This window comes from Bradyrhizobium sp. WYCCWR 13022 (assembly GCF_030435535.1).
Lineage (GTDB): Bacteria > Pseudomonadota > Alphaproteobacteria > Rhizobiales > Xanthobacteraceae > Bradyrhizobium.
In genome coordinates, this window is record NZ_JAUIZJ010000043.1 from 115344 (window position 1) to 170549 (window position 55206).

Genomic DNA, 55206 nt, shown 5'->3' on the forward strand with positions numbered 1-55206 from the left:
GAGGTCCGCGAAGAAACCGGGCTCGAGATCGAGATCGTCGGCCTGGCCGGCTGGCGCGAGGTGCTGCCGGCCACGCCCGGTGCCGGCCACTACCTGATCATGTCCTTCGCCACCCGCTGGGTGGCCCGGGAACCGTCCCTGAACGACGAACTCGACGATTTCAGGTGGATCGCCCCGGACGGGCTGGCGAGCCTGGCCGACATCAAGATGACCGGGGGCCTGGAGGAGATCATCCAGTTCGCCCACCGGCTGACCAGCCCCTGACCGAGTCGCCTTGCGTCATCAGCCCCGAGGGGGCATACAGCCCGCCGATGTCGACGCGATTTCTGGTCATTTTTACCCTGATGCTCGCCTGCGCTTCCGTGCCCGCCCGGGCCCAGGACGTGGCGGCGCCGTTCGACCCCGATTTGCAGCGACTGGCCGAGATCCTCGGCGGCCTGCACTATCTGCGCGGCATCTGCGGCTCCAACGAGGGCAACAAATGGCGCAACGAGATGCAGGCGCTGATCGACGCCGAGACGCCCTCCGGCGAGCGCCGCACCCGCATGATCGCGGCCTTCAATCGCGGTTATAACGGCTTCCAGCAGACCTACCGCAGTTGCACCCCGGCAGCGACGGTGGCGATCCGCCGTTACATCGAGGAAGGCTCGAAGATCTCGCGCGATCTCACGGCGCGTTACGCGAACTGAGCTCGCGGGAACCTATCGTCGACTTTGTTCACAGCCGTTAACCGTTCTTAAAGATGTGGCCTAGCGGGCGTTAATACGCGTGCTACACCTCATCTGCAGCGCATCGCCGTGGATCGCGCCCCAGCCCTGATCGAGTTTCATGAGCCAGCCGATTTCCTACGCCCCCGCCCGCGCGCCGCTGCCCGACCACGAGCAGAAACAAGCCGCCCTGAGCTATCTGAACGAGGCCTGGGCCGAAGCGCGCCATGACGGCGTCGACGGCGACTGCCTGGCGCAGGCAAGCCTGTTTGCGGCGCTCGCCGAGCTTGTCGGCACCTATGGCGAGGACGCGGTGGCGAAATTCGTCGAGGGCTTTCCCGCCCGGATCCGCAACGGCGAGTTCTCGGTCTGCCTCGCAAGGCAGTAAGCGCGCCAGATTTGATGCGCCTCAATCCGTCTCGATCGGCAGCGACGCGTCCCTCGCCCACTCCCCCATCGAGGCGTCGTAAAGCGTCAGCTTGTCGTAGCCGAGTTGCGTCAGCATCAGCAGGTCGATCGTCGCCGAGATGCCGCCGCCGCAATACAGAATCACGTTCTTGTCGCGCGTGACGCCTGCCGCGGTGAATTTGGCTTCGGCATCGGCGAGCCTCGTCAGCGTCTTGTCGGCATTGACTAGCGTGGCAGCCGAGACGTTGACGCTGCCGGGCACGCGGCCCGGCCGGCCGTAACGGCTCGGCTCAAGGCCTTTATGAAATTGCGGTCCGAGCGCGTTGACCGTGACGGTCGAGGGATCGCCGATGCGCGACTTCACAAAGGTCTTGTCCACGAAGAAGCCGGCGCGGGGTGTGGCCTTGAAGGTCGTGGCCGGATAGCCCTTGGGGGCACCGGTCTCGATCGTCCGCCCCTCTTCCTTCCATTTATCGAAACCGCCATCGAGCACGCGCGCATCGACGCCGAGCGAACGCAGCATCCACCAGAACCGCGTCGACCACATCGTGGTGCCGATGCTGTAGAGCACGACGGTCCTGGTGGCATCGAGACCGTGGCGGCCGAAAGCAGCTTCGAGCCGGGCCACCTCGGGCATCATGAAGAACTGCTGCGCGGAAGTGTCGGAGAACTCGCCCTGCAGGTCGAGAAAATCGGCGCCCGGGATGTGGCCGGCGGCGAAGGTCTTGTCGCCGGGGACGGCGCGATACGGCACGTCGCTGCCTGGCGGGACCGGCTCGTTATAGGTCGTGCAGTCGTAGAGGCGGAGGTTGGGGTCGCCGAGGAGCGTGGCGAGTTGCCGGGTAGATATGACCGCTGATGGCTGCGACATCGGACTGCGCTCCCGTTGGCGAGGAGGTGTAGACCTCTCCCTCGTCCTTGTGGGTAGGCACCGTACCTCCCCGCCAGCAATGCCCCCTACTGCTTCAGCGTCTCGAGAAACCGTACCGGCTCGCCCTGCGATGGCATCACCAGTTCGCCCTGCCACATCACGCGGCGGCCGCGGATGAAGGTGCCGACGGGCCAGCCCGTGACGCGGACGCCGTCATAGGGCGTCCAGCCCGCTTTCGAGGCAACCCATTTGTTGGTGATGGTCTCGCTGCGCTTGAGATCGACGATCGTGAAATCGGCGTCGTAGCCGGCGGCGATGCGGCCCTTGCACGCCATGTTGTAGAGGCGCGCGGGGCCGGCGCTGGTGAGATCGACGAAGCGCGCGAGCGAGAGCCGGCCGGCGTTGACGTGATCGAGCATCAGCGGCACCAGCGTCTGCACGCCGGTCATGCCGGAGGGCGACGCGGGATAGGTCTTCTGCTTCTCCTCCAGAGTATGCGGGGCGTGATCGGAGCCGAGCACGTCGATGATGCCCTGCTCGATGCCGCGCCAGATGCCGGCGCGGTGATCGGCACCACGCACCGGCGGGTTCATCTGCGCGAGCGTGCCGAGCCGCTCGTAGCATTCGGGCGCGACCAGCGTGAGATGATGCGGCGTCGCCTCGCAGGAAGCGACATCCTTGTGATCACGCAAAAATTCGATTTCTTCCTTGGTCGAGATGTGCAGCACGTGGATACGCTTGCCCGTCTCGTGCGCGAGCTTGACCAGGCGCTGCGTCGCCATCAGCGCCGCGGTCTCGTCGCGCCAGACCGGATGCGAGCGCGGATCGCCCTCGATGCGGAGAGACTTGCGGTCGTTGAGGCGGTACTCGTCCTCGGCATGGAACGCTGCGCGCCGGCGGATCACCTGGAAGATGCGCCGCAGGCTCTCGTCGTCCTCCACCAGCAGTGCGCCGGTCGACGAGCCGATGAACACTTTCACGCCCGCGCAGCCCGGGGCGCGCTCCAGCACCGGCAGATCCTGCACGTTCTCGCGGGTGCCGCCGATGAAGAAGGCGAAATCGCAATGCATGCGGTGATGGGCACGCTTGATCTTGTCGGAGAAGGTCGCCTCGGTCACCGTGAGCGGAGAGGTGTTAGGCATCTCGAACACGGCGGTGACGCCGCCCATCACGGCGCTGCGCGAACCGGTCTCGAGGTCTTCCTTCTGCTCCAGCCCGGGCTCGCGGAAATGCACCTGCGTGTCCATCACGCCGGGGAGGATGTGCAGGCCCTTGCACTCGATCACCTCGGCAGCAGAGGCCTGCGACAGCGGGCCGAGCTCGGCGATGCGACCATTGGTGATGCCGATATCGCGAACACCCTCGCCGTCCTGGTTGACGACGGTGCCGCCCTTGAGGATCACATCGAAGCGCTGGGTCATGGCTGAAGGCCTCTCTCGTCCCCAAGCGCAGGGCTCGAGGTCTTGTCGTTTATGCCTTGCGGGCTTACGTTCCGCAGCACCATGTCGCAAGAGATTTTCGCATGAAATCAGCGTTTCTTCCGGACCGGGGCGTGATCAAGGTCGCGGGCGAGCATGCGCGCAACTTCCTCAACGGCCTCATCACGACCGATGTCGACAGGCTCAAGCCGGGCCTGGGCCGATTCGGCGCACTGTTGACGCCGCAGGGCAAGATCATCGTCGATTTCCTGATCACGGAAGCGCCCGCCGGCCACGGCGGCGGGTTCCTGATCGACTGCCCGAGGGCGCTGGCGGAAGGCCTCGCCACCAAGCTGAAATTCTACAAGCTGCGCGCCAAGGTGACGGTGGACAACCTCTCCGACGATCTCGGCGTGCTCGCGGCTTGGGACGGCCAGTTGGCCGCGCAGCCGGACCTCGCTTTCGCCGATCCACGCAATCCCGAGCTCGGCACGCGCATCCTGATTCCCGAGGATCTCAAGCAAAAACTCTCCGATTTGATCGGTGCCGAACTGGTCGATCCCGCCGACTATGAGGCCCACCGGATCGCGCTCGGCGTACCGCGCGGTGGGCTCGATTTCATGTACAGCGATGCGTTCCCGCACGAGGCCAACATGGACCGCCTCGCCGGTGTCGATTTCGACAAGGGCTGCTATGTCGGCCAGGAGGTCGTCTCGCGCATGCAGCATCGCGGCACTGCGCGCACCCGCAGCGTAAAGGTGCTGCTCGAGGACTCAGCGCCCGAGGTCGGCGTCAGCGTCATGGCCGGAGACAAGTCCGTCGGCACCATGGGCTCGTCGGCGAAAGGCAAGGGCATCGCTTTGGTGCGTATCGACCGCGTTGCTGACGCGCTCGATGCCGGCCAGCCGCTCACCGCTGGCGGACTCGCGTTGAAGCTGGCAGAACCGGACATCGTCCGCATTCCTGCAAAGCAGCCCATTGCATGAGCCGAGCTCCCCGCCTGCATCCCGACGGAAGGACCCGTTGCCCCTGGCCGGGTGACGATCCGCTCTATGTCGCCTATCACGACACCGAATGGGGTGTCCCTGAGTATGACGACCGAGCGCTCTATGAAAAGCTGATCCTCGACGGCTTTCAGGCCGGCCTGTCCTGGATCACGATCCTGCGCAAGCGCGACAATTTCCGCAAAGCCTTCGACGATTTCCAGCCGGAGAAGATCGCACGCTATACCGACAAGAAGGTGCATGCCCTGATGAACGACGCCGGCATCGTGCGCAACCGCGCCAAGATCGACGGCACGATCCTGAGTGCGAAGTCGTATCTGGAGATCATGGAGAAGGGCCCGGGCTTCTCGAAGCTGTTGTGGGACTTCATGGGTGGACAACCCAAGGTCAACAATTTCAGGACCACGGCAAGCGTGCCGGCGTCGACGCCGCTGTCGGTGCAGATTTCCAAGGAGCTGTCCTCGCGCGGCTTCAAGTTCGTCGGTCCGACCATCGTCTACGCGTTCATGCAGGCGACAGGGATGGTCAACGACCATCTGGTCGATTGCCATTGCCACGCGACCTGCAGCAAGATGCAGCGCAAGCCGCGCCTCAAGGCCAAATGACGGCCAGGAAGACCGCCCGTTCGATTGAGTCCCGCGCCTGGCAGCGCATGCTGTCTGGCCGCCGGCTTGATCTGCTCGATCCCTCTCCGCTCGATGTCGAGATCGCCGACATCGCGCATGGGCTCGCGCGCGTCGCGCGCTGGAACGGGCAGACCATCGGCGCGCACATCTTCTCGGTCGCACAGCACACGCTGCTGGTGGAGACAGTGATGCGGCACGAGATGCCGAACGTTGACCAGCGCATGCGGCTCGCCGCGCTGCTGCACGATGCGCCGGAATACGTGATCGGCGACATGATCTCGCCGTTCAAGGCCGTGCTTGCCGGCAATTACAAGGCGGTGGAGATGCGCCTGCTCGGCGCCATCCACATCCGCTTCGGCCTGCCGCCGGTGCTGCCCGAGGAAATCACGCAGGCGATCAAGACCGCCGATCGCGGCGCGGCTTATCTCGAGGCGACCGAGCTTGCGGGTTTCAGCGAGAGCGAGGCCAAGCGGCTGTTCGGAAAGGACCCGGGCCTCTCCGACAGCGTCCGCCGCGACTATCTGACGCCCTGGACGGCGGCGCGGGCCGAGAAGCAGTTTCTGGAGCGGTTTGGCACCGTGTTTGCCTAGCGGCGGGCAAGGACGCACTTGCGCCGTGCCCGCCATTTCTTCGCGCTTGCGACAAAAGTGGTGAGCACGCTTCGCTTTGCCCACTCTACGGCGGTTGTTATAATCGCCGGCAAAAAGGTCCGCCATGATCCACGTCTGTTCGCTCGCCGCCCTTCCCGAAACCGTCCGTCGCACCGGGGCCAGCCATGTGCTGACCGTGATGGCCAATGTAGAGCAGGTGGCGCGGCCGGTGTCGGTACTCCCGGCCAACCATCTCAAGGTGTCGATGGACGACATCACCGAGGAGATGGACGGCTTTGTCGCACCGTCCGAAGCCCATATCGGCCAGGTGCTGAATTTCGTGCGCGGCTGGGACCGAGCTGCGCCGCTGGTGGTGCATTGCTATGCCGGTATCAGCCGCTCCACGGCGAGCGCGTTCGCCGCCGTCTGCGCGCTCAATCCCGATCGTGACGAGGTCGAGATCGCGAAGAAGATCCGTGCGGCCTCTCCGATCGCCTCGCCGAACCGGCGCATCGTCGGCCTCGCCGACCGCGCGCTCGGGCGCAACGGCCGCATGCTGCGCGCGCTCGACGAGATGGGTCCGGGCGAGATGCTGGTCGAGGGCCGCCCATTCGTGATCGAGCTCGAATGACAGCTGCGCTCGACATCGCAGGTGCGCTCCCTCTCCCGCTTGCGGGAGAGGTGCACCGAGCCCGCGGACAGATTTGCTCAATCGACTCTACACCTGCGATCATCATCGCATGAGCGACAAGCTGACGCCGATCGAGATCGGCCTGACTGCCGCGATCGTCGCGATCGAGGATCACGAGCCGCTGGTGCTGACCGCCCGCGGCGCTGACGGCTTGGCAGGACTGCCGTTCGGTCCGTTCGATGCGCCGAGCCATCGCACCTTCGAGATCGGCCTGCGCGCCTGGGTTGAAGAGCAGGCGGGATTGCGGCTCGGCTATGTCGAGCAGCTCTATACGTTTGGCGATCGCGGCCGTCATGCGGAGGCTGGCGACACCGGCGCGCATATGGTGTCGATCGGCTATCTCGCGTTGACGCGCGCCGCCGCAGGCACCGCAAACGCGGCGAGTTTCGAACCCTGGTATCGCTTCTTCCCCTGGGAGGACTGGCGCGAGGCACCGCCTGCCCTCATTGCCCGCGACATCATCCCGGCGCTGACCGCATGGGCCGAGGAGGAGCCGCCGGAGACGACGCGGGCGCTGCCGCGAAAAGATCGCGTGCGGTTCTGTTTCGGTCTCGATGGCGCGGCCTGGGACGAGGAACGCGTGCTCGATCGCTACGAGCTCCTGTACGAGGCCGGCCTCGTCGAAGAGGCGCGGCGCGACGGCCGGCCTGCGGCATTGGCGCGCAAGGCGCTGCCGGCGCTCGGCACCTCGATGCGGTTCGACCACCGCCGGATCCTCGCCACCGCGATCGCCCGGCTGCGCGCGAAGCTGAAGTATCGCCCTGTGGTGTTTGAACTTTTGCCCGCCGAGTTCACACTCACTGAGTTGCAGTACACGGTGGAGGCGATCTCCGGCCGTCACCTGCACAAGCAGAATTTCCGCCGCCTGGTCGAAGCCGAAGCCCTGGTCGAACCGACCGGCGTGATGTCGACACAGACGGGCGGGAGACCGGCGGCGCTCCATCGCTTCCGCCGCGACGTGCTCCAGGAACGGCCGGCGCCCGGTTTGCGCGTACGCTCCCGGCGCTAGATCAAGGATTGCGGTAGGCCCCTGCCCGCCGATCGCCAGGAGGCCCCATGTTCGACGCCCCGTTCGACGTCTTTGCAGTAATGATTGCGATCGCCGCGTTCCTGATCGCGCTGAAAGCTTCGAACCAGGCAACCGAGCTTCGCCGGCGCCTGGGCTCGCTTGAGGCCGCGTTGCAGGCGCAGCGGCAGGTCCAGCCGCCGCCACCGCTTCCTCTGCAGGAGCTCGCGAGCACGCCCGCGGCAGAGCCGCCGCCGCTTGCACCGGAAGCCGATGTCACGCCGCCTCCGCCCGTCACCGAGGCGGCTTCGCCGCCCCCGCTCGAAGCCGGCACCGAGCCCGAAATGCCACCGCCGCTGCCGGCGCCGGCCCCCGGCTTCGAGGAACGGCTCGGCACGCGCTGGGTGGTGTGGATCGGCGGCCTTGCGCTCGCGCTCGGCGGCTTCTTCATGGTGCGCTATTCGATCGAGGCCGGCCTCGTCGGCCCCGGCGTGCGCGTTTTTCTGGGCAGCCTGTTCGCAGCCGCGCTGTTGGGCGCCGGCGAATGGACGCGGCGCAAGGAGAGCATCTCCAATATCCAGGCGCTGCCAATCGCCAACATCCCCGCAATCCTCACTGCGGCCGGGACCGCGGTGGCGTTCGCGACCGTGTATGCGGCCTACGCACTCTATGGCTTCCTGGTACCCGCCACGGCGTTCGTGCTGCTGGGCATCGTTGCGATGGGCACGCTCGCGGCGGCACTGCTGCACGGGCCGGCGCTCGCAGGCCTCGGCGTGGTCGGCGCCTTTGCAACGCCGGTGCTCGTCTCCAGCGGCAAGCCGGACTATTGGGCGCTCTACATCTATCTTGCCACCGTTACCGCCGCGAGCTTTGGCCTCGCGCGTATCCGGCTCTGGCGCTGGCTGGCTGTGACGACGATCGTCTTCGCCGTGCTCTGGATCTTCCCGGGCCTCGACACCGGTCAATTGGAGGTCGCGCCGCACGCCTTCCATGCGATCGCCGGTTTCGTGCTTGCCGCACTGCTCGTGGTCTGCGGCTTCATGTTCGGCCCGACCATCGAGGACGGGCAGATCGAGCCGGTGTCCTCCAGCGCGCTCGGCGCCTATCTGTTCGGCGCGATGCTGATCGTGCTGTCGAGCGCGCATGCCGACCTCTCGCTGATCGCATTCACGCTGCTTGTTGCGGCGACGCTGTTCGTCGCCTGGCGCGCGGAGGCCGCCGTCGGCGCGCTGGGCGCCACCGCCGCGACCGTGTTCATCGTGTTCGCCGAATGGGCGGTGCGCGCCAATCCTGACATGCTGGTCCTGCCGGGCGGACCCATGCCCGGAATCACGCCGACCGCCACCGACAGCGCGGTGATGCAGCATCTGGTGATGGCCGCGATCTTCGCCGCCGGCTTTGGCATCGCCGGCTTCTTCGCGCAGGGTCGCTCCAATTCAGCGATCGTTCCTGTGGTATGGTCGGCGGCGGGCGTCGCCACGCCGATCGCGCTCCTGGTTGCGCTCTATGCCCGCATCGCCCATCTCGATCGCTCTATTCCGTTCGCGATCGTCGCGGTGCTGCTCGCGGCCGCCTTTGGCGTCGCGACCGAAGCACTCACTCGTCGCGAGAGCCGACCCGGCCTTGCAATCTCCACGGCGCTGTTTGCGACCGGCACGCTCGGCGCTCTGGCACTGGCGCTGACCTTTGCACTGGAGAACGGCTGGCTCACCATTGCGCTGGCGCTGATGTCGCTCGGCACCGCCTGGATTGCGATGAAGCGGCCCATCCCGTTCCTGCGTTGGCTCGCCGCGATCTTCGCCGGCATTGTCACTGCGCGCGTCGGTTATGACCCGCGCATCGTCGGCGACGCCGTCGGCACGACGCCGATCTTCAATTGGCTATTGTGGGGATATGGCCTGCCGGCGGCCTCGTTCTGGGCGGCAAGTCTCTTCTTGCGTCGCAGGGGTGATGACCCGCCGCTGCGCATCGTGGAGACCGCGGCAATCCTGTTCACCGCGCTGCTCGCCTTCATGGAGGTCCGCCATCTCGCCACCGGCGGCGACATGATCGCTGCGCCGTCATTGTTGGAGGCCGCCTTGCAGGTCTGCGTGGCGCTGGCTATGGCGATCGGACTGGAACGGCTGCGGCTGCGCAGCCACTCCATCGTGCACAATGTCGGCGCGATCGCCCTCACAGCGATCGCTGGTTTCATCAGCGTATTCGGTCTCTTCTTTCTCGAGAACCCGCTGATCTGGCACATCGATGTCGGCGGCGCCGTCTTCAACCTGCTGCTACTCGGCTATGCGCTGCCGGCCGCGCTGCTGCTGCTGCTCGCCTATGCTGTCGTCGGCGCGCGCGGCAAGATCTACGCGAATGCGATCGCTGGCGCGGCGCTGGTGTTTGCGCTGTCGTACCTGACGCTGGAGATCCGCCGCTTCTATCACGGCCCGTTCCTCACCACCGGCGAGACCACGGGGGCCGAGCAATACACTTATTCAATCGGCTGGCTCGCCTTCGGCGTCGTGCTGCTCGGCATCGGCATTCTGGTCAACTCCGAGCGGGCGCGGCTGGCCTCGGCCGCCGTCATCGCGCTGACGATCCTGAAGGCCTTCGTGATCGACATGTCGACGCTGACAGGCGTCTACCGCGCTCTGTCGTTCATGGGCCTCGGCATCGTGCTGGTCGCGATCGGCTGGCTCTACCAGCGCATCCTGTTCCGGCGACCGATCACGCCGCCGCCGACTCCGCAGACGACAGGCAGCTGAAGGATCAAGCCGCGCGGACCGACTCCAGGAACTGCGCAACCTCGACCTTGAGGCGGGTGCTGTCGGTCGCGAGGGATTTCGCCGCCGACAGAACTTCGGTCGAGGCCGAGCCGGTCTCGATCGCGCCGCGCTGCACGTCGGTGATGTTCATCGATACTTCTTGCGTGCCGAGCGAAGCTTGCTGAACGTTACGCGAGATCTCCTGCGTGGCCGCGCCCTGCTCTTCGACGGCGGCGGCGATCGCGGAGGACACTTCCGACAGCTTCTCGATGGTGCCACCGATCTCCTGGATCGCGCTGACCGATTCCTGCGTCGCGGCCTGGATGCCTGCAACCTGCGCGCCGATCTCGCCGGTCGCCTTTGCGGTCTGCTCGGCCAGCGCCTTCACCTCGGAGGCGACGACCGCGAAGCCGCGACCGGCCTCGCCGGCGCGCGCCGCTTCGATGGTGGCGTTCAGCGCCAGCAGATTGGTCTGGCCTGCGATGGTGTTGATGAGCTCGACGACATCGCCGATGCGGGACGCCGCCTGCGACAGCTCGTTGACCCGCGCATTGGTGCGCGCCGCCTGATCGACCGCCTCCGCGGCCATCCGCGCCGAGTCCTGCACGCGGCGGCTGATCTCGGTGACGGAGGACGACAGCTCTTCGGAAGCCGAGGCCACCGACTGCACGTTGGTCGACGCTTCCTCGGAGGCCGCCGCGACTGCGGTTGCAAGCTCCTGGCCACGCTGCGCGGTGTTGCTCAGCGTCGTTGCCGACGCCTCGAGCTCGGTCGAGGCCGAGGAAACGGTGCCGACGACCTCGCCGATCATCGCCTCGAATTTGCGGGTGATGGCGTCGACGCGGCGGCCGCGATCGATCTTGGCCTCGGCGTCGCGCGCAGCCGCCTCGTCGGCCGCCCGCTTTGCGATCAGCGCCTCCTTGAAAATCTGAAGTGCGTCGGCCATCGAGCCGATCTCGGTCTTCTCGCCGCGATGCGGCACCTCGGCCGAAAGATCGCCTTCACCGAGCGACTGCATCGGCTTGATGATCGATGCGATTCCGCGCGACACGTCGCGCACGAGGTAGTAGGCCGCACCGATCGCGATCACGACCGAGAGCACGATGATGCCGACCAGCACGCGGAAGATGGTGGCATAGCTTTCGGCGGCCTGCTTCGTTTCCAGCTCGGCGCCACGGTTGTTCAACTCGATGCCCTTCTGAAGCAGGGGATCTGCCGCCTGGGCCATCTTCGCGACCTTGGTCTGCAACATCTCGTTGGCGTCGGTCGGGAACTTGCCGGGGCTCTTGCGCGACAGCGCCATCGTCTCCTGAACGCCGGTCAGGTAGTCCGCCCAGGCCTTGGTCCACTGTTCGTAGATCGAGCGCTCTTCCGGCGAGGTGATCAGGCTCTCATAGACCTTGCGGGTCGCCTCGATGCGGTCGCGCAGAGGAATCATGCGCTTCTCTGCGGCCTCCTTGCCCTCGATGCTCTCCTGCATGAGATGCAGACGAAGGACGACGCGCAGCTCGTTGATATCGGCACGCATCGAGCCGAGCGCGCGCACGCTCGGCAGCCAGCTCTCTGCGATCTCGACGGTATGGGAATTGATGTTCTGCATCGTGCCGATCGCCACAACGCCGATGCCGGCGAGGGAGAGCACGAGGACCGACAACACGGTCAGAAGCTTGAACACGATCGACAACTTCGACATCACGACAAATCCCGATGGTACCTGAGAGCACAAGTCACCCGCGCCGCGACCATCCCGAACGACGGTGGGCGGAAGTCATTCCAACAATGCTGGCTGGTTCTTATCCCGTAAGATTGGGCCCATAGTTGCAAACAGGCGTTAACAGGGACCTACGTGGAACTGCCTCATGCGCCGCCGCTGGCGCTATCTATTCTGCAACCATGTGTTGTATTACAACGAATATCACGCCGCGTCGCACCAGCGCACCGTCAGGTGCGTGGTTCGAACAAGCTGACGGACTCAGGCTGCCCGCACGGACTCCAGGAAGCGCGCGACCTCGCTCTTCAGACGGTTGCTCTCCCGCGACAGCGACTGCGCGGACGAATGCACCTGCGCCGAGGCAGCCCCGGTCTCGCCCGCGCCGCGCTGAACCTCGCCGATATTGGCGGAAACTTCCGAAGTGCCGTGCGCGGCGTGCTGGATGTTGCGGGAGATCTCCTGCGTGGCGGCTCCCTGCTCCTCGACCGCGGCGGCGATGGTCGAGGATATCTCCGACATCCGCGCGATGGTGTCGCCGATCTCCTTGATCGCGCCGACGGAGTCCTGCGTCGCGGTCTGGATCGCGCCGATGTGCTGGCTGATCTCGCCGGTCGCCTTCGCAGTCTGCTCGGCCAGCGCCTTCACTTCGCTCGCCACCACGGCGAAGCCCCTGCCGGCCTCACCGGCACGCGCGGCTTCGATCGTGGCGTTGAGCGCCAGGAGATTGGTCTGGCCGGCGATGGTGTTGATGAGATCGACGACGTCGCCGATGCGACCCGCTGCCTTTGTCAACTCGCCGACGCGTGCATTGGTGCGCTGCGCCTGCTCGACCGCGACGTCGGCGACGCGGGCTGATTCCTGCACCTGACGACCGATCTCGGAGATCGACGACGTCATCTCCTCGCTCGCCGACGATACCGACTGCACGTTGGCGGAGGTTTCCTCCGAAGCCGACGCAACGGAGGTGGCGAGCCCTTTGGAGCGCTCGGCCGCGAGGGTCAGCGTGTTGGAGGAGGCCTCGAGCTCGTTTGCCGCCGATGAGACGGTCTCGACGATCTCGCCGACCGCCCCCTCGAAATCATCAGCGAGCCGCTTCATATCCGCCTTGCGCTGCGCACGTCGCCGCGTGTCGGCTTCCGCCTGCCCGGCGCGCAGCCGCTCGGCCTCCGTCATGTTGGACCGGAACACCTCGACCGCGCCGGCCATCTGGCCGATCTCGTCCCTCCGTCCGACGCCGGGAACGGCAATCGAGATCTCGCCGCGCGCAAGTCGCGTCATCGCATCGACCATGCCGGACAGGGCCTTCGAGATCGAGCGTCCGAGCAAAAAGCTGATCGTCGCAAGCACAACGACAGTGACGAGGAAGGCGATCACCATCCAGAAGCTGACGGCGTCGCGGGTCGCAGCTTCGGCCGCGTCGGCGTGCCTGTACATGGCATCGACGCTGGTTCGCACCTCGACCATCACCGGCGCGAGCTCGCGAAAGGTCTTCATCATCGAGGCGTCGAGAGCCGCGCTTTGTTGTGCAGTGTCAGCCCAGGCCGCGAATTCGGACAGGTATTTCTGGAGCTTGGCCGCGATGTCGTTCATCACCGCCGTCGGGACGGCGACGACCTCGATCGCATTGGAGAATTCAGCCGCGTCCTTCTTCACCTCGGCGAGATATTTGGGGTCGCGCCGCAGCATGAAGTCCATTTCGTGCCGGCGCATCGTCAGCAGCCAACTCGTCGACCTGGGATCGTCGACTTCCTTCAGCTTCGCCTCGATGTCGTCCACTGCGGCACGCAGCGAGCCGGACAGGCCGAGCGTCTCGTTCAGGCCGAGCCGGGTTTCGGCGGCGACCAGCGCGTTGAAATCCGCGGTGTAACGCTTGAAGCCCTCCTGGGCCTGCTTCGTCTTGTCAGATAGGGCGACCATGCCGCCGCCCGACATCAGCCGTTCGATCTCGCCGAAATCGCGATTGATCGGGCCGATCAACTCGGCATGGGCCTTGGCATAGCTCTCGTTGCGGCGTTGCTGAAAATTCTTTTCGTTGCGGCGTGCCTCCAGCATCTCGATCGAGAGCTGCTTGCTGAGGTCGGCGATCGCGCGGGCGCGGTTGGCAACGTCGCGGGAGGCGTCCTGGGAAAGACTGCCGATCTCATAGATCGCGCCGAAGGCGACCAAACCGACGAGACCGAAAAGCCCGATCGCCATCACCCTGTGGGTCAGGCGGATGGAAAGGCCGCTCATGAATGTGCTCCAAAGGCCAGGACATAGTGGAGGCGGACGACTCAACGCCCCGGAATATTGCGGGAGGATCATGCCAGCGTCGCTTTTCCGGAAGGTTAACCCTGCGCCGCATTTGTCGTCGCACCGCAATATACTCGCACGCAAAACGCCGCGCGATTGGGCGCGACGGTTGCGAGCGGTGTCAGTCGAGGGATGGCGGCGTCAGGCCGCGCGAACGGTGCCCAGGAACTTGCTGACCTCGATCTTGAGGCGATTGCTGTCGCCGGACAGCATCTGGGCCGCCGACAGCACTTGCGAGGATGCCGAGCCGGTCTCGCTCGCCCCGCGCTGCACGTCGGTGATGTTGGACGACACCTGGTGAGTGCCCTCCGCCGCCTGCTGCACGTTGCGGGAGATCTCCTGCGTGGCCGCGCCCTGCTCCTCGACGGCGGCCGCGATGGTCGAGGAGATCTCGGACAATTTTTCGATGGTGTCGCTGATCTCCTTAATGGCGCCGACCGATTGCTCGGTCGCGGCCTGGATGCCGGTAATCTGCTGACCGATCTCGCCGGTCGCTTTCGCCGTCTGCTCGGCGAGCGCCTTGACCTCCGAGGCGACGACCGCAAAGCCGCGGCCGGCTTCACCCGCGCGCGCCGCCTCGATCGTGGCGTTGAGCGCCAGCAGATTGGTCTGGCCCGCAATCGTGTTGATCAGTTCGACCACGTCGCCGATTCGCGTTGCCGCCATCGACAGTTCGCTCATCCGCTCGGTCGTGACGCGCGCCTGGCCGACCGCCTCGTTGGCAACACGCGCGGACTGCTGGACCTGCCGGCTGATCTCGTTGATCGATGACGAGAGTTCCTCCGTTGCCGATGCTACCGACTGGACGTTGGCGGAAGCTTCCTCGGAGGCCGCTGCGACCACGGTGGCTAGCCCCTGCCCGCGCTCGGCTGTCGAGGTCAATGTCGAGGCCGAAGCCTCGAGCTCGGTTGCGGCGGAGGATACGGTCTCGACGATCTCGCCGATCGCGGATTCGAAGCTGTCGGCAAGCTTGTGCATCTCGGCCTTGCGCTGCGCCGCGGCCGCCTGATCCTGCCTGATCTTGGCCTCGGCTTCGTCGCGGGCCTTCTGTTCGGAGACGATCTTGAACTTCTCGACAGCCGCAGCGACGCCGCCGACCTCGTCCTTGCGGCCAAGACCCGGCAGCACGACGGAAAAGTCGCCGCCGGCGAGCTTGTCCATGGCGATCGTAAGTGCGCGGATCGGCCGCGCGATGGACAGGAAGGACATCAGCCAGGAGCCGATCAGGATGATCACGGCGCAGATGCCGACCATCAGCCCGATCTCCTCGCCCGAGGTCATCGCCTGCAACGCACCGGCGACTTCCTCCTCGCTCCTGTGTTTGGCGAAATCGGCAACCTGACCGGTCAACTGATCCAGTTCGGCCGCGATTGGTAGTGTGCCTTCGCGGGCAAGACGCGCTGCGTCTTCGGCAAACTTGGCGACACGCGCAGCTGCATCCGGCCCGGTGAGGGCGAGCGCCTCGCCGCGGACCGATGCGACTTGCTTCGCTCCCTTGACGTAGTTCGCGCCGAGACCGCTGAGCCTTTCGATACGCTCCCGGTTTTCCGGCGCCCGCGACAGCTTCAGCATCTGTTCGACGACCCGCGCAAAGGTCTTGGAACGTTCGATGAGCGCGTCACCCGCATTTTGCAACTCGCCTGGATTGTTCGCGAGCCTGATGTCGCGGACGGCGAGTTGCATGCTGCGCGCCGCAAGCTTGGCTTCGACCGCCTCGCGTGCAAGCTGCTGCTGCGCGACCGCGGCCTCGCTAGCCCGGCGCACGTTGCCGTTGCCGATGAACTGGCTCGCGTTCAACGCGATGACCAGGAGAATGCCGAACGCCGACGCAACAGCCAGCTTGGTCCCGATCCGCAAGTTCTGAATGAGGCTCAACATGGGCACGCTTTCCTTCGGGAATGCGCAGCCAAGTCATTGTCGGCTGCCCTCGGCGTTGATCGCCCTTGCCCAAAAACTGAGCGCCTGACGTTCCGATTTGGTTAACAACAAATCCCGGACAAATACTGGATGGCGGTCAAATGGCCGATAAAATAAGCACGTAGCACGCGCTTAACAAGTTAATCACACGCGGTGATCGGGGCCGCCATCCCGGCGTGGCTCAATGACGGACGCGCACGCGGCATCGGCACCCCGCGAATTTGCAGATGGCGTCCTAACTAGCTTTCATCCGCAGTGGTGTCAGCGCAGCACAAGGTTTCGCCGACCAGGCTGACGCGAAAGACCGGCTTCTTGTTCTCGTCGAGAAGCTCCATGCTCCACTTCGCATTCGGCTTCAGATTGCGCGCGATGCTGCCAAGCAGATTGGCGCAGACCTCGGTCATCTCGGTCCACGCGGCGGCGCGATCCTCGAACTCATAAGGCTGATCAGCGGCGCCGGAATAGCGCCCGGTGCTGATGCGAAAGAAATACAGCGACATGTTTGAACCCTTCGTAGGGCAGCCCCCCGGCCGTTACGCAAGGCTGGGGCGCCAGTCGCTACCAAGGCATAAAAACCACGGGCCGTATCACTACGGCGTCGCGGCTTCGCGTACGGTGCATTAGTCAAGGGCAGGTAAATTGTGCGCGCAGCTTTACTGCCGGACATCACTCGGTCGAGCGGCGCAACTCGAGCGGACCGTCGTTCTTCGTTTCGGATTTCGGCTCGGACTTGGCTACCGACTTCACCGGTTCGATCCGGCTGCTCTCGACCCGCGGCGTCTCGACGCGCGTTGCGACTTCGGTGCTCGGCGTATTGACCGAACCGGTGGTCTGCTCGGACCTGCGCAGCGAGCGCGGCCGGGCAACGGCGCGCGCCATCAGCATCTGATTGCCGCCCTGGTGATGAAAGTCGCAATAAGCGAAACCCATGCCCGAGACGGAGCCGCGGAAGCTGCGATCGTCGGTCTTTTCGAGGTTGAAACAAGGCTCGAACGGAATGCCCTTGATCGAGGCGCAGACATTCTGGCCGCGGATCTGGAGCGTGTTGCCGGGAAGGCGGATGTGGCGTACGGGGCCCGAGCCGGAGAACTGCACCGCGCCGGCGGCGCCGAGATCATCGAGGATGCGACCCGCACCGCGGGTGCCGTCGAAGCAGGTGAAGGCGAATACCTTGCCGGCGACGAAGCGCCGCGCCTCGTCGGCGTTCATGCTCCCGGCCAAAGCGATGGCCGGCGCAAACGTCATGACAGCCCCCAACACGATACGCGCAAGCATGCTCAACTCCGAACCAACCCCGCAGCGGGCGATGCCTTATCTCTTTACCCGCTGCTTACCATACTAACCATGGCGACATTGAAGCAGCTTGGTTGGTAAAGTCTGAACGCCGTTAGACGATTTTTACCACGATGCGGCCGCGGACCTGGCCGGCCAGGATTTTCGCACCCCATTCCGAGACTTCGCCGAGCGAAATTTCCGTAGTAATTTCAGATAGTTTCGACCGATCGAGATCGGAGGCGAGGCGCTGCCAGGCGGCTTTTCGCGGCGGAAGCGGGCACATCACGGAATCGATGCCGAGAAGGCACACCCCGCGCAAAATGAAGGGTGCGACAGAAGTCGGCAGGTCCATGCCGGCCGCGAGACCGCAAGCGGCGATGGCGCCACCATACTTGGTCATCGAGAGGAGATTCGCGAGCGTGGTCGAGCCGACGCTGTCGACGCCGCCCGCCCAGCGCTCCTTGGCGAGGGGTTTTGCCGGGCCCGACAATTCATTGCGGTCGATCACCTCGGCGGCCCCCAGGCTCTTCAGGTAATCGGCCTCGGAAGCCCTGCCCGTCGAGGTGATGACGTGATAGCCGAGCTTCGACAATACGGCTGTCGCAACCGAGCCGACACCACCGGCGGCGCCCGTGACCACCACGGGGCCACTCTTCGGCGACAGGCCATGCTTCTCCAGCGCCAGCACGGACAGCATTGCCGTGAAGCCGGCAGTACCGATCGCCATGGCATCGCGCGCCGACAGGCCCTGCGGCAGGGCCACCAGCCAGTCGCCCTTCACCCGCGCCTTCTCGGCATAGGCGCCGAGATGGGTCTCGCCCATGCCCCAGCCGGTACAGACGACCTTGTCGCCCGCCTTCCACTGCGGGTGCGACGAGGCTTCGACCGTACCGGCGAAATCGATGCCGGCGATCATCGGGAAGCGGCGCACCACCGGCGCCTTGCCCGTCAGCGCGAGGCCGTCCTTGTAGTTCAGCGTCGACCATTCGACGCGGACTGTCACGTCGCCATCCATCAGTTCGGCCTCGTCGAACTGTGTGAGCGCGGCGGTGGTGCCCTTGTCCGCCTTGTCGATCCTGATCGCCTTGAATGTGGCCACGGCTTGAACTCCCTGACTTGTTTGACCGGGATGTTTAGCCGATCAGGCAGGCTGCGCAACCATCCGTGCCACCGGCTTCTCCACGATCGGAAGGTTGATCAGCGCCGAGAGGATGCCGAACAGGATCGAAAGCCACCAGATCGGCGTATAGGAACCGAACTTCTCGAACACGATGCCGCCCAGCCAGACCCCGAGGAAGCCGCCGACCTGATGGCTGACGAAGGCGAAGCCATAGAGCGTGGCCAGCCAGCGCGTGCCGAACATCAGCGCCACCAGCGCCGAAGTTGGCGGCACCGTCGAGAGCCAGGTCAGGCCGGAGACCGCGCCGAATGCGATGGCCGAGAACGGCGTGATCGGGAACGAGATGAAGGCGAGCGTTGCCAACGCGCGGGTAAAATAGATGGCGGAGAGGATGTAGCGCTTGGGCAGCGAGTTCTGGAGGTAGCCGACGCTGAGCGAGCCCATGATGTTGAACAGGCCGATCGCGGCAATCACCCAGCCACCAGTTTGCGTCGAGACACCGCGGTCGACCAGGAACGCCGGCAGATGCACGGTGATGAAAGCGAGCTGGAAGCCGCAGGTGAAGAAGCCGAGCACGAGGAGCACATAGGAGCGATGGCCGAAGGCTTCGGCAAGCGCCTTGGTAATGGTCTGCTCGTCCGCTGGCGCCGCATGGGCCGCACTTGCGACCGGCGCCGTCGAGATCGCCAGCGCGAGCGGGATGATCAGCAGCATCAGGAAGCCGAACACCGTGAGCGCCTGCTGCCAGCCGAAATTGTCGATCAGCGCCACGCCGATCGGCGCGAACAGGAACTGGCCGAGCGAGCCTGCCGCCGTACCGGCGCCAAGCGCAAGGCCGCGCTTCTCGATCGGCAGAAGCTTTGTGAAGGCCGCCAGCACCAGGTTGAACGAACAACCCGCAAGGCCAAAGCCGACCATCACACCCGCGCCAATGTTGAGCGAGAGCGGCGTCGAGGAGTAGCGCATCAGCAATAGACCGCCGGCATAGAGCAGCGCTCCGATGCACATCACGCGGAACAGGCCGAAGCGATCGGCGATCGCGCCCGCAAAGGGCTGACCCAATCCCCACAGCAAGTTCTGAAAGGCGATGGCGAGGCCAAACACGTCGCGGCCCCAGGCAAATTCACGGCTCATCGGCTGCACGAAGAAGCCGAGCGCCGAGCGCGGGCCGAAGCCGAGCATGCCGATGGCGCAGCCGCAGAGAATGATGACGGCTGGTGTGCGCCAACCGGAGGAACGAGATGCAGGAGCGAGTTCGCCCGCTTGTATCGACATGGGTCTTGCTCATCGTTTCTCGGCGGATCCGGGATAGGTAACCGCGAGGCCGCCATTTAATGCAGATGCATTAAAATCCCAAGTCGAAAGTGATTGCGTTGCGCGGGGGGCTCTTGCGGGAGCATTGCGTTTCATCGCGACCTCTCCCTGGGCGCGAGCCGCGGCTTGACGTGAATGTGCGCGAAGGGGTCTGGCGGTCCTGCCCGTGCTATGTTATGTTCGATTTACTCAGATTGAGCATATATAGTTTCACCTGAAATCCGCCCCGGCCTCTCGGCCGGATTTCTCGGGCTCCATATATACTCACATTGAGCATATATGACTGACATGGGAGGCTTCGATGCCTATCGCAGGAATTTACGGCCCCGACGATTTCACCAACCGGCCGCAGCGCCAGCCCACCTCCGCTCCACCGGCGGCGGGGCGACGAGGACCCGCGCTGCCGCGTCCTTCGCTCGAATGGACCAGTGAAGTCGAACGCGCCACCGCGCCGATCTACGAGCGCATCAAGCACGTGATCCCGCCGATCGAGTGGCCGCTGATGGCGCCGACGATTCACGCGATCAACCAGCTCAAGCGCGCACGGAACGCGGTGATCCTCGCCCACAACTACCAGGCGCCGGAGATATTTCATGGCGTCGCCGACATCGGCGGCGACTCGCTCCAGCTCGCCGTCGAAGCCACCAAGGTGAAGGCCGACATCATCGTTCAATGCGGCGTGCACTTCATGGCGGAAACCTCAAAACTGCTCAATCCGGACAAGACGGTGCTGATCCCCGATATGCGCGCCGGCTGCTCGCTCGCCGCCAGCATCACCGGCGCCGATGTGCGCCTGCTCCGCGAAAAATTTCCGGGCGTGCCTGTCGTCGCTTATGTCAACACCTCGGCGGAGGTGAAGGCCGAAGTCGACATCTGCTGCACCTCGTCGAATGCGGTGCAGGTAGTCGAGAGCCTGAATGCGCCCACCGTGATTTTCCTGCCCGACCGCTATCTGGCGACCTATGTCGCCTCGAAGACCAACGTCAGGATCATCGCCTGGAAAGGCGCGTGCGAAGTGCACGAACGCTTCACCGGCGACGAGTTGCGCGCCTTCCGCGACGCCGATCCCTCCGTGCAGATCATCGCGCATCCCGAATGCCCGCCCGACGTGCTGGCGGAGGCCGATTTTACCGGCTCGACCGCGCACATGATCAACTGGGTACGCCAGCGGCGGCCGAAGCGTCTCGTGATGATCACGGAATGCTCGATGGCCGACAATGTCCGCGCTGAGCTGCCCGACGTCGAGATGCTACGCCCCTGCAATCTTTGCCCGCACATGAAGCGCATCACGCTGTCCAACGTCCTGGAGAGCCTGCTGACATCAGGCGAGGAAGTGACGATCGATCCGGCGCTTGCGCAGCGTGCGCGGCGGTCAGTCGAGCGGATGATCAATCTGAAGAATTGAGGCCTGACATGACGAGCAACATCCACAACCTCACCCGCTCCACCGACGACGTCGTCATCGTCGGCGGTGGCCTCGCCGGGCTGTTCTGCGCGCTCAAGCTTTCGCCGCGGCCGGTGACACTGATCTCGGCGGCACCGCTTGGACAGGGCGCATCGTCCGCATGGGCGCAAGGCGGCATCGCGGCCGCAGTCGCTCACGGCGACAGTCCCGAAGCACATGCCGCGGACACGATTGCGGTCGGCGGCGGCATTGTCGACGAAGCCATTGCGCTCGGCATCGCGCGCGAGGCTGGCCTGCGCATTCACGATCTGCTCGCGTATGGCGTGCCGTTCGATCGGGATCTCGAAGGTCGGCTTGCCGTGGGGCGCGAAGCTGCGCATTCGGCACGCCGCATCGTTCATGTCCGTGGCGATGGCGCGGGTGCCGCGATCATCGCGGCCCTGAGCGAGGCCGTGCGCCGCACGCCGTCGATCCGCCTGATCGAGGGCTTCGTCGCAGAAGCACTACTGACCGAAGATGGCTCCGTCACCGGACTTCAATTGCGCGAGGCGGGTAATTTGGCAGCGACGCCCGTGATGATCGCCTCGCGCACCATCGTGCTCGCGACCGGCGGCATCGGCCATCTCTATGCCGTCACCACCAATCCGACTGAGGCCAACGGATCTGGCCTTGCGATCGCGGCGCGCGCCGGCGCCCTGATTGCCGATCCGGAATTCGTGCAGTTTCACCCAACCGCCATCATGACCGGCCGCGACCCGGCGCCGCTCGCGACAGAGGCGTTGCGCGGCGAAGGCGCAACGCTGATCAACGCTGACGGCGAACGCTTCATGGCGCCGCTTCATCCCCTTGCCGAGCTCGCGCCGCGCGACATCGTGGCCCGCGGCGTGTTTGCCGAGATCGCGGCGGGACGCGGAGCTTTCCTCGATGCGAGGCAGGCACTCGGCGCGCGCTTCGCCGACAAATTCCCCACCGTGCATGCGAGCTGCATCGCCGCCGGCATCGACCCGGCGACGCAAGCCATCCCGATCGCGCCGGCCGTGCATTATCACATGGGCGGCATTGCCGTGGACACACGCGGGCGCAGCTCGATCGACGGACTCTGGGCTGGCGGCGAGGTGTCGTCCACCGGCATGCATGGCGCCAACCGGCTTGCGTCTAATTCGTTACTGGAAGCCGTGGTTTATGCCGCTCGCATCGCCGAGGACATCGCGGGTCAAGCGATCCCCTCGCCGGCTCGCCTCCCCCAGGCGCTGGCCACGCCGCGCGCCGGCGCGCCGGATGCGAGCGTCGTGAAGCGGCTGCGGGCGATGATGAGCGCGAATGTCGGCGTGATCCGCGAGCGCGACGGACTTGCGGACGCCGTGCGCAGTTTTGCCGCGCTCGAGCACGCGGCGACAAGCATCGTGGTTCGCAACATGGCAACAGCAGCTCTGCTCGTGGCGGCCTCAGCCTGGAGCCGGCGCGAGAGCCGTGGCGCGCACTGCCGGGCCGACCATCCTGCGGAAGTCCCCGCACTCGCGCGGCGAACGATGACGTCACTCGCCGAAGCACACGACATCGCGGACGACCTCACCGAACATTCGACACCGCGCATCGCGCAATCCATGATCGCCTGACGGAGCCCTTTATGATCACCCCGACCTCCCTGCTCTATCCCGACGCCTTCCTGTCACCGCTGGCCATCGACGATGCCGTTCGGCGCGCGCTCGACGAAGATCTCGGGCGCGCCGGCGACATCACCTCGCTCGCGACGATCCCGGAAGCAACAAAAGAGCAGGCCGCCCTCGTGGCGCGACAGTCCGGAGTCATCGCCGGCCTGCCGCTGGCAGTGGCGACCTTGCATAGGCTCTCGTCCGACATCGAGGTCCGCGCGCATGTCCGCGACGCCGGGCGCGTCACCCGCGGGCAGCATGTGCTGACGATCTCAGGTCCGGCGCGTGCCATTCTCACCGCCGAGCGAACTGCGCTGAATTTCGTCGGGCGTCTCTCCGGCATCGCCACGCTCACGGCCGCCTACGTCGCGCGCACCGAAGGCACCAAGATGCGCATCTGCTGCACGCGAAAGACCACGCCGGGATTGCGGGCGCTGGAGAAATATGCGGTGCGTTGCGGCGGCGGCTTCAATCACCGTTTCGGGCTCGACGATGCGATCCTGGTCAAGGACAACCACATCGCGGTCGCCGGCGGCATCCGCCCCGTTCTGGAGCGCGCCCGCGCCCATGCCGGTCATCTCGTCAAGATCGAGATCGAGGTGGATACACTGGCGCAGCTCCGCGAGGTGCTCGACACGGGAATGGCCGAGGCCGTGCTGCTCGACAACATGGATATCGCGACGCTGCGCGAAGCTGTCAGGATGACGGAAGGCCGTCTGAAGCTGGAGGCCTCCGGCGGCGTCACGCTGGACTCGATTGCCGCGATCGCGGCCACCGGCGTCGACTACGTCTCGTCAGGCGCGCTGACGCATTCGGCGCCGAACTTCGACTGCGCAATGGATATTGCGGCGTGAGATGCGCTCAGCGACGCTCGGTCACGCCCATCTCGGCTGAGCTCTTGGCTTCCTGCACGAGCTCGGCCGAGAGCGCGGCGGTTTGCGCCGGCGTGCCCCAACTCGGCTCCTCGTCGCCGTCGCCCCAGGCGCGGGGCCTGTAGAAGGTGTGAACGCCGAATTTGTACATCTTCTTCATCTCGGCGACCCAGGATGGACGCACCCAATAGGCATGATAGTGCGTCGACTTGCCGACCTCGGGCAGCCAGATCTGGCCATCGAGCATCGCCTTCGAAATTTTCCTGGCCCGCTCCCACATCTCGGGCTCGCGGATCACGTCGGGATTGTTGTCGCAGGCGAAAGTGAACTGGCAGGCGAAGTGGCGGTACTTGTTCTGGTAGACGACGCCGCAGACGTTGTCGGGGTATTTGCCGGAGAATACGCGGTTCATCACCACCTGCGCGACCGCGATCTGGCCGCGCACGGCCTCGCCGCGGGATTCGAAATACACCGCCTCGGCGAGGCACTTTTCCGACTTCGCGCGCGACTTCTCGTCCAGCGCCAGCCGCTCGGCCGGCGATTTGGAGCGCTGGTTGTCGGCGTTGACCTCGCCCTTCGGCGCGACGCTCTCGCCGCTCTCAGCCGCATTTCCGGCGCCCTCGTTCGGCGGCGACAGCGAGGCGACTTTCAAATCAGGATCGGGCATCACGATCAGCGGCTCGGCGCCGGGCTGCCAGCTCTCGATGCTCTCGAGATTGCCGCCAAGCGAGGAGCTGCCGAAGAACAGGTTCGAGGTCTTGACGCTGAAGGGATCGCGTGGCGGAGCGGCGACCGCCGCCTGCTTCAGCGCGTTGAGCGGCTGCGCCGCGAAAGACAGGGCATTGTCGTCCGCCTTCGGTGCACTGGTATATTGAGCCAATGGCGGCGCGCGCATCGCTTCCTGGAGTTCGGGATCGAGCGCTGCCGCGGACTCAGGCGACATCGCCTGCGGCTGCGCGACGGGCAGCTCAGCCGTTTTGGCACCAAATACCGAGCTGTTCGAGGTCGCGGGATCATGCTGCGGGGGCGCCGCGGCAGGCTCGCTCGTGTCAGGCACTGGCGTCGGCGTCACGGTGGCAAGACGGTCGCCCTTCAGCGCACGCTCGACCTTGGGAAAATCGGAGGCCCGGTAGCGCGCCGGTGCCTGCAGCGCCGGATTGCCGCGAGAAATGGTGCCGGTGACGTCGCGGCTGTCGAGGCTCGCGAGGCGAACCATCGCGCTCTGCGGCGCAGACGTCCCGATCGGGCGAGAGAAGCTGTAAGTCGCGAGCTGAATGGACGAGGCCGCAGAGAATACCTGCTTCTGCCAGCGCTCGACGACGCCGGGTTGACGCGCCAGCAACGAGCCTATGTCCTGATAGCCGATCTCTCTGGGCATCAATGTGAAGACCAGGAGACCGATTCCGAAGGACGCGAACTGCGCGCCCTTCGGATGGTTACGCAACACTGACATCGATACGCTCACGCTACGCTTACGCCAGTTTTCGACCGAACCCAGTACATCCGTGCAATTCGATCTTTATCGTAAGTATCCAATTTAGGTTGCCGGGGCGTTAATCGGCGTTGCGCTGCCGACACACTCAAGCCGCCTCAAGTGTTTTCGCGGAGCGATGCTGCGCATTGGTAAATGCGGGCTGATCTGAAGCGGTAAACAAGTGCTCAATGCAAATGGTGAAGGAACTCTTGCTGACGCGTATCAATACGGGACGCGTGCGTTTCCTCGGTCGTCATTGCTACCGTAGCTTCCACATCATCGGTGTCATGCGCCGGCTTGACCGGGATATCCAGTACGTCGCAGCCCCTCGATTGAATCACTGCTTGCCCGGAGCACTGGATCGCCCCGGTCAAGCGGGCGATGACAGCGAGGGTGTGGCGACAGCGTTGTCTCAAATGAAGGTCGCCTGAAACGAAAAGAGGCGGAGCCAAGCCCCGCCTCTTTCGCATCACATATGTCGCTTTAACTTACGCCTGGCTCGCAATCGCCTTGCCGAGTGCGGCTTGTGCTGCGGCAAGTCGTGCGATCGGCACGCGGTAGGGCGAGCAGGAGACGTAGTCGAGACCGACATCGTGGCAGAACGCAACGGACGCCGGATCGCCGCCGTGCTCGCCGCAGATGCCCATCTTGAGCTTCGGCCGTGTCTTGCGGCCGCGCGCCACTCCGATCTTGACCAACTCGCCGACGCCTTCCTGGTCGAGTGAGATGAAGGGATCGATCGAGAGAATACCCTTTGCGACATACGGACCGAGGAAGCTCGCGGCGTCGTCGCGACTGATGCCGTAAGTCGTCTGCGTCAGGTCGTTGGTACCGAACGAGAAGAACTCGGCGCTTTCGGCGATCTCGGACGCGAGCAGACAGGCGCGCGGCAGCTCGATCATGGTGCCGACTTGATAGGCGATCTTGGTGTTGGTATCGCGCATCACGGCCTTCGCGGTCGAATCGATCCGTGCCTTGACGAGATCGAGCTCGGCCTTGGTCGCGATCAGCGGCACCATCACCTCGAGGCCGACGGCCTTGCCGGTACGCTTCTCGGCTTCGACCGCGGCTTCGAAGATCGCGCGTGCCTGCATCTCGGCGATCTCGGGGTAGGCAATCGCGATGCGGCAGCCGCGGAAGCCGAGCATCGGATTGAACTCCGACAGCTCGCGGGCGCGGTCGGCCAGACGCCGCGGATCGGTGTTCATGGCGCGCGCCACTTCCTCGACCTCGGCGTGGGTGTGCGGCAGGAATTCATGGAGGGGAGGATCCAAAAGCCGGATCGTGACGGGCAGGCCCTTCATGATCTCGAACAGCTCGACGAAGTCGGCGCGCTGCATCGGCAGAAGCTTTGCCAGCGCGGCACGACGCGACTGCTCGTCTTCGGAGAGGATCATCTCGCGCACCGTGCGGATGCGCGTCTCTTCGAAGAACATGTGCTCGGTGCGGCAGAGACCGATGCCTTCCGCGCCGAACTTGATCGCGGTGCGGGCGTCGTCCGGCGTGTCGCCGTTGACGCGGACGCCGATCTTGCGGACCTGGTCGGCCCAGTTCATCAGCGTACCGAACTCGCCGGAGAGCTCCGGCTCGATCATCGGCATGCGGCCGGCCAGCACCTGGCCGAGCGAGCCGTCGATGGTGATGACATCGCCGGCCTTGAAGGTGCGCGAGCCGATGCTCATGGTGCCGCGGCCGTAATCGACGCGGATGGTGCCGCAGCCGGAGACGCAGGGCTTGCCCATGCCGCGGGCGACGACTGCCGCGTGCGAGGTCATACCGCCGCGGGTGGTCAGGATGCCCTCGGCGGCGTGCATGCCATGGATGTCTTCCGGGCTGGTCTCGATGCGGACCAGAATCACCTTGCGTCCGTCGCCCTGGAGCTTGGCCGCTTCGTCCGAGGAGAACACGATCTCGCCGGAGGCAGCTCCCGGCGACGCCGGCAAGCCGGTCGCGATCACGTCGCGCTTGGCGTTGGGATCGATGGTCGGGTGCAGCAGCTGGTCGAGCGAAGCGGGATCGATCCGCGTCACCGCTTCCTTCTTGCTGATCAGGCCTTCATTGGCGAGCTCGACCGCGATGCGCAGCGCCGCCTTCGCGGTGCGCTTGCCGCCGCGGGTCTGGAGCATCCACAGCTTGCCCTGCTCGACCGTGAACTCCATGTCCTGCATGTCGCGGTAGTGCTTCTCGAGCAGCGTGTAGATCCGCGTCAGCTCCTTGAAGGCCTCGGGCATCGCCGCTTCCATCGACGCCTTGTCGGAGCCCGACTCTTTCCGCGCCTCTTCGGTGATGTCCTGCGGCGTGCGGATGCCCGCCACCACGTCCTCGCCCTGCGCGTTGATCAGGAACTCACCATAGAGCTTGCTCTCGCCGGTCGAGGGATTGCGGGTGAAGGCAACACCGGTCGCCGAGGTCTCGCCCATGTTGCCGAACACCATGGCCTGCACGTTGACCGCGGTGCCCCAGGATTCCGGAATGTCGTGCAGCTTGCGGTAGGTCACCGCGCGCGCGTTCATCCAGGATGAAAACACCGCGCCGACCGCGCCCCAGAGCTGGTCATGCGGATCCTGCGGGAATTCCTTGCCAGTCTCGCGTGCGACCGCGTCCTTGTACTTGCCGACCAGGTCGACCCAGTCCTCGGCGGTAAGGTCGGTGTCGAGCGTATAGCCCTGGCTGTCCTTGAAGGTGTCGAGGATCTCCTCGAAGTGATGATGCTCGAAGCCGAGCACCACGTCGGAATACATGGTGATGAAGCGGCGATAGCTGTCATAGGCGAAGCGGCGGTCGCCGGAGAGTTCCGACAACGCTTCCACCGTCTTGTCGTTGAGACCGAGATTGAGCACGGTGTCCATCATGCCCGGCATCGAGGCGCGCGCGCCGGAGCGCACGGAGACGAGCAGCGGGTTCCTGGTGTCGCCGAACACCTTGCCGGTCAACTTGCCGACATAGTCCAGCGCCTTCTCGACCTGCGACTGCAATTCCTTCGGATAGGATTTGTCGTGGGCGTAGAAGTAAGTGCAGACCGAGGTCGGGATGGTGAAGCCCGGAGGCACCGGCAGGCCGAGATTGGCCATCTCGGCGAGGTTGGCGCCTTTGCCGCCGAGCAGGTCGCGCATCTCCGTGCGGCCCTCGGCCCTGCCGTCACCGAAGGTGAAGACCCACTTGTTGGCCGGGATCTTGGCTGGTGCGTTCTTGGCCGGAGCCGCCTTCGCAGCAACGCTCTTGGTCGCAGCCTTGGCTGCCGGCTTGGCGGCGGCCTTCGCAACCGTCTTGGCGACCGGCTTCGGCGCGCTCTTCACGGCGCTCTTGGCAAGCGTCTTGCGTGCCGCCGGCGCGGCCTTCGCCTTGGCGGAGGACTTTGATTTCGCTGGGGATTTCTTAGGCTTCGAGGCGGCTTTGGCCATAGCTTGCACACAACCTGCGAGAGGAACGGGAAATTGCGGGCCTTACACCATTTTGGGCGGGCCCGCGCAAGTCGAAGAGTTCCGGAAAATGAAGGCCTAGAGATGGAGCCACTTCAACAAACCGAGCCCGATCGCGCCATTGATGATGAGAAATATCGCGACGATCAGGTTCAGCAGGCGCGGCATGATCAGGATCAGCACACCCGCAAGCAGGGACAGGAGCGGCGAGATGTGGGCGACGGCGATGTGCATGAATTTTCTTTCCGAGCGTTAGGGCGAATCGCGGGCGGATCATACCGGACCGGGTTCCGCGGGTAGAGACGCGCGGGCCGCCCGACGGGTTCCGCCGTTCGCGAAAACTGCCCGAAATTGCCGCTGATGCGGCAAGGCTTTTTCGGAACATCGCGCGCGGCGCAGCATTGGCAACCGGTCGCGCCACTGGCGCGTCCCCTAAAACCACGTCGCAAAAGCACGTCGAAGGAGTTGCCCATGCGGAACAGGATTCTCGCCCTTGCAGCGCTCGCGGCCGCGATCGGCTCGCCCGTCGCGGCGCAGGCGCAAACCGGGATCACGGTGGGACGCGCGCCCGTCGTGGTCGATAGCGGCCCGACGATTGCGGTCGAGCAGCGGCCGGCTTTCCGTGACTATGTCGTCGAGCAACGTGTGCCGGCCTTCCATATTCCGGATCGCGTGATCGTCGGTGCCACCTTACCTGAAACCGGCATCACCTATTATGACGTGCCGCAGCGTTTCGGCGCGACGACCTATCGCTACACCGTCGTGAACGGCGAGACGGTGCTGGTGGAGCCGCGCTCGCGACGCATCGTCGAGGTGATGGACTGATGTTGGTCGACTAGATGTCCGGCGCGCCATTTCAATCAGGCTGGCGCGAGCAGTGTTGATCGGACATCAGGCCCTGCCCGGTCTTCCCCCCGCCGGGTGGGGCATTTTTTGTGCCGTCATTCCGTGGCGCGCGCAGCGCGAGCCCGGAATCACAGTGGTGTTTGCCGCGCGAGCGCGCCTCAATCCTGGATCTTCGAGAAATCCGCTACCGCTCGCGTGGCGCTGCGGATCTCGTTCAGCAGCTTCAGGCGGTTCTCGCGCACCCTGGCATCGTCGTCGTTGACGCGCACCTTGTCGAAGAACGCATCGACGGGCGGACGCAGCTTTGCCATCGCACTCATCGCGGCCGCAAAGTCCTCCTTGGCAACAGCAGCGCTCGCTTCCGCCTTCACCTCGCCGATCGCCTGGGCCAGCGCCTTCTCCTCGTCGAGGCTGTAGAGCGCTGCGTCCGGCGCACCGTCGAAGCTGCGCTTGTCCTTCTTCTCCTCGATCGCAAGGATGTTGCTGGCGCGCTTGGTGCCGGCGAGCAGGTTCTTGCCGTCGTCGCTTTCGAGGAATTTGCCGAGCGCCTCGACGCGGCGGACGATCAAAACAAGATCGTCTTCAGTGCCCAACTCCAGCACCGCCCTCGCGAGGTCATAGCGCGCTCCTTGGTTCCGAAGCTGAGCTTCTAGGCGGTCATCGATAAACAGCCGAAGGTCAAATATCTCGTCCAGTGCATCCTCGACCTCCTCGTCTGGAAGCTCGGCCGGGAACGCTTCTTTCTCAAGCTTCGACAGGATGCGATTTGCCCTACGAGCAGTAATCACCTCGCTGGGAAGCTTCTTTAGCTCGTCTGCAAGACGATCCAACTTTTGGTGCTTTAGTTCATCCCGGACCTGAATATGAGCGGGAATGAACACATCCATAAGTGGAATTCGAAGCTGATTTTCGACGATAATTCGAATGACACCAAGCGCGGCACGGCGCAAAGCATAAGGATCTTTGCTTCCGGTCGGCCGCTCATTTATCACCCAAAAGCCCATGAGCGTATCGATCTTGTCGGCAAGCGCCACCGTCACACTCACGGGATCGATCGGGATGCGATCAGCCGGCCCCTGCGGTTTGTAGTGCTCTTCACAAGCCGCAGCGACCGACGGGTCCTCGCCTTGGGCCAACGCGTAGTATTTGCCCATCAAGCCCTGCACTTCGGGGAACTCTCCGACTACTTCGGTGAGCAAGTCCGCCTTGGCCAAACGAGCTGCGCGCTTGGCCTTCTCGACATCAGCGCCGACCAGCGGCGCGATCTCTGCTGCTAACACCTCAATGCGCTTGATGCGTTCCGCCTGCGTGCCGAGCTTCTCGTGGAACACGATCTGCTCGAACTTCGGCAGACGATCCTCAAGCTTCGTCTTCAGATCAGTCTCATAGAAGAACTTCGCATCCGACAGGCGCGGACGGATCACGCGCTCATTGCCCGATACGATGACCTTGCCGCCGTCAGCCGCCTCGATATTGGCGGTGAGGACGAACTTGTTGGTCAGCTTCCCGGTCTTGGGATCCTTGACCACAAAGCACTTCTGATTGTTGCGGATGGTGGCGCGGATCACCTCGTCGGGGATCTTGAGATATTCCGCCTCGAACGATCCGATCATGACGACGGGCCATTCGACGAGGCCCGAGACCTCGTCGAGCAGCACCTGATCCTCGACCAGTTCAAAACCTTGCGCGAAGGTCAATTCCTTGGCGTCGGCGAAGATGATGTCCTTGCGCGCCTGCGGATCGAGAATGACCTTTGCCGCCTTCAGCTTCGCTTCGTAGTCCTCAAAACGACGAACCGAAATCGCAGCCGGCGCCATGAAGCGATGACCATAGGTGGTCTGGCCGGTCTCGATGCCATCGACCTCGAACTTCACGATATCGGGCTCTTCCGTCTCGGGCCCAAACGTCGCGGTGATCGCGTGCAGCGGACGCACCCAGCTCAGCGAGCCTGATTTGGCCGAGCGTGCGCCCCAGCGCATCGATTTCGGCCAGGGGAAGGTGCGGATGATGACGGGAAGGATTTCCGCGAGCACGTCGATCGCGTCGCGGCCGGGCTTCTCGATCAAGCCGATGTAGAAATCGCCCTTGGGATCGCGCTGGATCTTGGCCTCATCCAGCGATTTCAGGCCAGTCGCCTTCAGGAAGCCCTGCACGGCCGCATCGGGCGCACCGACCTTCGGCCCGCGGCGTTCGGTCTTCAGGTCAGGCTGACGCGCAGGGATGCCGTGCACGGTGAGCGCAAGGCGGCGCGGCGTCGCGAACGCCTTGGCGCCTTCGTAGACGAGGCCCTCGGCGACGAGCTTGTCGGTGACCAGGCGGCGCAGATCGTCGGCCGCCTTGGCCTGCATCCGCGCGGGGATTTCTTCGGAAAACAGTTCAAGCAAAAGATCGGGCATCAGGCCGCTCCGCCCGCTTCAGTATGGATCCAGGCCTCGCCGCAAGCCTTGGCCAGCTCACGCACGCGAAGAATGTAGCTCTGTCGTTCGGTCACGGAGATCACGCCGCGCGCGTCGAGCAGGTTGAAGACGTGGCTCGCCTTGATGCACTGGTCATAGGCGGGCAGCGCCATGAGATGCGCGTCGCGCTTGCCGTCCTTCCAGCCTGCTTCGAGATATTTCCGGCAGGCCGCCTCGGCCATCTTGAATTGCTCGAACAGCATCGCGGTGTCGGCGACTTCGAAATTGTGCTTCGAATATTCCCGCTCAGCCTGCAGGAAGACGTCGCCATAAGTAACCTTCTGGTCACCGTCGCCGCCGTTGAAATTGAGGTCGTAGACGCGGTCGACGCCCTGCACATACATCGCGAGGCGCTCGAGCCCGTAGGTGAGCTCGCCCGCAACAGGCGCGCACTCGAAGCCGGCAACCTGCTGGAAATAGGTGAACTGGCTGACCTCCATGCCGTCGCACCAGCACTCCCAACCGAGGCCCCAGGCGCCCAGCGTCGGGCTCTCCCAGTCGTCCTCGACGAAGCGGATGTCGTGCACGGCGGAATCGATGCCGATCGCGGCGAGCGACTTCAGGTACAGCTCCTGAAGGTTCGGCGGCGACGGCTTCATGATTACCTGGAACTGGTAGTAGTGCTGCATCCGGTTTGGATTCTCGCCGTAGCGGCCGTCCTTGGGGCGGCGCGAGGGCTGCACATAGGCGGCGTTCCAGGGTTTTGGCCCGAGCGCGCGCAGCGTGGTGGCCGGATGGAAGGTACCCGCACCCATTTCCATATCGTAGGGCTGCAGGATCACGCAGCCCTGCTCGGCCCAGAACCGCTGGAGCGCGAGGATGAAGCCCTGGAACGAGCGTTCCGGGCGCATATGGGCGGGCAATGAGGCGTCCATCGTCAGATCAGGCTCTCGCGGGGGGTTGAATCGCGCGGGACCGTATCGACGGCGGGGGTGGGAATCAAGGCAAAGGGGGGGTGAATGACGTCATTCCGGGGTACCCGAAGGGTGAACCCGGAATGACCGTGCGTATGGAAAGGGCGCTACCTAACCCGGCCTATAGGCTCCAGTGACGGGGTCACGCTTCAGCGTCTGGATGGTCCCCATAGAGGCGGCCTCGGCGACGCGCGACAGGCGCATCTCCTCCAGCTCCTCGTTGATCCTGATGGCAGTCTTGTAGGCCCAGCGGACCACGGCAAGCCCACCCAGGACGCCCGCAAATGCGATAAACGGCGGCATCGGTCGATCCTTGTCTCGTGCTCAGCCCCCACACGCATATTCGCGCAGTCCGGCCCGAGCCGCAATTGGCTCGCGGCGGACCAAATGGCGCGGGAAGGCGGCGCCTAGAACCCGAATTTCGCCCAAATCGCCCGCGTCTCGATCGCCGAGATCAGATCATCCGGCAGGCCGGCCATTGATTCCATGGCTGAAAGCTGCCCCGCGCCGGGCGATTTCCGCCCCAACAGGCCGGACAGCAGCCCGGCCGGCTGCGCGATCACGGGGGTGAGAACCTTCTCGCCATAGCGGGCACGAAGAGTTGAGCGGAGATCGCCGATACCGTCGGCGAGCCCGAGCGCGATCGACGTCTCGCCGGCCCAATACTCGCCGGTGAACAGCGTCTCGTCCGCGCCCTTCAGCCTGAGACCGCGGCTCTCCTTCACCAGCGCGATGAAGATCTGGTGGATCTCTCGCTGAAGCGCCTTCAGCTTGGCGACGTCATCGGGGTTTTCGGGCAGGAACGGATCGAGCATCGCCTTGTGGGTGCCGGCCGTGTAGAGGCGCCGCTCGATCCCGAGCCGCTTGATCGCTTCCTGGAAACCGAAACTGCCGCCGACCACGCCGATCGAACCGAGGATCGAGGACGGATCGCAGAAGATCTCGTCGCCGGCGCAGGCGATCATGTAGCCGCCGGAGGCCGCGACGTCCTCGACGAACACCAGCACCGGCAGCTTCTTCTCCGCCGCCAGCTGCTTGATGCGCAGATAGATCTGGCGCGACTGCACCGGCGAGCCGCCGGGCGAATTGATCACCAGCGCCACCGCCTTGGCGTTGCGATAAGAAAAGGCTCGCTCCAGCACCCGTGCGACACCCGCCAGCGTCATGCCCGGGCGCAGTGGCGTCACTGCGCCGATCACGCCCGACAGCCGCACCACCGGCACAACCGCGGCGCCGGGGCGGATGCGCGCCGGCAGATATTGCATGAGCTTTTCGGCAAGGCCGGAATTTTCGCGATCGTTCAATTGCTCGGCCATGCCGTTACTCCTGATTTACCAATTCTTATCACGCGACTGTCATTGCTGGTGCCTGGAACGTGTTTTGCAGAATCCCTGTTGGGAAGCTGCAATGAGGCAGCGGAGGAAGCGACATGAAGGTCTATCTGCTGTTGATGCTGATCGGTGCGCTTTTCACGGCGATTCGCTTTACATCGCGGCCGGAACAGCAGTCGGAATCGCTTCCGCAGTAAGCCGTCACGGCTCCGCCAGCGGCAAGACCGCCCTCCCCTCCAGAATATTCCGCACCTCTTTTCTGGGCACACCTGACTCATTATTGAGCATCAGGCCCGGCAACAACCGCAACGGCGCCCGGCCGCCCTTGACGGCGCGGATCAGCACACGGATCGCAGGCCTGCCCGCTTCGCCGTGAACCGGCAGGACCGCCACGCTGCCGAAACCGCGTGACAGCGCTGTCAAAACGTCCGCAAGTCCATCCGCACGCCAGATCAGCGTCAGCACACCGCTCGATCGAAGGAGCCGCCTTGCAGCATGCACCCACGCATGCAACGTCTCCTCGGTCGCGACATGCGCGGTGTGACGCGCCTGGTTCGGCGAGCCGCGATGCCGCGCGGCATCGTTGAACGGCGGGTTCATCAACACGCAGTCCGCACTGTCGGGCATGAGCCCGCGTGCCGCGAAGGCCTGCGCGTCATCAGTGACGTCGAGCACCACAACCTCAACCGCGATCGCATTTGCCGCCGCGTTGGCGCGCGCGAGTTCGGCCAGTTCCGGATCGATCTCGACGAGACGAAGGTCGATGCCCGCGGCGCGCCGGGCCAGCGCCAGCCCGGCGGTGCCGACGCCTGCGCCGAGATCGACGACGCGGTCGCCTTCGCGAGCCTCGGTCGCCGCCGCAAGCAGGATCGCGTCATGTCCGGCCCGGTGGCCAGATCGCTTCTGCTTGAGCAGCAACTGCCCGCCGAGAAAGGCGTCCTCGGTGAAATCTGTGACGACGTCAATCATCGCCGCGCAGCTCGTGGCTGAGGCCGGCCTCGGTCAGCAACTGCCGGGCCGCGGTGGCGTCGTCCTCATGGACCAGGATCCGCCGCGGCAGAACGCCGAGCGAACCCTCGATGATGCTCATGTTCTGGTCCAGCACCAGATGATGGATGTTGGCGCCGTCGAGCAGCGCGCCAATCGCCGACACCAGCACGATATCGTTGGTCCGAACCAGTTCACGCAAACGAGCCTCCTGAGCTGAAAAGGGTTAAGCGGCAATGTCAATGGTTCCACAGGCCTTGCCGCATCCCCTTCCAGTTTCTATTGTCTTTCCATCAGAATAGCCCCTCCGGGGCAAATATTGGAGACCGGCGTGGCCGTCATCGTACCTTTCGAAACCCCCGGCGCGTCGATCGAAGAGCTGGTTGCCCTTGTCGCCGGCGACATGGAGCGCGTCAACGCCACGATCCTGTCGCGGACAGGGTCCGATGTGACCATGATTCCGGAGGTCGCCAACCATCTGATCTCCTCCGGCGGCAAGCGGCTGCGCCCGATGCTGACGCTCGCCATGGCCAACCTCGCCGGCTACGCCGGCGACGGCCACATCAAGTTAGCTGCCTCCGTCGAGTTCATGCACACCGCCACCCTGCTGCACGACGACGTCGTCGACGAGAGCGAGATGCGCCGCGGCAAGCTGTCGGCGCGCATGCTCTGGGGCAATGAAGCCAGCGTGCTGGTCGGCGACTTCCTGCTGGGACAAGCGTTCCGCATGATGGTCGAGGTCGGCTCGCTCCGCGCTCTCGACATCCTCTCTGCGGCCGCGGCGACCATCGCCGAGGGCGAAGTGATGCAGCTCGCCGCCGCCAAGAACACCGCGACCACCGAGGACGAATATCTCGCCGTGATCCGCGGCAAGACCGCCGAGCTGTTCGCAGCGGCTTGCGAGGTCGGCCCCGTCATCGCCAATCGTCCGAAGGCCGAGCAGACCGCCTGCCGTTCCGTCGGCATGAATCTCGGCATCGCCTTCCAGCTCGTCGACGACGTGCTCGATTATGGCGGCAAGAGCGCAAAACTCGGCAAGAACACCGGCGACGACTTCCGCGAGGGCAAGATCACGCTGCCGGTGGTGCTCGCCTTCCGCCGCGGCAACGATACCGAGCGCGCGTTCTGGATCAAGGCGCTCGAGCGCGGCGAGATCGGCGACAGCGACCTCGATCACGCCATTGGCCTCATGAACAAGCACCGCGCGCTCGAGGACACACTGAGCCGCGCGCAGCACTACGGCGCCATGGCCGTGGACGCGCTGGCGCTATTCCCGTCCTCGCCGATGAAGAGCGCGCTGGAGCAGGTTGTGGCGTTCTGTCTGGCGAGATCACACTGAGCGCGATCGCTCCCCAGCAGCCTATCACGACCGCACCTCGATCAGCCCCGTCACTCTGAGGCACTCGCGCCTCAGAGTGACGGCGATAGATTCGCGCTCGCTGCCCCATTCTCGTCATTGCTGTGCGAGCGCAGCGAAGCAATTCAGAATCCCTCCTCGGAAACAATCCACCAACTCACACTCGAACCTCGGCGGTAGTTCGACGGTCGCAGCTTCGCCATCTACCATCGTTCACCTAGTTACTTGCATTTTGCAAGCTACTAACCTACCCTCCTGTCATGCAGCCCAAACTACCCTCGATCCTGGAATGCCCGGTCGGCCGCGCCGTGGAGACGGTTGGCGAATGGTGGAGCATCTTGATCCTGCGGGATGCGCTTCAAGGCTCGACGCGGTTTGACGAGTTCGAGCGCAATCTCGGCATTGCGCCAAACATCCTGTCGCGGCGGCTCGCCCATCTCACCAAGACCGGCATGTTCGTACGCCGCCGCTATCAGGAGCGGCCGCCGCGCTATGAATATGTGCTGACGGACAAGGCGCGGGATTTCTTCCCCGTGATCGCGACGCTGCTCGCCTGGGGCAACAAGCATCTCGCGCCGAAGGGCGAATCCATCCTGCTGGCGAACCGGGGCGATCGCCGGCCGCTCGATCCGGTCGTGGTCGACGCCGCCGACAGGCAACCGATCACGATCGCAAATGCGGTGGTGATCGCAGGTCCCGCCGCGAGCCGCCTGATGCGACGACGGCTCACCTCGCTCAAAGCCATGAACCCGGCGATTGCGCCGGCGGGAGACTGACATGCGTCGTATCGTCGTGACGGGAATGGGTGCGGTGTCGCCGCTTGGCTGCGGTGTCGAGACGTCCTGGCGCAGGCTGCTCGCCGGTCAGAGCGGCTTGCGTCCCCTGCCCCAATGGTCGCAGGCCCTGCCGGCGCGCATCGCTGGCCTCGTGCCCGACAAGGCCGATGATACGGACGGCGGCTTCGATCCGGCGGAGGCGGCTGCGCCGAAAGATCAGCGCAAGATGGACCGCTTCATCCTGTTCGCGCTGCTCGCCACCGCGGAGGCGGTGGCGCAGGCCAAATGGACGCCGCAGGACGCGGCGTCGCTGGAGCGAACCGCAACGATCATTGGCTCCGGCGTCGGCGGCTTCCCTGCCATGGCGGAAGCCGTGCGCATCGCCGAACAGCGCGGCCCGCGGCGGCTGTCGCCGTTCACGATCCCCTCGTTTCTCGCCAATTTGGCCGCCGGCCATGTCTCGATCAAATATGGCTACAGGGGCGCGCTGGGCACACCGGTCACGGCGTGCGCCGCCGGCGTCCAGGCGATCGGCGATGCCGCACGCCTGGTCCGCGCGGGCGATGCCGATGTCGCGATCTGCGGCGGTGCGGAGGCCTGCATCGATCTCGTCAGCCTCGGCGGCTTCGCCGCAGCCCGCGCATTGTCCAGCGGGTTCAACGACGAGCCTACCCGCGCCTCGCGTCCGTTCGATCGCGATCGCGACGGCTTTGTGATGGGCGAAGGCGCCGGCATTCTCGTTATCGAAGAACTCGAGCATGCGCTGGCGCGAGGCGCCACGCCGATCGCCGAGATCATCGGCTACGGCACTAGCGCGGACGCCTATCACATGACGTCAGGTCCCCCTGATGGTGACGGCGCCCGCCGCGCCATGGAGATCGCGTTGCGCCAGGCGAACCTTGCGCCCACCGATGTCCAGCATCTCAACGCGCATGCGACCTCGACGCCCGCCGGCGACGAAAGCGAGCTCGCCGCGATCGGCGCGCTGTTCGGCCGCGACAAGTCTATCGCGGTGAGCGCGACCAAATCGGCCACCGGTCATCTGCTCGGCGCGGCCGGCGGGCTTGAGGCCATCTTCACCGTACTCGCTCTGCGCGATCAGGTCGCGCCGCCGACACTCAACCTCGAAAACCCCGACGCGAGTGCCGATGGCATCGACATCGTAACTGGGACGGCGCGTCCGACGCAGATGCGGCATGCGATCTCCAACGGCTTCGGCTTCGGTGGGGTGAACGCCAGCGCGATCTTCCGGCGCATGAGCTAGCCAGCGGGCTTGCAATCGCGCTGGGCATCGTTACCAAAGCAGGATGAGCGAAACGAATTTCTGGCTGTTCCTGGCCGCCGCCCTTGTCATCGCCGCCGTTCCCGGTCCGGGCATCTTCTACGTCGCAGCTCGGACCTTGTCGGAAGGTCGCGCCGGCGGCTTGGCGTCGACCGCGGGCACCGCTCTGGGCGGGTTGGTCCATGTGGTCGCGGGCAGCTTCGGCATCTCCGCGATTATCCTCGCCAGCGCTGAATTGTTTGCTGCCGTCAAATTCGTCGGTGCGCTCTATCTGGTCTGGCTCGGCATCAAAACGTATCAAAGCGCCGGCCGGACGCTGTCGCTCGCGAGCGAGCCCGTCGGCGACACCAGGGCGTTCCGTGACGGCGTGCTGGTCGAGGCGTTGAATCCGAAGACCGCAGCGTTCTTCCTTGCCTTCATTCCGCAATTCCTCGATCCCGCAGGCGCGAGCCCGACGCTGCAATTTATCCTGCTCGGCGCCATCTCGGTGACGCTGAACACACTCGCCGATGTCGTCGTGGTGCTGATGGCATCCGCGACGCGCGCGCAGTTGATCGGACGACCGCAGTTGATGCGGCGCCTCACGCAAGGCTCCGGCGTCTTCATCACGGGCCTTGGCCTGTCACTCGCGCTGGCGCGGCGGCCAGTACAGGGGTAGGTCGCGATGATGACCCCAGAAAGCCATTTCTACGAGTCGCACGGGCTGCGGCTGCATTACGCCGATTGGGGTAACGACAGCGCACCGCCGCTCATCCTGGTCCATGGCGGTCGCGATCATTGCCGGAGTTGGGACGCCATCGCCCGATCGCTGCAACGGCATTTCCACGTGATTGCGCCGGACTTGCGCGGGCACGGCGATTCCGACTGGACCAAAGGCGGCAGCTACGCGCTGACGGAGTATGTCTACGATCTCGCCCAGCTCATCCGCCGCATCGCTGCGCCTCAGGTGACCCTCATCAGCCATTCGATGGGCGGCATGGTGAGCCTGATCTTCTCAGGCTCATTCCCCGAGCAAGTCGAAAAGCTCGTCGTCCTCGACGGCGTGACGATGCTGCCTGACACGCCGAAGCCGCCGGTGCATGAACGCATCGGCAAATGGGTCAGCCAGCTCGACAGGCTGCACGATCGCACGCCGCGCCGTTATGCGACTCTCGAAGACGCGGCTGCGCAGATGGTGCTTCACAACAAGCGCCTCACCCGCGACCTCGCGCTGCACCTCGCCACGCACGGCGCGCGGCGGAACGAGGACGGCACCTATAGCTGGAAGTTCGATCCCTATCAGCGCGCTTCCGCGCCGCACCGGCTCTGGCCGGATGATCACGTCGCGCTGTGGTCGCGGATCGCGTGCCCCACGCTGCTGTTGAATGCCGGCGAAAGCTTTCTGGCTGGCGCTCGTTCGGCGGGATTGGAGCGTTATTTCCAGCAGGCGCGCATCGCGACCATCACCGGTGCCGGGCATTGGTTGCAGCACGACAAGCCGGAGGAGGTGCTGGGTGAAATCCGGACGTTTCTGGGGCTGGCCGAGAATGGCGCGGACTAGTCTAGCCCACAGCCGAGTGGGCAACGGATAGGCTCTAGCTCAACGTCCCCGCATGCACCCACCAACCGGGGTGGCCGCGCCGGATCTGCTCGGCGGCGGCATGCGCGTCCGCTGGAGCGCCATAGATCGCAAAGCAGGTCGCGCCCGAGCCGGACATCCGCGCCAGCTTGACGCCGGCGGAAGAGCGCAACGCCTCCAGCACGTCACCGATGACAGGCTCGATGCGCAGCGCGGGAGCCTCGAGATCGTTGGCGACGGTTTCGAGAACGTCGACCCAATCGGAAACCGACCCGCCCGCCTCCGGCCAGGCCGGAGCTTCGAGCACGTCGGTCGCACCGACCAGCAATTCGCCGTTGCGCAGGCCCAACTCCTGGAAGACGTCCTTGGTCGCGACCGGTACGCGCGGATTGACCATGACGCAGGGCATGCTCGGCAAGGCCAGCGGCAGCAACTGCTCGCCGACGCCGGTCATGTCGCACGCGCGCGAGAGCAGGCACACCGGCACATCGGCGCCGGTCGCAAGCGCGACCTTCTGGAGCCTGGAATCATCGAGCGACAGATCGTTGAGGCGGGCCAGCAAGCGCAGCGCCGCCGCCGCATCGGCCGAGCCGCCGCCGATACCTGCTGCGACCGGCAGGACCTTGTCGAGCGCGAAGGCGCCGAGCTTCAGATGCGGCACCGCTTCGGCCAGCAGTTTTGCGGCCTTGAACACGAGATTGTCCGAGGTCTCGCCGCAGGCCGCCGCAAGCGGCCCCGTGGTCGCAAGCCTGAGTTCGCCACCCGGTTCCAGCGTGAGCCGGTCGGCACAATCGGCAAATGCAACCACGCTTTCGAGATCGTGATAGCCGTCGGAGCGACGGCCAACCACGCGAAGGCTCAGATTGACCTTCGCGCGCCCTTCTTCAATCAACGCCGGCATCGGCGATACGCCCCCAAAACTCAACCAGATTAGCCGCCCTTGCCGTCGTCCTTCTTCTTGTCCGCCTGCGCGGCCGAAGAGTTCGAGCTGTCATCCGTCATGCCGTTGGCGATCTTGGCCTCGATCTTCGGCAGATCATCCGGCTCGGGCTTGAGATCGCGGGCATGCGCCCACTGGAATTTGGCTTCCAGCGTACGGCCGACGCGCCAATAGGCGTCACCGAGATGGTCGTTGATGGTCGGATCCTCGGGCTTGAGGTCGATCGCGCGCTCGAGGTTCTTAACCGCCTCTTCGTAATTGCCGATGCGGTAATAGGCCCAGCCGAGGGAGTCGACGATGTAGCCGTCGTCGGGACGCTGCTCGACGGCACGCTTGATCATCTTCATGCCTTCGTCGAGGTTCACGCCCTGGTCGATCCAGGAATAGCCGAGATAGTTCAGCACATGCGGCTGATCGGGCTGCAGCTCGAGCGCCTTCTTCATGTCGGCTTCGGCCTTGGCCCACTCCTTGGAGCGCTCCTCGCAAATGCCGCGGTAGTAGTACCAGACGCTGTTGGCTTTGTCGTTGCCCACAGGCAGCACGGCGATGCCTTGCGAATAGGTCGCGCCGCAGTCGCCGAACTTCTTGCGGCCGCGCTCGAGATTGCCGAGCGCCATGATGGCTTCGAGATCCTTCGAGTCCTCGGTGATGACGCCCTTGAGGATCTTGATCGCCTCGTCGGTACGGTCGGCGGAATCGAGATCGATGGCGAGCTGGATCTGCGCGTTGCGCTTGAGGGGCGAACTCGACGGCACGCGCTCGTAGATCTTGATCGCCATCTGCGGACGCTTCACCGATTCATAGAGGTCGGCGAGCGAGAGCAAGGCCAGCGGATGGGTGGGCTGGAGATAGAGCGCGAGCTGGAGATAGACCAACGCGAGATCCTCGCCGCCTCGGCGGGTCAGCGTCGCGCCGATGCCGTAGAGCGCCTCGGCTGCACCGGCCTGCGCAGAATCGACCAGCGGCGGCATCTTCTTGCCGGCCTTGGTCTCGCGCAGACCTTCCACGATCAGCGGATGACGGGCGAGCTTCTTGTCGAAGGCTTCATAGATCGCCGTGGCCGACGCCGCGTCCTTGTTGCGCGACAGCCAGCGCGCATAGGCCTCGGTGACGCGCAGCATGGAATCGTCGAGCTTGTAGGCGCGTTCGAAACGGACGCCCGCGTCCTTCTCCTTGCCGGCGTTCTCGAGGATCATGCCGGCATGCAAGTCCTTGAACAGCGGATACCATTCCGGGCCTGCCAGCTTGTCGATCGTGGCGACCGCGCCCTTGGCATCGCCCGCCCCATAGGCGGCCCAGCCGGACAGCAGCGTTGCGACGAGATCGGTGATCGGCCCACGGATCGACTGGTTGATGTTGCTCTGCGCGCTCGAATATTTCTTCAGCTTCAAATCGTGCACGCCGACGACGAGGCGCGCGACGCGATTGGTCTTGTCGATGGTGAGGATGCGCTCGGCAAGCTTGACCGCCTCCTCGATGTCGCCGTCGTCGACCGAGGAAATGAAGGCGCGGTCGAGCAACTCGTTGTTCTTCGGGTCGGTCCGCAGCGCGGAGCGGTAGAAAGCGGCGGCCGAAGTCGCGTCGCGCTCGACGCTGGCGTGGCGGGCGGCGAGATAGCTGCCGGCGGTGGTGAGCGACTTCAGATCGTTTCGGGTCGGAAACTGCGCCGCCGTGTCGGCCGGATGGTCCGGCGTCTGCGCCAGCACTCCGCCGGGGACCGCCATGATCGCAGAGCCGGCAAGGGCGATGGCAGCAGCAGTCCAGCGGTTGAAACGATTTGAAAACATCAGGGCTCGCCTTGAGTTGGTAGTGCCTGGGTTCGAAGCAAAAGGCCGTCTCGCACGCGAACGCGACCGGCGACATCGGACCCGGAACCGTCGGGTCCGGACAATGCCGCTTTTGGCGCTTCACCGCAAGGATTCGGACCGGGCGATCCCCTCCGCACGCCCCAAATCGGCCAGCCGCGCCCCAAGACGCCGCTACTATGGCCTTATCGTGGCCGGAGGCACCCGTGGCGCTCCCGATCTCACGCGAACGTGCGCTCCATCACCCTTCGGGCCTATTTGCCCGCCTGGCGCGCCCTTACATCGCCTCGTAGTTCGGTCCACCGCCGCCCTCCGGAGGAACCCAGGTGATGTTGCCGTTGGGGTCCTTCACGTCGCAGGTTTTGCAGTGGACGCAGTTTTGGGCGTTGATCTGGTAGCGCGGAGCCGCGCCCTCCTCGACCCACTCGTAGACGCCGGCCGGGCAATAGCGATTCGAGGGACCGGCGAAGACGTCATGCTCGGACATCTTCTGGAGGTTCATATCGGCAACCCGGAGATGGATCGGCTGATCCTCCTCATGATTGGTGTTCGACAGGAACACCGAGGACAGCTTGTCGAAGGAAATCTTGCCGTCCGGCTTCGGGTAGTTCCTCGGCGCATGTTGCTTGGCCGGATCGAGCGTCGAGCGGTCGGGCTTGGCATGCGACTGCGTGCCGAACAGCGAGGTGCCGAACAGCGTGTTGAACCACATGTCGAAGCCGCCGAGTGCGACGCCGAGCACGGTGCCGAACTTCGACCACAGCGGCTTGACGTTGCGGACCAAGAACAGATCCTTGCCGACCGACGAGGACCGCCACGCGTTCTCGTAGTCGACGACCTCGTCATTGGCGCGATCGGCCGCGAGCGCGGCCGCGACATGCTCGGCCGCCAGCATGCCGGTGCCCATCGCGTTGTGGACGCCCTTGATGCGCGGCACGTTGACGAAGCCGGCCGCGCAGCCCACCAGCGCGCCGCCGGGGAAGGTCAGCTTCGGCACCGACTGGTAGCCGCCTTCGGTGATGGCACGCGCACCGTAAGCAAGCCGCTTGGCGCCCTCGAAGGTGCCGCGGATCGAGGGATGGGTCTTGAAGCGCTGGAATTCGTCGAAAGGCGACAGGTAGGGATCGTCGTAGTTCAGGTGCACGACGAAGCCGACGGCGACGAGATTGTCGTCGTAGTGATAGAGGAACGAGCCACCGCCGGTCTTCAGGTCGAGCGGCCAGCCGAACGAGTGCTGGATCAGGCCCTTCTGGTGCTTGGCGGGGTCGATCTGCCAGACTTCCTTGAGACCGATGCCGAACTTCGGCGGCTCGCTCTTGGAATCGAGCGCGAACTTCGCGATCAACTGCTTGGTCAGGCTGCCGCGCGCGCCTTCGGCGAACAGCGTGTACTTGCCGAGCAACTCCATGCCGCGGGTGAAAGAGTCCTTCGGCTTGCCGTCGCGGCCGATGCCCATGTCGCCAGTGGCGATGCCCTTCACCGCGCCCTTCTCGTCATAGAGCACTTCGGCCGCGGCAAAGCCCGGATAGATCTCGACGCCGAGCGCCTCGGCCTTGCGCGCCAGCCAGCGGCAGACATTGCCGAGCGAGCCGATATAACAATGATGATTGTTCATCAGCGGCGGCATCATGAAGTTCGGCAGCTTGATCGCGCCGCCGGCGGTCATCCAGTAGAAGCGGTCGTCCTTGACCTGCGTCTTGAGCGGGCAATCCGAATCCTCGCGCCAATCCGGGATCAGCTTGTCGAGCCCGGCCGGGTCGATTACGGCGCCGGAGAGTATGTGCGCACCGACCTCGGAGCCCTTCTCCACCACGACGACGTTGAGATCGGCATTGATCTGCTTGAGCCGGATCGCCGCGGCCAGGCCCGAGGGGCCGGCGCCGACGATGACGACGTCGAATTCCATGGATTCGCGCGGGGGAAGTTCTTCGGTGCTCATCTGATCTCAGCCCTTGAGACGGTTCCTCGTCATTTGCGCCCCCTTGTTTCCGATTTTTCCGGGTAGGACAACCACGGAAATGCGTTCCGCTGGGATGCAAGGCGTCCTAAGATGAACTAATAGTCTGACTTTCCCAATGATCCCCGAGCCCGCACCCACCGTCCGAGAGCTTCTCGCCTTCTATCTGGAGGCCGGTGTCGACTGCGCGCTTGCCGAGGAACCGATCGACCGCCTGGCGGAATTAGACGCCCCGCCGCCAGCCCCGCGCGCGGCGTCGCCGTTCGAGGCACCGCGGCCTATTGCTGCGCCCGCCGTGATGCGCGGCGAGACCGCACCGGCGCCCGACGTCGCGATCGCCTCGGCGCGCGAGGCCGCACGCACCGCGCCGACGCTCGAGGCGCTCCGCGAACTCATGCAAAACTTCGAAGGCTGCGCGCTAAAGCACACCGCGACGCGGCTGGTGTTCGCCGATGGCAATCCGCAGGCCCGCATCATGTTCGTCGGCGAGGCGCCGGGCCGCGACGAGGACATCGAGGGACTGCCTTTCGTCGGACGCAGCGGCAAGCTGCTCGATCTGATGATAGGTGCCATAGGCCTCAACCGCACCACGGCCTACATCACAAACGTCATCCCCTGGCGACCGCCGGGCAACCGCACGCCGACGCCGCAGGAGACGCAGATCTGCCTGCCCTTCATCCAGCGGCATATCGAGTTGGTGAACCCCGACGTGCTGGTGACGCTCGGCAATCCCTCGACGCAGACGCTGCTCTCGACCCGCGAGGGCATCATGCGCACGCGCGGGCGCTGGTTCGAGTACGAGACCGGCCAACGCACCATCCGCGCGCTGCCGACGTTTCACCCGGCATACTTGCTGCGCTCGCCGTCATACAAGCGCTTGGCCTGGCAGGATCTACGCGCGATCGCAAAGGCCCTGGCGGGTTAGCAGGCTCTCGTACTCACGTTCCCTTCGGCCGCACGATGGCCCAGCCGATGCGCAGGAGTTGCTGGCGTCCGGTCACCAGCCATTCGAAGGCGCGCGGCACTTCGGGCACGATGCCGGGGAAGCGCGCAAGGATTTCGGGCGGCGGGGTTCCCGCCGTATCGGAGGCACGCCAGACCACGACGCCGCCGCTCTCGCTGAATTTGGCCTGCGACATCCACGGCGTGCGCGCAGGATTGGCGTCGATGAAGAGGTGCGGCCGGCCGGAATGCAGCGTGATCAGGCTTGCAAGCTGGGTCTCGCCGGCAACCGCGCGCAGGCGATGATTGGTACGGCGGGCAAAGCTCTCGTCGAAGAAATCCGAGATCGCGCGGGCCGGCATCGAGGTCGCGATCTCGCCGGTGCCGGTCCAGGGCATGAACAGCACGCCCAGCACGACACCGGCGGCGGGCGCCACGACGGCCGCCGCCCACACCGTGCGCAACATCCGCGCGCCGCGCATGGCGATGAGATCGCCTGCCGCCACGACCATGGCGAGGCCCGACATGACCAGCACGACGCCGGCGCCGCCGACGACGGCCTCGAACCTGAACAAGCCGGAAATCACGACTGCGCCGAGCGCGGGCGCCAGCGCGAAGAAGTAGACGAAGTTGCGTGCAAGCGGCTCGACCGGTGGCCGGTAAATGATCGGCGCCTCCTCGCCCTTGCCGGCGAACAGGGGCGCGTTGAGGAAGCTCAGTACCGGGACCGCGATCGCACCGAGCACGAGCCCGCCGAGCAGCCAGGCGGCGTGGATCGCGCGGGCGCTGAGATCCGCCACTTGCGGCAGGGCTGGCAGGACGAGAGTTTGGGCACGCATCAGCCAGACCGCGTAGGGCAGCGCCAGCACGGCGACGACGACGAGTGCGAACAGCGGGTCGAGTGCGCGCAAGGTTCGGCGGCCGCCCGCGGTCGCGAGCGCGAAGATGACGAGCATCGCGAGCAGGAAGATCGCGGCCGGCGTGGTGAGGAGCAGGAGGCCTGCTTCGATCGACCAGGCGAACCATGCATTGCCGCGGCGCTGGCCGATGATCTGCCAGGAATGCAGCAGCAGCAGTGCCCAGAGCGGCCGCGCGAGTACCAGCGGGCCGAAGTCGAGCGCCGACGAGGAGAAGGCCAGCACCGTCATGGTCAAGAGCACGGCGAGCACCGCCTGCTGGGTGCCGACGACGGCGCGCGCCAGATGATAGAGTGCGATGAAGGTCGCGATCTCGCAGAGCTCGGCCAGCACGTAGACGCCGAACATGTGGCCGCCCGCGACGCGATAGGCGATATCGGCAAGCCAGATCGACAGCGGCGGGCCGAGATCAGTGCCGACCTGGTATTCCCTGCCGAAGGCCAGCAGGGTCGCGAGGCTGCCGGGCGGGCTGCGGTAGAACAACAGCGCCACCAGCAGCCACATCGCGGCCTGGAGCAGCACGGCAATCCAGACGATCAGTCGCGGCCGGGCGCGAATGAGCTCGATGACCAGGGAGGTAAACCGCATGCAACGCCCGCAAGATGCAGCCAACCCGTCCAGCCGGCCCTATTCGCTCACGCCTGTTTTGATAAAGGGCGCCACGCGTCGTGGCAACGCCAGTCTACGCTAGAGGCCTGCCGAAGCATCGATTTCAACCGAGGCCTCCACCTGCACCTCGACCTCGGCGACCTCGAACAGATCCCGCACCGGCTCGACCGTCCAGGGCATGTGCTTGGCGCGGGCGGCGACGACGGGAGCGAAGAAGCTGCGATGATGGATGGTGGGGCCGAGGCGGTCGAGTGCGTCGAGATGCTCGGGCACGCCATAGCCCTTGTGCTGCTCGAAACCATAGCCGGGACAATCCTGCGCCAGCGCGCACATCAGCCGGTCGCGCGTCACCTTGGCGACGATGGAGGCGGCTGCAATCGACAGCACAATGCCATCGCCGCCGATCACGGCTTCGCAGTCGCAGGCCGTGTCGAGCCGGTCGCGGCCGTCGACGAAGACGTGGCGGGGCGCCTCGGGCAAGGCGACCACTGCGCGCTTCAGCGCCCACAGCGAGGCGCGCAGGATGTTGTCGCGGTCGATTCGCGCCGGCGAGGCGACGGCGACCGAGACCTGCGCGGTGGCGCAGATCCTGTCGAACAGCTTTTCACGCTCTTCGGCGGTCAGCCGCTTGGAATCGTCGATGCCGCGCGGAATGCGATCAGGGTCGAGAATCACCGCGGCCGCGACCACGGGGCCGGCGAGCGGCCCGCGGCCGGCCTCGTCGCATCCCGCGACCGGCCAGACGCCGCGCTTGATCAGCGCGCGCTCGCGGCGAAAGCTTGCCTTGGCGGGCGCTGCTTTTTTCGCAGCAGCCTTCTCTGGCACGGCCTTGGCCGGTTTCCTGGCGGACTTGTCCCGAATCATGGCCGGGATCGTGCGCAAGCCGCCTCGCCTGCGCAACCGGGAACCCGCGCAATTCCCGTTATTCTCGGACGGCCTCCACGCCCGCGCCTCAGAACAGGCTGAGCTGCTCGCCGTTCTGCTTCGGCCGCGCAAAATGATCCGTCGTCAGCTTCCAGCGGCGCTTGTTGAGACCGAGCCGGTCGCAGGCGATCTCGAAGCGCCGGCCGATGGTCCAGGCCATCGGTCCCGTGCCCTTCATCCGCTCGCCCCATTTCGAATCGTAGTCGCGGCCGCCGCGCATGTCGCGGATCAGGGTGAAGACGTGGCGATAGCGGTCCGGATAGTTCGCCATCAGCCATTCGCGGAAGAGGTCGCGTACCTCGAGCGGCAGCCGCAGCAGCACGTAGGAGGCTTCCTTGACGCCGGCATGCGCGGCCGCGTCGAGGATGCGCTCGATCTCGGAATCGTTCAGCGCAGGGATCACGGGCGCCACCATCACGGTGGTGGGGATTCCGGCCTCCGAGAGTTGCTTCAGCGCCTCCAGCCGCTTCGGCGGCGTCGAGGCGCGCGGCTCCATGGTACGTGCGAGCTTCGGGTCGAGCGAGGTGACCGAAATCGCGACCTTGGCGAGATTGCGCTCGGCCATGCTGGCGAGAATGTCGATGTCGCGCGTGACCAGCGCGGACTTGGTGACGATACCGACGGGATGGCCGGTGCGCTCCAGCACTTCGAGAATGCCGCGCATGATTTTGCGCTCGCGCTCGATCGGCTGATAGGGATCGGTGTTGGTGCCGATCGCGATCATCCGCGGCTCGTAGCCAGAAGCCGCGAGTTCCTTCTCGAGCAGACCAGGCGCCTCGGGCTTGGCGAACAGCTTCGACTCGAAGTCGAGCCCAGGCGACAGGCCGAGATAGGCATGCGTCGGCCGCGCGAAGCAATAGACGCAGCCGTGCTCGCAGCCGCGGTAGGGATTGATCGAGCGGTCAAAGCCGATGTCGGGGGAATCGTTTCGGGTGATCACCTTGCGCGAGGTGTCGACGCCGACAACGGTCTTGAACGGCGGCAGCTCTTCCAGGCTCTGCCAGCCGTCATCGAAAGCGACGCGCGCCTCGGCCTCGAAGCGGCCGCTGGCGTTGGACTGTGCGCCACGCCCGCGCCGGCGCGCTCGGTCGATGGCGACGCCAAGTTCTGGAAAATCCGCGGGGAAATCGGAAGGCGCACCCGCCGGCTCGGAGGGCGCCGTGACCGGCGGGTGCTTGAGAGCAGAAGAAGAAGCTGGACTCATGCCATCAAGATAGCATGGGAAGGGAACAAATCAAGAACAAGAATCGAAAACGCGAAAACAACCCCATGCACAGTAGACCTGCCCAAACTTCGCGCGCCGGCTTTTGACCTCACGCAACACCGGGTCATCTCGATCCCGTTTGATGCCGCGGAAGGATCGATCTCGCCGGAACCCGGTTGGTGACGATCTCCGCTGAAGGTCGGCAGGATCATGACATTTCAACGACAATCGTCCGCTGCAAGCAGCGACCTCGATCTCCTGGATCGCTACTGGCGCGCGGCGAACTACCTCTCCGTCGGGCAGATCTATCTCCTGGACAATCCGCTGCTGCGCGAGCCCTTGCGACCCGAGCACATCAAGCCGCGTCTGCTCGGCCATTGGGGCACGACGCCGGGACTGAATTTCATCTACGCGCACCTCAACCGCGTCATCCGCGCGCTTGATTTCAGCGTGCTCTATGTCTGCGGTCCCGGTCATGGCGGTCCGGGCATGGTGGCCAACACCTATCTCGAAGGCAGCTACAGCGAGATCTATCCTGACATCGGGCGCAGCGCGGATGGATTGCGGAAACTGTTCAGGCAGTTCTCCTTTCCCGGCGGCATCCCGAGCCACGCGGCGCCGGAGACGCCTGGCTCGATCCACGAAGGCGGCGAACTCGGCTATGCGCTGGTGCACGCCTATGGCGCGGCGTTCGACAACCCTGACTTGATCGTCGCCTGCGTCGTCGGCGACGGCGAGGCCGAGACCGGCCCGCTGGCGGCGTCCTGGCACTCCAACAAGTTCCTCAATCCCGCGCATGACGGCGCAGTGCTGCCGATCCTGCACCTCAACGGCTACAAGATCGCAAATCCGACCGTGCTCGGGCGGATGCCCGACAGCGAGATCCGCGATCTGTTCCGCGGATTCGGCCACGAGCCGCTGTTCGTAGAGGGCGACGATCCGAAGCTGATGCACCAGGCCATGGCGGATGCGCTCGACGTCGCGGTCGCCAGCATCCACTCGATCCAGCAGCACGCCCGAGACGGCCGAACCAGCGTCGCGCGGCCGCGCTGGCCGATGATCGTGCTGCGCAGCCCGAAGGGCTGGACCGGCCCGAAGGAGGTCGACGGCAAAAAGGTCGAAGGCTTTTGGCGCGCGCATCAGGTGCCCGTCGCGAACTGCCGCGAGAATCCGGCACACTTGAAGATTCTCGAAGACTGGATGCGCAGCTACGAGCCGGAAAAACTGTTCGACAGAAGCGGCGCGCTCATTCCGGAGCTTCAGGCGCTGGCGCCCGAAGGCAACAGGCGCATGGGCGCCAATCCTCACGCCAATGGCGGCCTGCTGAAGAAGGAGCTGAAGCTTCCCGACTTCCGCAGTTTCGCGGTCGAGGTACCGCATCCCGGCACCGTCACCGGCGAGGCCACGCGCGAACTTGGAAAATTCCTGCGCGACGTCATTCGTCTCAACGCGAAGGAGCGCAACTTCCGCATTATGGGTCCTGATGAGACCGCGTCAAACCGGCTGGATGCCGTATTCGAGACGACCGAACGGGTCTGGATGGAGCCGATCGAACCCTATGACGCTCATCTCGCGCAGGACGGCCGCGTGATGGAGGTGCTGAGCGAGCATCTCTGCCAGGGCTGGCTCGAGGGCTATCTGCTCACTGGACGGCATGGCTTGTTCTCCTGCTACGAGGCCTTCATCCACATCGTCGATTCCATGTTCAACCAGCACGCCAAATGGCTGAAGGTGACACGGCATCTGCCATGGCGGCGTCCGATCGCCTCGCTCAATTATCTGCTGACCTCGCATGTCTGGCGGCAGGACCATAACGGCTTCAGCCATCAGGACCCGGGCTTCGTCGATCTCGTCGCCAACAAGAAGGCCGACATCGTCCGCATCTATTTCCCGCCCGACGCCAACACGCTGCTGTGGATCGCCGATCACTGCCTGCGCACCTTTGACCGCATCAACGTCATCGTCGCCGGCAAGCAGCCGGCGCCGCAATGGCTCTCGATGCAGGAGGCGGCGATGCATTGCGATGCCGGCATCGGCATCTGGACCTGGGCCGGCAACGAGGATGCCGACGGCGAGCCCGACGTGGTGATGGCCTGCGCCGGCGATGTTCCCACGCTGGAGACGCTTGCGGCCGTCGACCTGCTGCGCAAGGCGCTGCCGGACCTCAGGATTCGCGTCGTCAACGTCGTCGACCTCATGACGCTGCAACCGAAAGAGCAGCATCCGCATGGCCTCAGCGACCGCGACTTCGACAGCCTGTTCACGCGCGACAAGCCGGTGATCTTCGCCTATCACGGCTATCCCTACCTGATCCACCGCCTCACCTATAACCGGACCAACCATGCCGGCCTGCATGTGCGGGGCTTTGCCGAGGAGGGCACCACCACGACACCGTTCGACATGGTCGTGCTCAACGGGCTCGACCGCTACCACCTCGCGATCGAGGCGATCGATCGCGTGCCCAATCTTGCGACAAGAGCCGCGCTGGTGAAGCAGCAGTTCCGCGACGCGCTGATCGAGCATTCGCGTTACGTATGCGAGCATGGTGAAGACATGCCTGTCATCCGCGACTGGGTCTGGCCGGGAAAGGCGGCATGACGGCGTTGGTCCTCGTCCTCAATGCAGGTTCGTCGAGCATCAAGTTCGGCCTGTTCGACGTTTCGGCGGACGAGCCTGCCCTGCTCTGCAAGGGACTGCTCGACGAGCACGAGGCGAAGCCGCGGCTGGTGGCCAGGAGCCCGTCGGGCGAGACGCTTTTCGAAGAGCAGAGGGAGGCGAAGCGCCGGATGTGGGTTCTGTCCGCGTTCACATGTGCACACGAGTATGCGGAGACATACCGCTCACCCAAGTGGGTTCGTATCTCCCAGCAGGGCTGCCCTCTCCCACAAGGGCGAGGGCACATCAATGCGCACCTCGCGCGCGGCTGCGCAACAGCTCGCGCCTAGTGAATCCCCGCAAAGATCTGGAAACATCCGATCGCGACCTCGATCACGATCAGCACCACCACCGCGATTTCGAGCCGGAGCGAGCGCTGGGTGTCGATGATGTCGGTCAGCGCATCCGCCGTCTCCGCGATGACCGTGAGCTTGCGCTCGAGCGTATCGAGACGCTCCTTCAGCTCGTATTCGTCTTCCAGGCGCGCATAGAGGCGGTCGAGTTGCGGCTTCTCCCAGAGCGCGTCGGGCTTCTCGGCGACCGCGACACGGCCGGCGACCCGTTGCTGGACCAGCAGCGCGTTGCCGATCAGCTGCAGGATGCTCCTGCGCTTCCGCGAGGTCCGGCCTTTTTCGGCGAGCTCCCGCGCGAAGGGCTCGATGACATCGAAGACCGCAGCGACACGCCGCTCGTCGCGCGCCAGTGACGTGCTCTTGGCGAGAGCGTCGGCGATCAGCAGCAGCCGTTCGTCGGAAAATTTCGCGAGGCAGATCGGCCCGCCCGGCTGGATCGCCTCGGCGTTTTCGTCCTTGCAGAGCTGCGCCTGCGCGGTTTCCTCCTCGATGGGGCTGAGCTCGCCGGTCACGCGGGACTTCAGGCCGTCGAGCAGCACCTTCTCCTCCGATGGAAGGAGGCCGATCAACACGGCGACGCCGTAGCGGAAGATCACGGCGAGGCCGGCATGGACGCGAAAGGCGGCGGGCGTCGAGGAGATCGACGGACCGATCTCCAGCCCCGACGGATTGATGCGTTCACCGAGCATCACGGCGCGGATCCGCAAGGTCGTCGCGGCGTCCGGCTTCTGCGAAGCTGGCGTCGCACTCATGGGAAACTGATCGGCGTTCATACTCGTCTCGCTCGGCGCATCGGCGGTTGCGCGTTTTTCCCTGCCGCAAGATCCATGTCAGACTGCCGGTGTACCTTGCGGAAGGTGCCGTCCTCACCCCGGCGATATCGGCGGAGCAAGGCGCAGTTTGAAGCTCACGACATCGAGATTCACCGAAACATTCGGTAACGCCACCACCCTGCGCGCGACATATTCGGCTGCGACGGAGGGACGGCGATTTACCATCGCACGCCGAAGTGCCGCCGAAAAGTTGCGCTCGGCAGCGCCGCGTGTTTATGACAGGATCATAACGAGGTACGCTTCTTTCGAAGTGCGGACATCGAAGCCTCAACCATGCTGAGCGTCATCATACCGACCGAAGGCGTCGAACAGACGGCGGTCGCAACTCTCGCCGCGCTGGTACCCGGTGCCGCGGCGGGGATCATCCGGGAAGTCCTGCTGGTCGACGGCACCCGCAACGGCGTCATCGAGCGCGTTGCCGACGTCGCCGGCTGCCGCTTCATCGGCTACGAAGGCTCTTCGCAGGGCGCGGCGCTCGCCGCCGGCGCGCTCCAGGCCCGTTCGCCCTGGCTGATGTTCCTTCCCGCCGGCGCGGTGCTGGACACCGGCTGGATCGATGAGACCACCCAGTTCATCCAGGCCGTTGCGGCCAGCGGCCGGGATCGTGCGGCGGTGTTCCGCTACGCCCGTTCGCCTTACGCGGATACCGGATTCCGCGATATCCTGTGGTCCCTGGCCCGCAAGCTGGTCGGCCCGCTCGGCGACCAGGGGCTCTTGATCGCGCGTGACCATTACGACCGGATCGGGGGCTATCCGCCCCAGGCCCGCCGTTCCGAGGCGCGCCTGCTCAGGCGGCTCGGCCGCTCCTCCCGGACGCTGCTGCGCAGCCGGATCGTCATGGTCGGATGAGTCCACCTGATACTTGCCATAGTCAAATAATTGTTTGACAATGGCAATTATTGAGGTGCCCCATGTCCATCGACCGTACCGACGACCAGATATCAGCGGTTCGCGCCTTCAACCGCTTTTATACCCGCAAGCTCGGCGTGCTCGACCAGCACCTGGGCAAGAGCCCGTTCTCGCTCAGCGAGGCCCGCGTCATCTACGAGCTGGCGCATCGCGACGACGTTTCAGCGAAGGAGATCGGCAACGAGCTGGGTCTCGATCCCGGCTATCTCAGCCGCATCGTCCAGAGCTTCGACGAAAAGGGGCTGATCACGCGACGGCCCCTGCCCGCGGATCGCAGACAATACCAGCTCAGCCTCACCGCCAAGGGCCGCCAGAGTTTCGCCAAGCTGAACCTCAGCTCGCAAAACGAGGTTGCCGCGATGCTGGCCCAGCTTCCGGCCGGCGATGCAGCGCGGCTCACGCAGGCGATGGCGACCATCGAGACCGTGCTGGAGCCGCATCGAAGCCAGCCCGCACCCGTCGTGCTGCGCAGCCATCGCGTCGGTGACATGGGCTGGGTCATCTCCAAGCAGGGGGCCGCCTATGCCGCGGACTACGGCTGGGATATCAGCTATGAGGCGCTGGTCGCCGAGATCTGCGCACAGTTCATCAAGAACTACGACGCCGCACGCGAGCATTGCTGGATCGCGGAAGTCGGTGGCGAGCCGGTCGGCTCGATCTTTCTGGTCAAGGCCTCGGACGAGCTCGCCAAACTCCGCCTGTTGCAGGTGGAGAAGAAAGCTCGCGGCCTCGGTGTCGGCCGCGCGCTGGTCGAGCAATGCATGCAGGGCGCGCGCGAACGCGGCTACAAGAGGATGACGCTGTGGACACAGAGCATCCTGGTCGCCGCACGCGGCATCTACAAGAGCGCAGGATTCGAGTTGGTCGCAACCAAGCCGCATCACAGTTTCGGGCACGATCTGGTTGGCGAGACCTGGGAGATGGATCTGTAGCTGCGCGGTGCGAGGATTCAGGAGCGATACACATTGCTGCGCCCTCTCCCCTTGCGGGAGAGGGCCGCAATGAAGGTCGACACAAACTCACTTGGGTGAGGGGTATGTCTCACGCATTCCGTGCCGATAGATACCCCTCATCCGGCGCTTCGCGCCACCTTCTCCCACAAGGGGCCTGTTGCGTAATTCGCCAGTTGTGA

48 protein-coding genes and 1 pseudogene (1 of these 49 cut by a window edge) are annotated in these 55206 nt (G+C 65.0%); 24 read left to right on the forward strand and 25 right to left on the reverse strand.

The features are described from left to right. The 3 genes from QY049_RS36220 to QY049_RS36230 all read left to right on the forward strand — a co-directional run. Nucleotides 1-264: the 3' portion of an NUDIX hydrolase gene (locus QY049_RS36220; RefSeq protein ID WP_194482823.1), read on the forward strand. Its footprint begins 171 nt before the window's first position; 264 of the gene's 435 nt are visible here — the last part of the coding sequence; its start codon lies beyond the left edge, outside the window; it ends in the stop codon at nt 262-264. Between the two features lie 47 nt (nt 265-311). Beyond that, nucleotides 312-689, forward strand: coding sequence for a TIGR02301 family protein (locus QY049_RS36225; RefSeq protein ID WP_194477271.1), 378 nt, complete (start codon nt 312-314; stop codon nt 687-689). A 139-nt stretch (nt 690-828) separates the two neighbouring features. Further along, nucleotides 829-1095: a hypothetical protein gene (locus QY049_RS36230; RefSeq protein ID WP_092227477.1), complete on the forward strand. Its 267-nt coding sequence runs from the start codon at nt 829-831 to the stop codon at nt 1093-1095. A 21-nt stretch (nt 1096-1116) separates the two neighbouring features. On the opposite strand, the gene QY049_RS36235 is transcribed toward QY049_RS36230, so the two are convergent. Together QY049_RS36235 and QY049_RS36240 are read right to left on the reverse strand one after the other, a co-directional pair. Beyond that, nucleotides 1117-1986 carry a sulfurtransferase gene (locus QY049_RS36235; protein WP_258762801.1) on the reverse strand — a complete coding sequence of 290 codons (870 nt, stop codon included), beginning with the start codon at nt 1984-1986 and terminating at the stop codon, nt 1117-1119. An 86-nt stretch (nt 1987-2072) separates the two neighbouring features. Continuing rightward, a complete protein-coding gene (locus tag QY049_RS36240; protein WP_194477273.1) occupies nt 2073-3407 on the reverse strand; it encodes a dihydroorotase in 1335 nt (444 codons plus the stop codon). A gap of 101 nt (nt 3408-3508) precedes the next feature. Here QY049_RS36240 and QY049_RS36245 point away from each other — a divergent pair, with 101 nt between their 5' ends. The 6 genes from QY049_RS36245 (at nt 3509) to QY049_RS36270 (ending at nt 10068) form a co-directional block, all read left to right on the forward strand. Continuing rightward, nucleotides 3509-4390, forward strand: a complete 882-nt coding sequence (locus tag QY049_RS36245) for a folate-binding protein YgfZ (protein ID WP_301270507.1) — start codon at nt 3509-3511, stop codon at nt 4388-4390. Next, complete coding sequence (locus tag QY049_RS36250) at nt 4387-5013, forward strand: DNA-3-methyladenine glycosylase I (RefSeq protein WP_194477275.1); 627 nt, start codon at nt 4387-4389, stop codon at nt 5011-5013. Before QY049_RS36245 ends, QY049_RS36250 begins: the two co-directional genes overlap by 4 nt. Next, a complete protein-coding gene (locus tag QY049_RS36255) occupies nt 5010-5624 on the forward strand; it encodes an HD family hydrolase (RefSeq protein WP_258762803.1) in 615 nt (204 codons plus the stop codon). Before QY049_RS36250 ends, QY049_RS36255 begins: the two co-directional genes overlap by 4 nt. Before the next feature lie 124 nt (nt 5625-5748). Continuing rightward, nucleotides 5749-6255, forward strand: coding sequence for a tyrosine phosphatase family protein (locus tag QY049_RS36260; protein ID WP_258762804.1), 507 nt, complete (start codon nt 5749-5751; stop codon nt 6253-6255). A 109-nt stretch (nt 6256-6364) separates the two neighbouring features. Beyond that, nucleotides 6365-7324: an NAD regulator gene (locus QY049_RS36265; protein WP_258762805.1), complete on the forward strand. Its 960-nt coding sequence runs from the start codon at nt 6365-6367 to the stop codon at nt 7322-7324. 47 nt (nt 7325-7371) lie between these two features. Continuing rightward, complete coding sequence (locus tag QY049_RS36270; RefSeq protein WP_258762806.1) at nt 7372-10068, forward strand: DUF2339 domain-containing protein; 2697 nt, start codon at nt 7372-7374, stop codon at nt 10066-10068. Between the two features lie 4 nt (nt 10069-10072). Here the strand turns inward: QY049_RS36270 and QY049_RS36275 are convergent, their stop codons facing one another. The 7 genes from QY049_RS36275 to QY049_RS36305 all read right to left on the reverse strand — a co-directional run bounded on the left by QY049_RS36275 (nt 10073) and on the right by QY049_RS36305 (nt 19658). Further along, nucleotides 10073-11761, reverse strand: a complete 1689-nt coding sequence (locus tag QY049_RS36275) for a methyl-accepting chemotaxis protein (RefSeq protein WP_258762807.1) — start codon at nt 11759-11761, stop codon at nt 10073-10075. A 279-nt stretch (nt 11762-12040) separates the two neighbouring features. After that, complete coding sequence (locus QY049_RS36280) at nt 12041-14011, reverse strand: methyl-accepting chemotaxis protein (protein ID WP_258762808.1); 1971 nt, start codon at nt 14009-14011, stop codon at nt 12041-12043. Between the two features lie 201 nt (nt 14012-14212). Beyond that, the gene (locus tag QY049_RS36285) at nt 14213-15949 is read right to left on the reverse strand and encodes a methyl-accepting chemotaxis protein (RefSeq protein ID WP_258762809.1); all 1737 of its coding nucleotides are present in this window, start codon (nt 15947-15949) and stop codon (nt 14213-14215) included. Between the two features lie 278 nt (nt 15950-16227). Further along, nucleotides 16228-16488: a hypothetical protein gene (locus QY049_RS36290; protein ID WP_194477283.1), complete on the reverse strand. Its 261-nt coding sequence runs from the start codon at nt 16486-16488 to the stop codon at nt 16228-16230. A gap of 166 nt (nt 16489-16654) precedes the next feature. Next, nucleotides 16655-17263 carry a hypothetical protein gene (locus QY049_RS36295; protein ID WP_194477284.1) on the reverse strand — a complete coding sequence of 203 codons (609 nt, stop codon included), beginning with the start codon at nt 17261-17263 and terminating at the stop codon, nt 16655-16657. 112 nt (nt 17264-17375) lie between these two features. After that, entirely contained in the window at nt 17376-18362 is a 987-nt protein-coding gene (locus QY049_RS36300) for an MDR family oxidoreductase (protein ID WP_258762810.1), read from the reverse strand. Nucleotides 18363-18404: 42 nt separating this feature from the next. Continuing rightward, the gene (locus QY049_RS36305; RefSeq protein WP_258762811.1) at nt 18405-19658 is read right to left on the reverse strand and encodes an MFS transporter; all 1254 of its coding nucleotides are present in this window, start codon (nt 19656-19658) and stop codon (nt 18405-18407) included. A 340-nt stretch (nt 19659-19998) separates the two neighbouring features. On the opposite strand from QY049_RS36305, the gene nadA reads away from it, so the two are divergent. The 3 genes from nadA to nadC are packed head-to-tail and all read left to right on the forward strand — an operon-like array spanning nt 19999 to nt 23608. Next, nucleotides 19999-21102: a quinolinate synthase NadA gene (nadA, locus tag QY049_RS36310; protein ID WP_258762812.1), complete on the forward strand. Its 1104-nt coding sequence runs from the start codon at nt 19999-20001 to the stop codon at nt 21100-21102. Between the two features lie 8 nt (nt 21103-21110). After that, on the forward strand, nt 21111-22718 hold the full coding sequence (locus tag QY049_RS36315; RefSeq protein ID WP_258762813.1) for an L-aspartate oxidase: 1608 nt from the start codon (nt 21111-21113) through the stop codon (nt 22716-22718). An 11-nt stretch (nt 22719-22729) separates the two neighbouring features. Further along, nucleotides 22730-23608: a carboxylating nicotinate-nucleotide diphosphorylase gene (gene nadC, locus QY049_RS36320; protein WP_258762814.1), complete on the forward strand. Its 879-nt coding sequence runs from the start codon at nt 22730-22732 to the stop codon at nt 23606-23608. Nucleotides 23609-23615: 7 nt separating this feature from the next. Here the strand turns inward: nadC and QY049_RS36325 are convergent, their stop codons facing one another. After that, complete coding sequence (locus QY049_RS36325) at nt 23616-25079, reverse strand: cell wall hydrolase (RefSeq protein WP_258762815.1); 1464 nt, start codon at nt 25077-25079, stop codon at nt 23616-23618. Nucleotides 25080-25288: 209 nt separating this feature from the next. Between QY049_RS36325 and QY049_RS36330 the strand changes: the two genes are divergently transcribed. Further along, a complete protein-coding gene (locus tag QY049_RS36330; RefSeq protein WP_258762816.1) occupies nt 25289-25531 on the forward strand; it encodes a hypothetical protein in 243 nt (80 codons plus the stop codon). 57 nt (nt 25532-25588) lie between these two features. Here QY049_RS36330 and ppdK read toward each other — a convergent pair whose 3' ends face one another. Together ppdK and QY049_RS36340 are read right to left on the reverse strand one after the other, a co-directional pair. Further along, on the reverse strand, nt 25589-28501 hold the full coding sequence (gene ppdK, locus QY049_RS36335) for a pyruvate, phosphate dikinase (RefSeq protein ID WP_258762817.1): 2913 nt from the start codon (nt 28499-28501) through the stop codon (nt 25589-25591). A 96-nt stretch (nt 28502-28597) separates the two neighbouring features. Next, nucleotides 28598-28753 (reverse strand): DUF3096 domain-containing protein, encoded by a 156-nt coding sequence (locus tag QY049_RS36340; RefSeq protein WP_258762818.1) that lies wholly within the window; start codon nt 28751-28753, stop codon nt 28598-28600. 237 nt (nt 28754-28990) lie between these two features. On the opposite strand from QY049_RS36340, the gene QY049_RS36345 reads away from it, so the two are divergent. Continuing rightward, nucleotides 28991-29344 (forward strand): DUF1236 domain-containing protein, encoded by a 354-nt coding sequence (locus QY049_RS36345; protein ID WP_194477293.1) that lies wholly within the window; start codon nt 28991-28993, stop codon nt 29342-29344. A 179-nt stretch (nt 29345-29523) separates the two neighbouring features. Here QY049_RS36345 and glyS read toward each other — a convergent pair whose 3' ends face one another. The 6 genes from glyS to QY049_RS36375 form a co-directional block, all read right to left on the reverse strand. Continuing rightward, nucleotides 29524-31761 (reverse strand): glycine--tRNA ligase subunit beta, encoded by a 2238-nt coding sequence (gene glyS, locus QY049_RS36350; protein ID WP_258762819.1) that lies wholly within the window; start codon nt 31759-31761, stop codon nt 29524-29526. Beyond that, entirely contained in the window at nt 31761-32696 is a 936-nt protein-coding gene (locus tag QY049_RS36355; RefSeq protein WP_194477295.1) for a glycine--tRNA ligase subunit alpha, read from the reverse strand. The genes glyS and QY049_RS36355 overlap by 1 nt, the downstream gene beginning before the upstream one ends. Nucleotides 32697-32846: 150 nt before the next feature. Then, a complete protein-coding gene (locus QY049_RS36360; protein WP_194477296.1) occupies nt 32847-33038 on the reverse strand; it encodes a hypothetical protein in 192 nt (63 codons plus the stop codon). 104 nt (nt 33039-33142) lie between these two features. Continuing rightward, nucleotides 33143-34051 carry a S49 family peptidase gene (locus QY049_RS36365; protein WP_194477297.1) on the reverse strand — a complete coding sequence of 303 codons (909 nt, stop codon included), beginning with the start codon at nt 34049-34051 and terminating at the stop codon, nt 33143-33145. Nucleotides 34052-34267: 216 nt separating this feature from the next. Beyond that, nucleotides 34268-35035 (reverse strand): tRNA1(Val) (adenine(37)-N6)-methyltransferase, encoded by a 768-nt coding sequence (locus QY049_RS36370; protein WP_258762820.1) that lies wholly within the window; start codon nt 35033-35035, stop codon nt 34268-34270. Continuing rightward, nucleotides 35028-35255, reverse strand: a complete 228-nt coding sequence (locus QY049_RS36375; protein ID WP_194477299.1) for a DUF2007 domain-containing protein — start codon at nt 35253-35255, stop codon at nt 35028-35030. The genes QY049_RS36370 and QY049_RS36375 overlap by 8 nt, the downstream gene beginning before the upstream one ends. 129 nt (nt 35256-35384) lie before the next feature. Here QY049_RS36375 and QY049_RS36380 point away from each other — a divergent pair, with 129 nt between their 5' ends. The 5 genes from QY049_RS36380 to QY049_RS36400 all read left to right on the forward strand — a co-directional run bounded on the left by QY049_RS36380 (nt 35385) and on the right by QY049_RS36400 (nt 40008). Beyond that, nucleotides 35385-36392 (forward strand): polyprenyl synthetase family protein, encoded by a 1008-nt coding sequence (locus QY049_RS36380; RefSeq protein ID WP_194477300.1) that lies wholly within the window; start codon nt 35385-35387, stop codon nt 36390-36392. Between the two features lie 278 nt (nt 36393-36670). Then, on the forward strand, nt 36671-37186 hold the full coding sequence (locus QY049_RS36385) for a helix-turn-helix domain-containing protein (RefSeq protein ID WP_194477301.1): 516 nt from the start codon (nt 36671-36673) through the stop codon (nt 37184-37186). Nucleotide 37187: 1 nt separating this feature from the next. Next, on the forward strand, nt 37188-38450 hold the full coding sequence (gene fabF, locus QY049_RS36390) for a beta-ketoacyl-ACP synthase II (protein ID WP_301270508.1): 1263 nt from the start codon (nt 37188-37190) through the stop codon (nt 38448-38450). A gap of 43 nt (nt 38451-38493) precedes the next feature. Further along, nucleotides 38494-39126, forward strand: coding sequence for a LysE family translocator (locus tag QY049_RS36395; protein ID WP_258762822.1), 633 nt, complete (start codon nt 38494-38496; stop codon nt 39124-39126). Between the two features lie 6 nt (nt 39127-39132). Further along, nucleotides 39133-40008 (forward strand): alpha/beta fold hydrolase, encoded by an 876-nt coding sequence (locus QY049_RS36400; protein ID WP_258762823.1) that lies wholly within the window; start codon nt 39133-39135, stop codon nt 40006-40008. Between the two features lie 34 nt (nt 40009-40042). Here the strand turns inward: QY049_RS36400 and QY049_RS36405 are convergent, their stop codons facing one another. The 3 genes from QY049_RS36405 to QY049_RS36415 all read right to left on the reverse strand — a co-directional run bounded on the left by QY049_RS36405 (nt 40043) and on the right by QY049_RS36415 (nt 44710). Then, complete coding sequence (locus QY049_RS36405) at nt 40043-40927, reverse strand: 4-(cytidine 5'-diphospho)-2-C-methyl-D-erythritol kinase (RefSeq protein WP_258762824.1); 885 nt, start codon at nt 40925-40927, stop codon at nt 40043-40045. Nucleotides 40928-40956: 29 nt separating this feature from the next. Then, nucleotides 40957-42753: a tetratricopeptide repeat protein gene (locus QY049_RS36410; protein WP_194477306.1), complete on the reverse strand. Its 1797-nt coding sequence runs from the start codon at nt 42751-42753 to the stop codon at nt 40957-40959. A gap of 295 nt (nt 42754-43048) precedes the next feature. Then, complete coding sequence (locus QY049_RS36415; RefSeq protein WP_258762825.1) at nt 43049-44710, reverse strand: electron transfer flavoprotein-ubiquinone oxidoreductase; 1662 nt, start codon at nt 44708-44710, stop codon at nt 43049-43051. Nucleotides 44711-44846: 136 nt separating this feature from the next. Between QY049_RS36415 and QY049_RS36420 the strand changes: the two genes are divergently transcribed. After that, entirely contained in the window at nt 44847-45653 is an 807-nt protein-coding gene (locus tag QY049_RS36420) for a uracil-DNA glycosylase family protein (RefSeq protein ID WP_258762826.1), read from the forward strand. A 13-nt stretch (nt 45654-45666) separates the two neighbouring features. Here the strand turns inward: QY049_RS36420 and QY049_RS36425 are convergent, their stop codons facing one another. The 3 genes from QY049_RS36425 to QY049_RS36435 form a co-directional block, all read right to left on the reverse strand. Next, nucleotides 45667-47175 carry a glycosyltransferase family 39 protein gene (locus QY049_RS36425; protein ID WP_258762827.1) on the reverse strand — a complete coding sequence of 503 codons (1509 nt, stop codon included), beginning with the start codon at nt 47173-47175 and terminating at the stop codon, nt 45667-45669. 99 nt (nt 47176-47274) lie between these two features. Beyond that, nucleotides 47275-48060 carry a ribonuclease HII gene (locus QY049_RS36430; RefSeq protein WP_194477310.1) on the reverse strand — a complete coding sequence of 262 codons (786 nt, stop codon included), beginning with the start codon at nt 48058-48060 and terminating at the stop codon, nt 47275-47277. Between the two features lie 88 nt (nt 48061-48148). After that, nucleotides 48149-49324, reverse strand: coding sequence for a PA0069 family radical SAM protein (locus QY049_RS36435; RefSeq protein ID WP_258762828.1), 1176 nt, complete (start codon nt 49322-49324; stop codon nt 48149-48151). 210 nt (nt 49325-49534) lie between these two features. Here QY049_RS36435 and QY049_RS36440 point away from each other — a divergent pair, with 210 nt between their 5' ends. Together QY049_RS36440 and QY049_RS36445 are read left to right on the forward strand one after the other, a co-directional pair. Beyond that, nucleotides 49535-51922, forward strand: a complete 2388-nt coding sequence (locus QY049_RS36440; RefSeq protein ID WP_258762830.1) for a phosphoketolase — start codon at nt 49535-49537, stop codon at nt 51920-51922. Then, nucleotides 51919-52101 (forward strand): annotated as a pseudogene (locus tag QY049_RS36445) (acetate kinase); the annotation flags it as partial. The gene QY049_RS36440 and the pseudogene QY049_RS36445, both read left to right, overlap by 4 nt. Before the next feature lie 164 nt (nt 52102-52265). Here QY049_RS36445 and QY049_RS36450 read toward each other — a convergent pair. Then, the gene (locus tag QY049_RS36450; protein ID WP_258762831.1) at nt 52266-53105 is read right to left on the reverse strand and encodes an RMD1 family protein; all 840 of its coding nucleotides are present in this window, start codon (nt 53103-53105) and stop codon (nt 52266-52268) included. Nucleotides 53106-53438: 333 nt separating this feature from the next. Between QY049_RS36450 and QY049_RS36455 the strand changes: the two genes are divergently transcribed. Then, nucleotides 53439-54014, forward strand: coding sequence for a glycosyl transferase (locus QY049_RS36455; RefSeq protein WP_194477314.1), 576 nt, complete (start codon nt 53439-53441; stop codon nt 54012-54014). 62 nt (nt 54015-54076) lie between these two features. Continuing rightward, complete coding sequence (locus QY049_RS36460; RefSeq protein WP_258762832.1) at nt 54077-55006, forward strand: helix-turn-helix domain-containing GNAT family N-acetyltransferase; 930 nt, start codon at nt 54077-54079, stop codon at nt 55004-55006. The last annotated feature ends 200 nt before the right edge of the window (nt 55007-55206 follow it).

Bases quoted from the DNA above. Each gene is read 5' to 3' on its own strand.
- QY049_RS36255 (WP_258762803.1), top strand. From the start codon at position 5,010: ATGACGGCCAGGAAGACCGCCCGTTCGATTGAGTCCCGCGCCTGGCAG.
- QY049_RS36365 (WP_194477297.1), bottom strand. From the start codon at position 34,051: ATGGCCGAGCAATTGAACGATCGCGAAAATTCCGGCCTTGCCGAAAAG.
- QY049_RS36415 (WP_258762825.1), bottom strand. From the start codon at position 44,710: ATGAGCACCGAAGAACTTCCCCCGCGCGAATCCATGGAATTCGACGTC.
- QY049_RS36450 (WP_258762831.1), bottom strand. From the start codon at position 53,105: ATGAACGCCGATCAGTTTCCCATGAGTGCGACGCCAGCTTCGCAGAAG.
- QY049_RS36285 (WP_258762809.1), bottom strand. From the start codon at position 15,949: ATGTTGAGCCTCATTCAGAACTTGCGGATCGGGACCAAGCTGGCTGTT.
- QY049_RS36360 (WP_194477296.1), bottom strand. From the start codon at position 33,038: ATGCCGCCGTTTATCGCATTTGCGGGCGTCCTGGGTGGGCTTGCCGTG.
- QY049_RS36400 (WP_258762823.1), top strand. From the start codon at position 39,133: ATGATGACCCCAGAAAGCCATTTCTACGAGTCGCACGGGCTGCGGCTG.
- QY049_RS36260 (WP_258762804.1), top strand. From the start codon at position 5,749: ATGATCCACGTCTGTTCGCTCGCCGCCCTTCCCGAAACCGTCCGTCGC.
- QY049_RS36325 (WP_258762815.1), bottom strand. From the start codon at position 25,079: ATGTCAGTGTTGCGTAACCATCCGAAGGGCGCGCAGTTCGCGTCCTTC.
- QY049_RS36315 (WP_258762813.1), top strand. From the start codon at position 21,111: ATGACGAGCAACATCCACAACCTCACCCGCTCCACCGACGACGTCGTC.
- QY049_RS36385 (WP_194477301.1), top strand. From the start codon at position 36,671: ATGCAGCCCAAACTACCCTCGATCCTGGAATGCCCGGTCGGCCGCGCC.
- QY049_RS36235 (WP_258762801.1), bottom strand. From the start codon at position 1,986: ATGTCGCAGCCATCAGCGGTCATATCTACCCGGCAACTCGCCACGCTC.
- QY049_RS36405 (WP_258762824.1), bottom strand. From the start codon at position 40,927: ATGCCGGCGTTGATTGAAGAAGGGCGCGCGAAGGTCAATCTGAGCCTT.
- QY049_RS36275 (WP_258762807.1), bottom strand. From the start codon at position 11,761: ATGTCGAAGTTGTCGATCGTGTTCAAGCTTCTGACCGTGTTGTCGGTC.
- ppdK (WP_258762817.1), bottom strand. From the start codon at position 28,501: ATGGCCAAAGCCGCCTCGAAGCCTAAGAAATCCCCAGCGAAATCAAAG.
- QY049_RS36330 (WP_258762816.1), top strand. From the start codon at position 25,289: ATGCAAATGGTGAAGGAACTCTTGCTGACGCGTATCAATACGGGACGC.
- QY049_RS36245 (WP_301270507.1), top strand. From the start codon at position 3,509: ATGAAATCAGCGTTTCTTCCGGACCGGGGCGTGATCAAGGTCGCGGGC.
- QY049_RS36395 (WP_258762822.1), top strand. From the start codon at position 38,494: ATGAGCGAAACGAATTTCTGGCTGTTCCTGGCCGCCGCCCTTGTCATC.
- QY049_RS36340 (WP_258762818.1), bottom strand. From the start codon at position 28,753: ATGCACATCGCCGTCGCCCACATCTCGCCGCTCCTGTCCCTGCTTGCG.
- QY049_RS36345 (WP_194477293.1), top strand. From the start codon at position 28,991: ATGCGGAACAGGATTCTCGCCCTTGCAGCGCTCGCGGCCGCGATCGGC.
- QY049_RS36250 (WP_194477275.1), top strand. From the start codon at position 4,387: ATGAGCCGAGCTCCCCGCCTGCATCCCGACGGAAGGACCCGTTGCCCC.
- QY049_RS36355 (WP_194477295.1), bottom strand. From the start codon at position 32,696: ATGGACGCCTCATTGCCCGCCCATATGCGCCCGGAACGCTCGTTCCAG.
- QY049_RS36440 (WP_258762830.1), top strand. From the start codon at position 49,535: ATGACATTTCAACGACAATCGTCCGCTGCAAGCAGCGACCTCGATCTC.
- nadA (WP_258762812.1), top strand. From the start codon at position 19,999: ATGCCTATCGCAGGAATTTACGGCCCCGACGATTTCACCAACCGGCCG.
- QY049_RS36225 (WP_194477271.1), top strand. From the start codon at position 312: ATGTCGACGCGATTTCTGGTCATTTTTACCCTGATGCTCGCCTGCGCT.
- QY049_RS36370 (WP_258762820.1), bottom strand. From the start codon at position 35,035: ATGATTGACGTCGTCACAGATTTCACCGAGGACGCCTTTCTCGGCGGG.
- QY049_RS36455 (WP_194477314.1), top strand. From the start codon at position 53,439: ATGCTGAGCGTCATCATACCGACCGAAGGCGTCGAACAGACGGCGGTC.
- QY049_RS36295 (WP_194477284.1), bottom strand. From the start codon at position 17,263: ATGCTTGCGCGTATCGTGTTGGGGGCTGTCATGACGTTTGCGCCGGCC.
- glyS (WP_258762819.1), bottom strand. From the start codon at position 31,761: ATGCCCGATCTTTTGCTTGAACTGTTTTCCGAAGAAATCCCCGCGCGG.
- QY049_RS36425 (WP_258762827.1), bottom strand. From the start codon at position 47,175: ATGCGGTTTACCTCCCTGGTCATCGAGCTCATTCGCGCCCGGCCGCGA.
- QY049_RS36270 (WP_258762806.1), top strand. From the start codon at position 7,372: ATGTTCGACGCCCCGTTCGACGTCTTTGCAGTAATGATTGCGATCGCC.
- QY049_RS36420 (WP_258762826.1), top strand. From the start codon at position 44,847: ATGATCCCCGAGCCCGCACCCACCGTCCGAGAGCTTCTCGCCTTCTAT.
- QY049_RS36240 (WP_194477273.1), bottom strand. From the start codon at position 3,407: ATGACCCAGCGCTTCGATGTGATCCTCAAGGGCGGCACCGTCGTCAAC.
- QY049_RS36430 (WP_194477310.1), bottom strand. From the start codon at position 48,060: ATGATTCGGGACAAGTCCGCCAGGAAACCGGCCAAGGCCGTGCCAGAG.
- fabF (WP_301270508.1), top strand. From the start codon at position 37,188: ATGCGTCGTATCGTCGTGACGGGAATGGGTGCGGTGTCGCCGCTTGGC.
- QY049_RS36280 (WP_258762808.1), bottom strand. From the start codon at position 14,011: ATGAGCGGCCTTTCCATCCGCCTGACCCACAGGGTGATGGCGATCGGG.
- nadC (WP_258762814.1), top strand. From the start codon at position 22,730: ATGATCACCCCGACCTCCCTGCTCTATCCCGACGCCTTCCTGTCACCG.
- QY049_RS36230 (WP_092227477.1), top strand. From the start codon at position 829: ATGAGCCAGCCGATTTCCTACGCCCCCGCCCGCGCGCCGCTGCCCGAC.
- QY049_RS36265 (WP_258762805.1), top strand. From the start codon at position 6,365: ATGAGCGACAAGCTGACGCCGATCGAGATCGGCCTGACTGCCGCGATC.
- QY049_RS36305 (WP_258762811.1), bottom strand. From the start codon at position 19,658: ATGTCGATACAAGCGGGCGAACTCGCTCCTGCATCTCGTTCCTCCGGT.
- QY049_RS36410 (WP_194477306.1), bottom strand. From the start codon at position 42,753: ATGTTTTCAAATCGTTTCAACCGCTGGACTGCTGCTGCCATCGCCCTT.
- QY049_RS36460 (WP_258762832.1), top strand. From the start codon at position 54,077: ATGTCCATCGACCGTACCGACGACCAGATATCAGCGGTTCGCGCCTTC.
- QY049_RS36290 (WP_194477283.1), bottom strand. From the start codon at position 16,488: ATGTCGCTGTATTTCTTTCGCATCAGCACCGGGCGCTATTCCGGCGCC.
- QY049_RS36435 (WP_258762828.1), bottom strand. From the start codon at position 49,324: ATGAGTCCAGCTTCTTCTTCTGCTCTCAAGCACCCGCCGGTCACGGCG.